Below are 57,671 nucleotides of genomic sequence, written 5' to 3'. Positions count from 1 at the left end.
CCACGGTATCGCGATTGGCCGTGGAAATGCCGCCACCGGGAAGAATGGTCAGGCGGTCGCCCGCATACTCGACAAGACGCGACAGGTGCTCCAGGTTGTCCTCGATCGGCGTTCCGGCAGCACCACCATGCGTCAGGATGCGCGTGATGCCGCAGTCGGCGAGTGTGTCAATGGCATCGAGCTGAGCCTCGGGCGAGAGCTGGTCAAAGGCCATGTGGAAAGTGATGTCGATAGGATCGCGCTTGCACTCCTCGGTCGCACAGCCCGTAGCCATCACGAGGGCGCCGAGGGTGAGCTCGTCGAGCGCCCAGCCGCCGGCACAGAGCTTGCAGCAGCCAAAGACCAGGCCGTCAACGCCGGCGCTCACGGCAAGACCCAAGTCCATCTCCATCATGCGCAGCTCGTCCTGGTTGTAGTGAAAGTCACCGCCACGCGGGCGAATCATGCACATCACTCGCGCGTCATGCTCGTGAGCATAGCTGACCGTAGTGCTGATAACGCCGGCCGAGGGCGTGGTACCACCGACGGCAAGGTTGTCGCACAACTCGATGCGCTTAGCACCGGCATCGATAGCCGCCGGCACACGCTCAAAGTTCTCGGCACAAAACTCGTACAGCATAGATAGCCCCCAGGAGACATTTCGATTTTCACACGGCATTGTCGCACGTTAAATAGCAACCCGCACGATGGAACAAAACCTTGACAAGGAGTGTCCCAAAGTGCCGGCACATAAGGAACGTCCCCAGGTGCCACCTTGAGCGATGGGTACTCATTTAAGTACGTCCCCAATGAGTACCCGCAGGGGACAGACAGACCGGACTCCCTATACGACAACTGTGTAACACATACTATGTGTCATATAGTATGTGTTACACAGTATACTACGAAAGGAGCTGTGCGGATGGAGGCACAGATGAAGCGCAGCTTCCTCGAGGCCTGCGTGCTCGCGGCCGTCTCGGGCGAGGAATCCTACGGCTATCAGATCGTGAAGGACGTGCCCGCGAGTATGGGGCTCACGGAATCCACGCTCTATCCGTTGCTCAAGCGCCTGGAGAAGGCGGGCTGCATCACCGCGCGCTCCGCCGAGCACAACGGGCGGCTGCGGAGGTACTACCGCATCACGGACGCCGGGCGCGAGCGTATCGCCGAGTTCCTCGCCGAATGGCCATCCGTGCAGGAGATCTACCGTTACGTGGAGGGGGCGCACCATGACGCGCGATGAGTTCTTGAACCGGCTGGGCGAGCTTCTGGCCTGCCTGCCGGCAGATCAGGTAAAGGAAACGCAGGAGTTCTACGCGGAGGCCATCGCCGACCGTATGGAGGACGGCATGACGGAGGCCGAGGCTGTGGCCGCCATGGGCACGCCCGGTGAGGTCGCCGAGGCAACGCTCGACGAACTGCCCGCCGTGCCGCGCGCGATCGCGAGGACCAAGCGCAAGAGCACGGCACTTCTATGGGCGCTCGCCATCGTGGGCTCTCCGGTATGGATTCCGCTGCTGCTCGCGTTCGTCGCCGTTGCCGCTGCAGTCTACATCTGTATTTGGGTTCTTGCGCTCTGCGTGTGGATCGTGGCCGCGGCATTCGGGGGCGCGGGCCTGGTAGGGCTCCTGTTCGCCGTGGACGGCATCATTATCGGGCATGTTCCGTACGTTTTGGCCTCGATGGGAATGGGATTCGCTTCCATCGGTGTGGCGCTCCTCACGGGAGCCGGCGCCTGGACGGCGTCCAAGCAGATCGCGCGCCTCTCTGCCCTTTGGGCGAAGAAAGCCGTTTCGCCCTTCTGGAAAGATCGAGGCAATAAGAGCCGCATGGGCGCCGAAGCGGCGCCGCTCACGGCATAGGAAGGAGTGCAAACATGTCCAGCGTAAAAAGGATTTACCTTGCCGTAGCGAGTGGGCTTGTTGCCACGGGGCTCGTCCTGGCTGCTATCGGATTTGTGGCCTCCGGCTTTAACCTCGCTGTGCTCAACACGCAGATCGACCTGCGCGATGACACCATCATTCTGGGTGGTGTTGAAATAGACGACCCGACAGGGCTTCCACTCATCGAGCAGCTTGCCGAGGTCGGCGAGATCCATATTGGATCTGCAACGACTGGTTCGTCTTCTCCTCGCAAATGATCGAGCTCGTAGCAGCCGTCCCCCCCTTCGGGCGCACCACGACGGGCATGAGCACGCCGCGCTCGGAGCCTTTTTGCGAGACCTTCCGTCACGCTCTTCCTGCGTGGTGAACCGGTCATCGACCGACGAGAGGCTGATGGGAATCTCTCGACTTCGGGCCAATCCCGCTCACCGATCTGGTCTTCCTTCGTGATGCGCACATAAGCGAGCAGACACCGCGCAGTGCTTCAGCGCGGCCGCACTTCCACGTCTATGACGGAGGTGCCCGGCGGCGTCTTGGCAATCCCCTTGTTTGCAGGCGTTAGCGCGTGGGGATCGCCCACTCGGGGGTCGAGGCCGCCGAGGACGGCGGCGAACCTCGCGGTGTCATTCGACATCGCGAGGTTCCCGGACCATGACCACCTGGCCTCGTACCGCGGCATAGCCCCAAGGGTGAGGAGCTTCGGCACGTCGATCAGGGCGCCCGCGCAGCGTCGGCCGGTCCGCCGTTCGGCAGAACGGCGGAAGTCCCTAGCCGCCCAGGTAAGCCTTGCGGACGTTGTCGTCGTGCAGGAGCTCTTGGCCGGTGCCGGTCATGGTAATCTTGCCGGTCTCGAGCACGTAGCCGCGTGTGGCGATCGAGAGCGCCATCTGCGCATTCTGCTCGACCAGAAGCACCGTGGTGCCGGCCTTGTGCAGGTCCTCGACAATCTGGAAAATCTGCTCAATCAGAATCGGCGCCAGGCCCATGGAAGGCTCGTCGAGCATGAGCAGCTTGGGGTTGCTCATAAGGGCACGGCCCATGACGAGCATCTGCTGCTCGCCGCCCGAAAGGGTGCCGGCGACCTGGCGGCGGCGCTCCTTCAGGCGCGGGAACTGCTCGTAGACGCGCTCAAGGCCCGGAGCAACCGTGGACTTGGGCTGTGTATAGGCGCCCATCTCCAGGTTCTCCTCGACCGTCATCTGCAAAAAGGCGCGACGGCCCTCGGGAACCTGGGCCAGGCCCTTGCCCACCAACTTGTCGGCAGGCGTATGGGTAATGTCCTCGCCCATAAACTTGATGGAGCCGGTCTTGGAACGCAGCAGGCCCGAGACGGTTTTAAGCGTTGTAGACTTGCCGGCACCGTTCGCGCCGATCAAGGCCACGATCTCGCCCTCGTTGACGTTAAAGGAGATGTCCTTGATGGCGTGGATAGCGCCGTACCAGACGTTGATGTTGTAGACGGAAAGCATCGGCTCTGCCATTTAGTTCTCCCCCTTATCCTGCTTGCCCAGATATGCCTCAATTACGGCATCGTTGTTCTGGATCTCCTCGGCCGTGCCCTTGGCGATGACCTTACCAAAGTTGAGCACGCAGATGCCCTCGCAGATGTTCATGACGAGCGACATATCATGCTCGATAAGCATAATGGCGATGCCAAAGGTGTCGCGGATCTTAACGATGTTCTCCATGAGCTCCGCGGTCTCGGACGGGTTCATGCCGGCGGCAGGCTCGTCGAGCAGCAGCAGTTTGGGGTTGGTGGCAAGCGCGCGGACGATCTCCAGACGACGCTGGGCGCCGTAAGGCAGCGAGCCGGCCTGCTCGTTTGCCAGGTGCTCCATATCAAAGATGGACAGCAGCTCCATGGCGCGCTCGTGGGCGGCCTTCTCGTGCTTCCAGTACGTCGGCAGACGCAGCACGCCCTCAAAACCAGAGTAGCGCTCCTGGTTGTGCAGGCCGACCTTAACGTTGTCCTCCACCGTCATGGTGTTGAACAGGCGAATGTTCTGGAACGTACGGGCGATACCCATACGGTTGACCTGATAGACCGACTTGCCCGAGGTGTCCTCGCCGTCGAGCAGGATAGTACCGTGCGTGGGCTGGTACACCTTGGTGAGCAGGTTGAAGACCGTGGTCTTACCGGCACCGTTGGGACCGATCAGACCGGCGATCTCGGTCTTACCGATGGTCAGGCTAAAGTCGTCGACTGCCTTAAGGCCGCCAAATTCAATGCCCAAGTGGATGCACTCGAGCGCCGGGCGCTGGCCCAGGTCGCGGTCGGGAACGATGGCGCCAGAAGGATACGGGACCATCTTGCCCTTGTTGAACTCAAACTTACTGGGCATCGGCTGCCACCTCCTTCTTGGAAGCAAAGCGGTCCTTAATGCGTGCGAAGAACGACTTGAGCTGCGGGTTGTTGGTAAAGATCATGACCAGAATCAGCACGATGGCGTAGATGAGCATGCGGTAGTCCGAGAACTGACGGAGCAGCTCGGGAAGCACCGTGAGCAACGCCGCCGCGATGACGGAGCCGCGCATATTGCCCAGACCGCCCAGGACCACGAACACCAGGATGAGGATGGACGTGTTGAAGTCGAACTTGGTGGCGGAAAGCTGCGAGAAGTTACCGCCGAAGAGGGCTCCGGCAGCGCCGGCGAGAGCGGCGGAAACCACGAAGGCGATCATGCGGTACTCGGTGACGGAGATGCCCACGGACTCGGCAGCGATCTTGTTGTCGCGCACGGCCATAATGGCACGGCCGGTACGGCTGCGAACCAGGTTGAGCACGATCACGAGTGCGACCATGACCAGGATGGCACCGGCGAGGAAGGTCGAGTACGTCGACACGCCCGATGCGCCCTGCGCGCCCTTGATGATGGCGGTGCCGTCCTCGAGCAGGTGCAGGTCGTCGATCGTGGAGTTACCTGTGATGTTAAAGATCACATGCAGGCCGCGGGAGTCGACGCCCACGATAAGGCAGGTGACGATCTCTTTGATGATCTCGCCAAAGGCCAGCGTCACGATAGCCAGGTAATCGCCGCTCAGGCGAAGGACCGGGATGCCGATCAAGAAGCCCAGGATGGCGGCAGCGATGGCACCGACCACGATGCTGATGATAAGGCGCACCGGATCGGAGGGAACGGCGCTCTCCAGCGCGACGGCGGTGACGATTCCCGTATAGGCACCGACACTCATAAAGCCCGCGTGGCCCAGCGACAAGTCGCCCGCGATGCCGACGACGAGGTTAAGGGAGATGGCCATGACGATATAGGCCGTGATGGGAACCAGCTGACCGGCGATCATGCGCGGAATCATGTGGTTGGACTGCATAAAGAACACGATGGCGAACGCCACAAGGCACATGGCGTACGTAACAAAGTCGTGACGCGTCTGCTTGTCTTTAAGAAACTTCATAACGCTCACCTACACCTTCTCGGGGACGTACTTGCCCAAGAGGCCGGCAGGCTTGACGAGCAGGACGATGATCAGAACACCAAAGACGATGGAGTTGGCAAGGCTCGTGGAAATGTAGGCCTGCGCCATCGCCTCGATGATGCCGATGAGAATGCCACCGACAAAGGCGCCGGGGATGGAGCCGATACCGCCGAAGACGGCGGCGTCGAAGGCCTTGATGCCAGGCATGGCACCCGTCGTGGGCTGCAGCACCGGCGAGTAGGAGCACAGCAGCACGCCGGCGATGGCGGCAAGGGCAGAGCCGATGGCAAACGTCATCGAGATGGTACGGTTGACGTTGATGCCCATGAGCTGAGCGGCGGCCTTGTCCTCGGACACGGCGCGCATGGCTTTGCCCATCTTGGTCTTACCTGTAAAGAACATCAGACCGGCCATGATAACCAGGCAGGCGACGATGGTGACGAGCGAAACGGCGCTCACGTTGAACTTGGCCAAGAACTCCGGCACCGGGAAGGTAACGAGCGAAGTGAAGTTCTTGGGCGTGGCGCCCCACAGAAGCTGCGCGGCATTCTGCAGGAAGTAGGACACGCCGATGGCCGTGATCAAAACGGCCAGCGGGCCTGCTTGGCGCAGCGGCTTATAGGCCAGACCCTCAATGAGAACACCGAGAACCGTGCAGACCACGCAAGAGAGAATTACAGATGCCCAACCCGGGAGGCCGAGATACGACGTGGCGCAGAACGAGACATAGGCACCGACCATGATAACGTCGCCGTGAGCGAAGTTCAGCATCTTGGCGATACCGTAGACCATGGTGTAGCCCAACGCGATGATGGCGTAGACGCTGCCCATGGACAGGCCGTTGACCAGGTATTGGATAAAGACCGTCATGTTCCACATCCCCCTTTCGAATAGGTTTCCAGTTAATGTATGAAACAGGGACGTTACACTGTCCCTAGATACCAAGCAAGCAGGGAAGGCCAAACCTCCCCTGCTTGGGATCAAAACCGCTCTATGTAAGGCGGCTTATTAGGCCTGTACGTACTTGCCGTCGGTGATGACGTACGCCGTGGGCTCCTTCTGGACCTGGCCCTTATCGTTCCAGGTGAGCTTGCCGGTCAGACCGTCAACGGTAATCTTGAGCATAGCCTTAGGCAGCTTCTCGGCGACCTCGGTCGGGTCGGCGTCGACACCAAGACCGGCCTCCTCGAGGGCCTCGGCCACCGCGTGCACGCCGTCGTAAGCGTCGGCGGCAAACTGGTCCGGAGTCTCGCCATACTTATCCTTGTAAGCGTTGACGAAGTCGGCGTTCTTCTCGTCGTCGGCGGAGAACGGGGTCATGAGCAGCAGACCCTCGGCAAGAGAGGTGTCGAAGCCCTCAACGCCCAGGATGCCGTCCATGCCGTCGCAACCCATCATCTTGACGTCGTAGCCCATGTCCTTGGCGTTCTTGAGCAGGACGGACGCTGGCGTGTAGTAGATCGGCGCAAAGATCATGGTGGCACCGGCCTGCTTGGCCTTGGTCAGCTGGTTGGTAAAGCTCGTGGCGGAGTCGTCCTTAAAGGTCTCCTCGTCAACAATCTCGAGCTTGGATTTAGCGGCCTGAACCTTAAAGGAATCTGCGATGCCCGAAGAATAGGCGTCGCCGGAGTTATAGAACAGTACGAACTTCTCGTCCGCATACTTCTGCGCCAGGAACTTGGCAGCGTTGACGCCCTGGTTGGGATCGGTAAAGCAAACCTGGAAGACGCAATCCTTGCCCTTGGTGACGTCCTCGGAGGACGCGGACGGAGTGATCATGAACGTCTCGGGGTCGTTACCGCACTCGGCGGCAACGGCAACCGACGCGCCCGTGGTGGTCGGGCCGACGAGGGCCTGCATGCCCCAGTCGAGCAGGGTGTTAAAGGCGTTGACGGCCTTCTCGCCGTCGGCCTGGTCATCCTCGGCCTTGCTGGCAAGCGGCAGCTCCTTGGTCGAGAAATCCTTGCAGCCAAGCTCGACACCCTGGGTAACGGACTTGCCGTAGGACGCGTTGGCGCCGGTCAGCGGTCCGATGGTGCCGATCTTAAACGAAGCGTCGCCCGAAGCGGAACCGCTGTCGCCGCCGTTGGAGGAGCAGCCAGCTAGAATGGACATCGCCCCCAGACCTGCTGCGCTCGCGATAACGCTCCTGCGATTCATAACAGGGTTCAATGACTTACCGGTGAGGCTCGACATGCGGCTCTCCTCTCAAATCTCGTCGGGTTTCGGTTACCCAACAGGCCATCCTTCGCCGTGTTCGGCGTTCGCAAAATAGTAGACGCTTTAGTTGAGAAAAGTGGCGATTATTTCAACTATTCTTTTGTTTTGTCCGTTTATCCATAATTATGCGTATTTCTATTGGTTTATGCAGTTTAGCCACTTTATTGTGTGAAAGTAATGTTTCCATTCTGTTACAAGCTTCCCTGTCCTGATTTAAACGGCCTCACCGGTAGCGCTTTATACGCACTTAGGCGGCGATGTACTTGCCGTCCTGGATCACATAGGCTGTAGCGGGCTTCTCGACTTGGCCCTCGTCGTTCCACGTGAGCTCGCCCGTCAGGCCCTCGATCTTGATCTTGCGCATGGCCTTGGCAAGATCGCCGGCAATGTCGGCGCCGTCGGCCGTAATATCGATGTCTGCCTTATCGATCGCCTCGACAATCGCGTGGACGCAGTCATAGGCATCGGCGGCAAACTGGTTGGGCGTCTCGTCGTAGGCCTCCTTATATGCCTTGACGAAGTCGGCGTTCTTCTCGTCGTCGGCAGAGAACGGGGTCATGAGCAGCACACCCTCGGCAAGAGAGGTGTCGAAGCCCTCAACGGAGAGCAGGCCGTCCATGCCGTCGGTGCCCATGAGCGTCATGTCGTAGCCCATGTCCTTGGCGTTCTTGAGCAGGACGGACGCCGGCGTGTAATAGATCGGGGCAAAGATAAGCGTGGCACCGGCCTCCTTGGCCTTGGTGAGCTGGTTGGTAAAGCTCGTGGAGGAATCGTCCTTAAAGGTCTCGGTATCGACGATGTCGAGCTTGGACGCCTTGGCCTGCTCGGCAAAAGCGTCGGCAACGCCCGAGCTATACGTATCGCCGGAGTTGTAGAACAGGGCAATCTTGGCGTCTGCATACTTCTCGGCCAAGAACTTCGCGGCACTCGCGCCCATGGTGGGATCGGTGAAGCAAACCTGGAAGACCGTGGTCTTGTCCTTGGTAACGTCGAGCGACGATGCCGAGGGCGTGACCATGAGCATATCGTCGGCGATCTCGCCCGAGACGGCGACGGCGGCACCAGTCGTGACGGGGCCGACGAGCGCCTGCATGCCCCAGTCGCACAGGGTATTGAAGGCGTTGATAGCCTTCTCGCCGTCGGCGACGTCATCCTCGGACTTAAGCGAAATCTTGAGGTCCTTGGTCGAGAAATCCTTGGCAGCGAGCTTGGCACCCTTCTCGGCCGAAACGCCATAGGTTGCCGCGGCGCCGGTCAGAGGGCCGATAACGCCAATCTTGAAGGTCTTGCCGTCATCGGCGGAGCCGCCGTCCGAGTCACCCGACGAGCAACCAGCGAGTGCGGCGGTGCTGCCGAGCGCCGCGGCGCCGGCGAGAAAGTTCCTACGGCTGAGCGTGCTGTTGATGTTGAACATGGTGTCCCCCTTTTTCGCTGGCCGCGGTGCGGCCGTCTTGCGGTACGGGGCAAACCTTATGGCGCAAACGTTGACAGTTTGTTACGGAAGTTCATTTGTAGCGAGCATGTTTCCAATATTTCCGCAGCGTTTCGGGGGTGCCGTTTTGTGCGACTCCTGTTGCCTGGCAAGCACGCGCCCGCACTTCACGCTAGAATGCACTCAACCTATAAGCAGTTAATCCATCCACAAGATGCACGAAGGAGCTATCTATGAGCGAACCCCTGCGCACCGTGAACGTCGGTCTGATCGGCCTGGGAACCGTCGGCGGCGGCGTGGCCCGTCTGATCAAGAGCCACCACGATGAGTACCTGGCAGCCTACGGCATCGACCTTAAGCTGACCCGCGCCTGCGCGCTTGCCTGGGAGCAGGCCGAGGCGGCAGGCATTGAGCGCGAGGCTTTTACGAGTGACTGGCACGACGTCGTCACCGACCCCGCCGTCGACATCGTCGTCGAGCTGATCGGCGGCGAGCATCCCGCAACCGAGATCTTCACCACCGCCTTCGAGAACGGCAAGCACGTCGTCTCTGCCAACAAGGCCCTGCTGGGCCGTCACGTCGAGACGCTCGCCGAAAAGGCGCGCGCGTGCGGCGTGCAGATTAAGTGCGAGGCCAGCTGCGGCGGTGGCATCCCCATTGTCAGCACGCTCGAGCACGACCTAGTGGGCAACAAGATCCTGACCATCGCCGGCATCCTCAACGGCACCACCAACTACATCCTGTCGCGCATGGACGCCGAGGGCGCCGATTACGCTGACGTGCTCGCCGACGCACAGGCTAAGGGCTATGCCGAGGCCGACCCGTCCGCCGACGTCGACGGCTTCGATGCCGCCAGCAAGACGGCCATCCTCGCCTCCATCGGCTTTGGCACCCGCGTTACCACCGATGATGTGTACCAGCAGGGTATCCGCACCATCGGCGCCGAGGACATCGCCCAGGCCCGCGAGCTCGGCTACACCATCAAACTGCTCGGCATCGCCCGCAACACCGACGCTGGCGTCGACGTTCGCGTGCATCCCACGCTGATCCCCGCAGACCATATGCTCGCCAAGGTCAACGGCGCCATGAACGCCGTCTACGTGGTAGGCGACGCCGTGGGCGAGACCATGTTCTACGGCGCGGGCGCAGGCTCCTTCCCCACCGCGAGCGCCGTCGTGGGCGATATCCTGTCGCTCTCCGAGCAGATCAGCCGCGGCGTGGCTCCGCTGCCCGAGATTGAGCCCTATGGCCACAACCTCACCTTTAAGCCCATGGACGAGCTCCAGACCAAGTACTATGTGCGCCTGAAAGTCGCCGACCGCGTGGGCGCCCTGTCCGAGACGGTCGACATCTTTGCCAAGCACAACATCTCGATCTCGCTCATCAACCAGGTCGAGGACGGCAAATCGGGCGTCAGCGATGCCTGCTCGGTCATCTTCCTGACGCACCGCGCGCTCGAGAAGGACGTCCAGGCTGCCGCCGCCGAGCTTGCCAGCGTCGACTGCGTGGCCGAGGTCGCCAACGTCCTGCGTATCGAGGACGTCGAGGCCTGGACCGAAGGCGTCATGGCGAACTAGCCCAACGCTCGCCTAGCAATACGCGCCTTGAGGGCTCCCGTCCGATGTGGGACGGGAGCCCTTTTGTCACCTGCCCTAAGCACAACGGCAAAGCATATTTGCGCGAGCCGCTCATCGGTAACGCGGGCTACGTTCACCGATATGCAAACGCGGCCGATTCCGACTACCGCTACGCTGTGCTGCGAATGTCCGCCCGCGATGAGAGGAAGCACCATGTTGCTCGAGGGCAAGAAAGCAATCATCACCGGAGGCACACGCGGTATCGGCTATGCCATCGCCTGCCGTTTTATCGAGGAAGGTGCTGCCGTCACCGTCTTTGGCTCGCGCCAGGAGACTGCCGACACGGCCGTTGAGAAGCTGGCAGCCGCCTATCCCGACGCCAAGGTCTGGGGCCGCTCCTGCGACCTCACCTCGCTCGAAGCCGTGACCGAGGCCTTTACCCAGGCCGCAGCCGATATGGGCGGCTTGGATACAGTCGTCAACAATGCCGGCATCTCCCAGCGCTCGCCCCTTTTGGACTACACGGCCGAGGAGTTCGCAAAGGTCATGGACCTTAACGTCGTCGCTGTCTTTAATGGCCACCAGGCTGCCGCCAAGATCATGACCGAGGCAGGTCATGGCGGCACCATCACCACCACGAGTTCAATGGTCGCCAAGTACGGTCAGCCCTCCGGCGTCGGCTACCCCACGTCCAAGTTTGCCGTCAACGGTATGGTCCAGTCGCTCTCGCGCGAGCTCGCCCCCATGGGCATTCGCGTCAATGCCGTCGCACCCGGCGTGACCAAGACCGATATGGTCGCCAACCTGCCCGAAGAGGTCATCAAGCCCATCATCGCCACCATTCCGCTGGGTCGCATGGGCGAGCCCGAGGATGTCGCCAACGCCTTTGTTTTCCTGGCGAGCGACATGTCCTCCTACGTCACGGGCGCCGTGCTCCCCGTCGACGGAGCCGCCCGCTCCTAAGGAGCCACAAGCTTTGGCTTCAAGCTTCAACATAGCTCAACCAAAAAGGCGCGCCGTCTGAATCAACTGCAGACAGCGCGCCTTCTCCTGTTATGAAAGGGAAACTATGTCCCAGTATTTCGGATCAGAACGGGGCACGGTTTCCCCCAGGACCTCCTTGCGGAAGCTGCATCCCACTCTGAGCGCCCATTCCGGGACACAGCTTCCCAACGGCCCCCGTTTCGGAAACCACATCCCGTTCCGAGCCTTCAAAGCGGGACGCGGCTTCCCCGAGAAAGTATCGACTACTTACCGTCGTCGTCTTCGGCTTCTTCGCGCGCATAGAGCTCCAGCATGCGGCGGCGGTATTCGCGCACAGCGAGCTTGGCGCGCTCCAGGCGGCGGCGCTCACGCGGAGTCAGCTCGGACGGGTCGACCTCGTCTCCATAGGTCTTATCGGCAAGCAGGTGCGCCGCGTCCACGATGCGGGCATCGATGTGGCCGCTCGCCGCCTCGGCGGAAAGACGCTCGGCAATCGTATCGAGCGTAGGCAGGCCCTCGAATACGCGACCATGGCCATGCGAGGTCAGCAGCTCGTGCTCGCGCGCGAGCAAGCTCGCTAGGTCGTGGTGGGCGCGCAAGATGTCGAGCGCATCGGATGGATGCTCGGCAACCTCTGCCACGGCGGCGACCGGTGCGGCATCCACCACGCGGTAGAAGAGCTGCGCGAGCAATGGCATCAAGAACACCGTGATGGCACCGGCGGCAACCATGACCGACGCAATATCTTGCGACAGCGCGCCCGCGTTGACGGCAACGCTCGTAACGGCAACGATGATCGGCAGCGCCGTGGTGCAGTACAGGGCCACGGTAATGCGACCATACGCCGACACATCGCGCGTCGCAGGACAAATGCTCATGGAAATAAGAATAGGCACGGCACGAATAATCAACAACGCCACGATAAAGCCCACGAGCAGACCCGGGCGCGACGCCACGGCCGTCAGATCGATCTTTGCGCCCGATACGGTAAAGAACACCGGAATCAAAAAACCGTAGGCCAGACCGTCGAGCTTGGTCTCGAGCGTATGGTTGCCCTCGGGGATGATATAGCGCAGGACAAAGCCGGCGGCAAAAGAACCCAACACGATGTCGAGATCAAAGACGGCCGAGAACGCCACGAGCGTGACCAGGATGAGCACCGTCAGGCGCACGAAGGTCTGCGACGTGGTATCGGCGCGCTCCTCGACAAACGCAAAGAAGCGGCTGCCGACGCGCTTGGAGCGGCTTGGGACCACGGCCAGCAACACGCAAACCACCGCAAACAAGCCAAGGATTACGAGCGTTTGGATGCCAGTGCGGGCAGACAGCAGCACCGACATGGCGAGCACGGGACCGAGCTCGCCCCAAGTGCCATACGCGAGAATCGAGTCGCCCACGCGCGTGCCGGTGAGCGAGCGCTCGCGCATGATGGGCACAAGCGTACCGAGCGCCGTCGAAGTGAGGGCAAGCGTCACGGCGATACCGTCGAAATGACTGACTGAGAACCACGGGGTAAAGCGCACGGCAAGCCAGGCGATACCAAACGTGACGACCCACGTCGCCAAGCCGTAGCGCCCCTCGACGCCCGTGATGCTCTTGGGGTCGATCTCAAAGCCGGCAAGCAGGAACAAAAAGGCCAGGCCCAGCTCGGACACAAGCGAGACCTCAGCATCTACATGGATGACGCCGAGCATATGGGGTCCCAGTACCGCGCCGAGCACGAGCAAAAAGACCGTCTCGGGAACGGGTTTTCCGGGAATCGCCGAGGCGATAAAAGGACTCGCAAAGGCCACGAGTGCGATGATGGCGAGCGAAACGAATGCCATGTGATGCCTTTCTCTTGTTTGCGCTTCACTGTAGCACCCTCGCCGTCCTCAACGCGCCGCGAGCTGTCGTATCATAGTGAGGTTTACAAACATGTGGCTCAAGGCGACCGCAGGGCAGACCCCGCAAACCGACCGCTGCCGCATACCGTACCGTACGCCCAACCGATCAGGAAGGCAGGAACCAATGGTCTCTCGTATCTACGTGGAGAAGAAACCCGGGTTCGACGTCGAGGCTCAGCAGCTCAAGGGCGAGCTGACCGAAATTCTCGGCATCAAGGGCATCGAGGCCCTGAGGATTATCAACCGCTACGACGTCGAGGGCATCGACAAGGAGCTTTTCCGGTCCTGCGTGCCGACCGTCTTTAGCGAGCCCCAGGTCGATGTGACCTACGACGAGCTCCCCGCAAGCGATGGCGCCGTCTTTGCCGTCGAATTCCTGCCTGGCCAGTTTGACCAGCGCGCCGACTCCGCCAGCGAGTGCGTGCAGCTCATCAGCCAGGGCGAGCGCCCCGCCGTGCGCTCCGCCAAGGTCTATATGATCTCGGGCGCTCTGGACGAGGCCGCCATTGATGCCATCAAGCACTACGTGGTGAACCCCGTCGAGGCGCGCATCGCCTCGCTCGACCTGCCCGAGACGCTGTACATGGAGACCCCCGAGCCCCAGCCCGTCGAGGTGCTCGACGGTTTCCGCGAGCTCGACGAAGCCGGCCTTGCCGCCTTTATTTCCGAGCGCGGCCTTGCCATGGACGAGGCGGACATCGCCTTCTGCCAGCAGTACTTCCGCGATGAGGATCGCGACCCCACCATCACCGAGATCCGCGTGATCGACACCTACTGGTCCGATCACTGCCGCCACACCACCTTCGGCACCGTCCTGGACGACGTGACGATCGACGACGCCGTGGTGCAGCAGGCCTTCGACCGCTACATGGAGATGCGCCACGAACTCGGTCGCGACACCAAGCCCGTCTGCCTCATGGACATGGGCACCATCGGCGCCAAGTACCTCAAGAAGACCGGCGTCATGACCGATGTCGACGAGTCCGAGGAGATCAACGCCTGCACCGTCAAGGTGAAGGTCGATGTCGACGGCGAGGACCAGGACTGGCTGTTCCTCTTTAAGAACGAGACCCACAACCACCCGACCGAGATCGAGCCCTTCGGCGGTGCCGCCACCTGCGTGGGCGGTGCCATCCGCGACCCGCTGTCGGGCCGCAGCTACGTGTACCAGGCCATGCGTGTCACCGGCGCCGGCGACCCCACCGTCCCCGTGTCCGAGACGCTCGAGGGCAAGCTGCCGCAGCGCAAGCTCGTAACCACCGCTGCCGCCGGCTACTCCAGCTACGGCAACCAGATCGGCCTTGCCACCGGCCAGGTCAACGAGCTCTATCACCCCGGCTACGTTGCCAAGCGCATGGAGGTCGGCGCCGTCGTGGGCGCTACCCCGGCAAACCACGTGCGTCGCGAGTGCCCCGCCCCCACTGACAAGATCATCCTGCTGGGCGGCCGCACCGGCCGTGACGGCATCGGCGGCGCCACCGGCTCCTCCAAGACCCAGAACACCGAGTCCATCGAGACCTCGGGCGCCGAGGTCCAGAAGGGCAACGCCCCGGTCGAGCGCAAGCTGCAGCGTCTGTTCCGCCGCGGCGACGCCTGCCGCCTGATCAAGCGCTGCAACGACTTTGGCGCCGGCGGCGTCTCGGTCGCCGTGGGCGAGCTTGCCGACGGCCTGTATGTCGACCTGGACACCGTGACCAAGAAGTACGACGGCCTGGACGGCACCGAGGTCGCCATTTCCGAGTCCCAGGAGCGCATGGCCTGCGCCGTCGCCGACGGTGACGTCGAGGAGTTCATGGGCTACGCCGCCGAGGAGAACCTCGAGGCGACCGTTATCGCCGAGGTTACCGCCGAGCCGCGCATGCGCATGGCCTGGAACGGTGTCGCCATCGTCGATCTGTCCCGCGAGTTCCTCAACTCCAACGGCGCGCCCAAGCACCAGGTCGCCCACGTCTGTGCCCGCAGCGTGTGGCAGCCCAGCTGGGCCGGCACCACGCTTGCCGAGCGCATGACCTCGCTTGTCACTGACCTCAACGTCGCCTCCAACAAGGGCCTGTCCGAGCGCTTCGACTCCACCATCGGTGCCGCAACCGTGCTCATGCCCTTTGGCGGCAAGACGCAGCTCACCCCGAGCTCGGCCATGGTTGCCAAGTTCCCCGTGGACGGCGAGACCACCACGGCGAGCGCTATGGCATGGGGCTTCAACCCCTACCTGATGGAGGCCGACCAGTTTGCGGGCGCCTACCTGTCCGTGGTTGAGTCCATCGCCAAGCTCGTGGCTGCCGGCTTTGAGCACAAGCGTGCCTATCTCTCCTTCCAGGAGTACTTCGAGCGTCTGCGCACCGAGGCCGAGCGCTGGGGCAAGCCCATGGCAGCCGTCCTGGGCGCCCTTATGGCCCAAGTCGATCTGGGTGCCGGTGCCATCGGCGGCAAGGACTCTATGAGCGGCTCGTTTGAGGACGAGGCCGGTGAGCTCAACGTTCCGCCGACCCTGATCAGCTTCGCTGTGGCCGTGGGCAAGGCCGCCCGTGCCGTCTCGCCCGAGTTCAAGGGTCTGACGCATCGCGTCGTGCGCATCGCCCCCGCCACCTATGGTGAGGACTACCGCCCCGACGCTCAGCAGCTGCTCGCCGCGTTTGACGCCGTCGAGGCGCTCACCGCCAACGGCGACGCCCTGGCCGTCTCCACGCCCGGCTACGGCTGCGGCGTCGAGAGCCTCTTTAAGATGTGCGTCGGCAACCAGATCGGCATCGAGCTTGCCGAGGACGTGGACGTGGAGAGCCTCTTCACCCCGCTCTACGGCAGCTTTATCGTCGAGCTCGCCGAGGACGCCGAGCTGCCCGAGGTCGCCGACGGCGTTGTCGTCGAGCCCCTGGGTACCACCGTCGAGGGCTATGTCATCGACACCGGCTCCGAAGTCATCGAGCTCGCTGAGCTCCAGGAGGCCTGGGAGAGCGGCATCGAGGGCGTCTTCGCCTACCGCAGCACCGGCGAGACCGCCGAGGTCGAGACCATCGACTTCCGCGCCAAGGATATCCACGTGTACGGCGGCGCCAAGATCGCCCGCCCGCGCGTAATCATCCCCGTGTTCCCCGGCAACAACTGCGAGTACGACAGCGCCCGCGCCTTCCGTGCCGCCGGTGCCGAGGCCGACACCTTCGTGATCAACAACCTCACGCCCGAGGCCGTCGCCGAGAGCACCCACGAGCTCGCCCGCCGCATCCGTGCAAGCCAGATCGTCATGATCCCCGGTGGCTTCTCGGGCGGTGACGAGCCCGATGGCTCCGCCAAGTTCATCACGGCGTTCTTCCGCGCTCCCGAGGTCACCGAGGCAGTCCGCGACCTGCTCAAGGCCCGCGACGGCCTGATGCTGGGCATCTGCAACGGCTTCCAGGCCCTGATCAAGCTCGGCCTGGTGCCCTACGGCGACATCGTCGACGCCACGCCCGATGCGCCCACGTTGACGTTCAACACCATCGGTCGCCACCAGAGCCGTCTGGTGCGCACCCGCATCTCGTCCAACTTGTCCCCGTGGCTGTCGCAGTGCAGCCTGGACGACCCCTACACCGTCGCCATCAGCCACGGCGAGGGCCGCTTTGTCGCCAATGACGAAGTGCTCGCCCAGCTGATCGCCAACGGCCAGGTCGCCACGCAGTACGTGGGCGAGGACGGCAAGCCGAGCATGGACCTTTCCGTCAACCCCAACGGCTCCGCACTCGCCATCGAGGGCATCACGAGCCCCGACGGCCGCGTCTTGGGCAAGATGGGTCATGCCGAGCGCCGCGGCGACAACCTGTACCGCAACGTGCCCGAGCATGTCCCCGGCGATAAGTTCATGCCGATCTTTGAGAGCGGCGTAGCCTACTTCGCTTAAAGCTATCCCATCGGGTACAATCCCTTCGGGTAACAACACCCGCCACCGGCACTTCCGTTGGCGGGTTCTTTTTTGCTCCGCGCATGTAGGAAGGACATCATGGAAAGCCGCAAGCCGTATCTCGCCACCCTGCCCGGACTCATCCTGGGCTGTCTCGTTTGCTGCGCGCTCTGGGGCTCCGCCTTCCCCTGCATCAAGATCGGCTACGCGCTCTTTGGCATTCCCGAGCACGACAGCGCCTCGCAGCTGCTCTTCGCGGGTCTGCGCTTCACCCTTGCCGGCATGCTGGTCATTGTTGGCATGAGCGTGGCCCAGCGCCGTCCGCTCATCCCACAGGCACGCGATATCAAGCCCATCTTTGTCTTGTCACTCTTCCAGACTATCGGGCAGTACTTCTTTTTCTACCTGGGACTCTCGCGCGCCAGCGCCATGTCGAGCTCCATCATTGAGGCCAGCGCCAACTTCCTCGCAATCCTCTTTGCCGCCTTGGCATTTCACACCGAGAAGCTCAACACGGCCAAGGTGCTTGGCTGCGTGTTGGGCTTTGCCGGTGTGGCGCTCGTCAACCTCTCGGGCGCGGATGGCACCTTTGGCTTTACGCTCAACGGCGAGGGCTTTATCTTGGCTTCCACTGTTGCAGGCGCCCTGTCGACCTGCCTCATTGGCATCTTCTCGCGCAAGCATGACGGCGTCCTGCTCGCCGGCTGGCAGTTTTTAGTCGGTGGCCTGATCCTTACCGCCATCGGAGTTTTGATGGGCGGTGCGCTATCCCCCACCAACATCGCCCCCGCTATCGCGCTTATCGTGTATATGGCACTCATTTCCGCCGTCGCGTACTCGCTGTGGTCCCGCCTGCTCGCTGTCAACCCCGTCAGCCGCGTTTCGGTCTTTGGCTTTATGAACCCGGTCTTTGGCGTAGCGCTAAGCGCGCTGCTGCTCGGCGAGGGTGCTGGCACGAGCCCCGTTACCGTCATTGTGGCCCTGCTTCTGGTCTGCGGCGGCATCATCATTGTCAACAAGCCTCAAAAGGCCTGACAAACTAGGCCTTTGCGATTGTCGCGCCAGCAACGAGCGTTCGCGTGGTCGCGGTTATTATCTAGCGAATTTGGACGCCGGCTTTCTTCTTTTCGTGCTTTACACGGTAGAGCTCCGCATCGGCGGCGCGAAGCAAGTCTTGCCAGGTATCGACACCATCACCGACCCGCGCGTAGCCGATGGACATGCGCAACAGATACGGTACCTCGACACGAGCAAGCTCGTCGTTGATTGCCGTGCACAGGCGTATGATGTCCTGCTCTGCTGCTGCCTTTTGGAGCACTACGAACTCATCGCCGCCATAACGTGCGATAAAGCCACCAGACGCCGAGCAGACATCTTTGAGCACCGTGGAGATGACCTGAAGAGCATGGTCGCCCTCAACATGTCCATGGTGATCGTTAATCTGCTTAAAGCCATCGGCGTCCATCATAAGCAGATACACATCTTTGGCCTGATCCATATTCGAGAAGATCGACAGCATATAGGTCTCAAAGCGGTTGCGATTGTTGAGACCGGTCAACGGGTCGGTCGAGATCAGCTGCTCCTGACAAACAATGTAGAGCTGCAACATACTTAACATGATGCCGACACTAAGGCAGGGACCCGAATAAAAGACCTGAAAGACACCGGCCACCAAGGCCTGAATGGCGAAAAATGCCAAGGTTTGATAGATGGCCTTCTTTTGCAGGCTCTCGACCTTGCGAGATTGTATAAACGCATGCAGGGACGTATATATAACGTAGCAGTAGCTGACGATGGGCTGGATCATATAGACAAAACCGCGACGATACACGCCCTGTGCATCGATATAGAACAGGGCATGCGTCCAGCAGCTGGTAAACGCCAGTACGACCACCAGCGCCGCAGGTAGCATTACAAACGCCATCCTATAGCGCGCGGTCAAAAGGCGAGAGCCCTGCACCGTCTCGGAATAGATAAACCAAATAAGGCACGCGGCGGCAAAGAGTGAAAACGAAACCGCGTTGGAAATCCAGTTGGCAGCAATGCCCAGCGTGCCGCCCACACCGTCCGAAAGCGTCCAGATAATATCGAATAACATGTACGCGGCAGAGGTGTAGCCGAGCGTGCTAAACAATAACTGCTGGGTACTCGAGAACAAGGAGTGGCGACTTCGCGCGGCAAGCCCGATAAGAACAATCATGCATAGCACGAATATCTCAATCTTGAGTGCCTTAACCACTAGCGCCATCCCTTCAATACCCAAGTGGTCAGAATCGCCCAATTCGAATCAGGGCAATAAACACCCCTTTACTCCGCAGGGGTAAAGGGGATAATAGCAGAGCGCCCAAACATCACTGCAAAACAGTTTCTGTTCGGGCGCCCATACGGCGCGAATTGCACACGCCGGCATCATTGATGGGTATCGATTGCTACTCGCCATCGATGTCAGTCGCGACGGCTTCCTCGATGGCCTCGACACCGACAGGCGACAGATCCTCTTTGCCGTGGCAGAACTTCTTATCGACCCAGCCGGTCAGAATCGGGGCCATGATTGCCGTGATGATGACGGCGGTGGCGATCTGCGCATACGCGGTGGGCGCAAGCTCGGCATAGCGCGGCGCGACCTCAGCAAGAGCAACCGGCGTGGTCATAGCCGTGCCGGCGATGGTGGAGCAGGCAACGGCGGCCTTGCCGTTGCCGCCGCACAAGCGCTCGAACGCAAAGGTAATGGGGCCGACGATAAAGAGCGTGATGAGGCCCAGCAGGATGCCCGAGATGCCGCCGGTGATGAAGCTCGAAAGGCTCATGGACGCACCAAGCTGAAAACCGATGACGGCAATCGCGGGATTGGCGCCGGGAACCAGCAGGTTCTTGATGAACGGGAAGAGGTTGCCCAGGACCATGCCGATAACGAGTGGCAAGATGGAGCCGATAATGGTGCCAATGGGAATGTTGGCGAGGCCGGAAACACCGAGGATGATCATAGTGACGGCGGGGCCGGCCGTAAAGAACAGGATACCGACGGCACCCTGCTCGGACTCATCACCGAACTCGCCCATGATGCCCGTATAGAGCGCCATGTTGCAAAACGTGATGCCACCGATGATAGACACGGAGCTCAGACCCAGGAAGTTGTCGTTAAAGAAATATGCCACGCCCAGGCCGAGAGCCGCTGCGACGACCAGCTTGGGAATCAGCACGACGATGCCGGTCTTGATAGCGCCCGGCGTGGACTTAAAGCTGATGCCGGCGCCCACAAACAGCAGGATCGCGGCGACGATGGTATTGGAGCCACCGCGGCAGGCAGCCGTAAAGAATCCGCCGATCTCAAAAACCTGCGGGCAGAAGGTGTTGAGCAAAAGACCGACGATCATCGGATAGATCATGATGTCGCCCGGGATGCGCGGGACCTTGAATTTCTTTTGCTCGTTGGCGGTCGCTTCCCGTGCCATGAAACCCCCATTTCCGCTGACGGGGTACAAAAGCCCACGTCACGCTTTGCTACAGTAAAGTTTGACCATGGTATCAGAAGAAATAGACCAGCTCGGTGAGAAATTCGATTCGTTGGACAGGGGCGCTAAACGTGCCCCGCTCTTATATGAGGCTCAAAACGATATAGAACACGATGCCCGAAACACAGCACCACAGCATCGACTTTGTCTTGATTGCCACCGCCACGACGCCGGCAGCCGCAATCCAGGGAACCAAGGCAGGCCAGAGTCCCGCGTCGAACGCGCCGGGGCTCACCAAGTCGTTGGCGACCAGCGCGGCAAAGGCAGCGGGCGGGATATAACCCAGGACCTCGGTAATGCGGGGCGACAGCGTTCTCCCGCGCAAGGCGAACGCCGGCGCGATGCGAAAGAACGCGATAGCAGCCCACGATGACAGCCACAGAACCAAGAACTCGTTAACGGGCATCGCGGGCACCTCTTCCGTCAAATACGGCATCGCACGCCAGTGCAATGGCAATGCCGACCACGACGCTTGCCGGCACGGCAATATTCGTGAGGCCCAAGAACTTGCATACGGCGACGGACACCGCGCCCGAAACCGCCGCGACAACGTTGCCGCGCGACAGCCGCTGCGAAAAGAGTAGACAGATAAAGAGCGACGTGCAGACGAAACTCGCAATAGCGGTGGGAACATCGGCAACGGCACCGGCGATGGCACCCATCGTGCACGAAGCGCCCCATGTCGCGATGAGGATCACGTTGAGCACGAAGGATTCGCGCGGGCCCCAATCCTCCCCCTCAACCAGCTTGGCAAGCGAGATGCCGTATGCCTCCTCGGTGAGCGTCGCGGCAACAGCCAGCGTCTGACGCTTCGAGGCGCCCGCCAGATGGGGTGCGATCGATGCCGAATAAAGTGCAAAGCGCGATGAGATGGCGGCGACGCTCGCGATAATCGAAGGTGCCGGTACGCCCGCCAGCCAAAGATTGCAGATCATAAACTGGCCGCTGCCCGTCACAAACGTGCTGCTCAGGGCAAAGACCATCCAGGGCTCCATTCCCGTCTGCCCCATGATCATTCCGCACGGCGCGCCTATCGCAACATAGGTAAGCATCACCGGCCAGACGGTTCTAACGATTTTGAGCACCATACGCTTCTCATCCTGACAAGGTCTCCGAGCCGCATGTAGCGACACGGCAGAATCATCATCCGACAGCAACCGAGTTCACCTACAATTGCCACCGGATCGAAAGACACAACTTTTTAGGAAGTCATTATGACAGCTATCGATCGAGACCGGGCGCGCGCGGCCTTCAAAAGCTACACCGATGCCTACAACGCCACCAATCCACGCATCGCGCTCAAAATCGAGCATACGTACCACGTGGCCGAGGCATGCGATGCCGTAGCGCGCGAGCAGGGCTGGTCGTCAGAAGATATTGACCTGGCATGGCTTTGCGGCCTGCTACACGATATGGGCCGCTTTGAGCAGCTGCGGCGCTGGGACACCTTTAAGGACGCCGAGAGCATGAGCCATGCGGCGCTGGGCATCGAGGTCCTCTTTGGCGAGAATTCCGCCGATGCACCCGCCGTAACGAGCATCCGCGACTTTATCGATGACCCGGCAGAAGATGAGCTCATCCGAGCGAGCATTGCCTATCACAGCGATTTCCGTCTACCCTCGCAGCTCGACGAGCGCACGCGGAGCTTCTGCGATATCGTGCGCGATGGTGACAAGATCGACATTATGCGCACCATCGCCGACAGCACCGTCGACACCATCCTCAAGGTTGATGAGGACACATTTCTCGCCAGCCGGTTCTCGACGCCGGCACTCACCGCCTTTGACGAGCATCGCTGCGTCGCGCGTGACGAGCGCAACGAGCCGGCGGACTACCTGGTGGGGCTCATCTGCTTTATGTTTGAGCTCGTCCATCCGGCAAGCCGTGCGCTGGCGCGCGAGCAAGGCGATATCTATCGCCTGCTCGACGCGCCCTTCGGCATTACGCGGCCCTTTACCGACCCCACCACGCAGGCAACCTGGAGCCGCCTTAAGGACGAGCTGCGCCGCTGGCTGGCAAGCGCTTAGCACTCGAGCTGAGCCAGCAACTCCTCAACGACCTCGACGGCGTCCCCAACAACCTTGTACTGGGCAGCACCAAAAATGGGGGCATCCGGGTCCTCATTGATGGCGACAATGCACTCCGCCCCACCGATGCCGGCGAGATGCTGGATAGCGCCCGAGACACCGATGCTCACGAGGAGCTTGGGCGAGACCGATACACCCGTCTGGCCAATTTGGTGGCGATACTCCAACCAGCCTGCCTCCACAATGGGACGCGTGCAACCAAGCTCGGCACCCAGGGCATCGGCGAGCTTTCGCATCAGGGGCAGATTCTTCTTGGAGCCGATGCCGCGGCCCACCACGACCAGACGCTCGGCATCGGCAATTGAGGCCTGCTGTCCCCACTCCTCGGCGGGAATCGAGATCTCGACGCGGGCCTTAACGTCATCCGCAAGCACTACCTGGGCAATCGTGCCGGAGCGGCTATAGTCAAACTCGGGCGCCTTAAAGATGCCGGGGCGCACCGTTGCCATCTGAGGACGGTGGTTGGGGCAGATAATGGTGGCCACCAGGTTGCCGCCAAACGCCGGGCGCGTCTGCTGCAGCAGGCCCGTCTCCGTATCCATAGAAAGCACCGTGCAATCGGCCGTAAGGCCCGTCTGCAAGCGCACGGCCACACCGGGCGCCAGCTCGCGACCAAAGGCGGTCGCGCCGTACAGAATTGCCTCGGGCTTGCGCTCGGCTACCAAATCGCAGATCAAGCGGGCGTAGACCTCCGCGTCGTTCTGACGCAGGCGCTCGTCACGACAGACCAGAACTTCGTCCGCACCGGCGCAAATCAGATGCTCCAGGTCCCCGAGTGAGCCCTCGGGGCTCATGCCGACCAGTGCCACCAGACGGCAGCCGCGGGCATCGGCAAGCTCGCGCCCCTTGCCCATGAGCTCGAAGGCCACGGATGCCACGGCATCGTGCTTGTCAGTTTGCACGAAGATCCAGATGTCTCGATATGCGTCAAGGTCTGCCGCGCCGGCGGCCTCGTCGCGCTCAATCGAGATGGCGTTGACGGGGCAGGCGTCGACGCACCCACCGCACAGGATACAGCCGTCGGTTACGCGGGCACAGCGATTGGGGCGCTCACCCTCCACCACAATGCCGCCCGAGGCGCAGGCGCGAACGCAGCGACCGCAGCCGATACAGGCTTCGCTATCGATAATCAGCCCGCTCATCTATGCCATCCCCTCGATAATCTTGGCAAGTTTTACCGCCTGCTCGGACGCCGTTCCCTCAACGGCCTCGCACGTTTGGTCACGGTCGGGCACAAACGAGCGCACGACCTGCGTCGGTGATCCGGCAAGGCCGCAACGCGAGGGATCGGCGTTTACGTCGGCAGCGCTGGCCACACGCACGTCTGCATCCTCGGCCGCGCGAATACCGGCAATACTCGGCATGCGCAGCTGGCCAATCTCCTTGGCGGTCGTCATCGCACACGGCATCTCCAGGTACACCGTCTCCTCGCCGGCATCGCAGCCGTGGACGAGCGCCAGCGAGCCACACGTCGTAAATCCCGCGCTCTGCACACAGCTCACGTCGGTCACGCAGGGGACCCCAAAGGCGCCGGCCAGCTCGGGGCCGATCTGGGCCGTATCGCCGTCCACTGCCATCTTGCCGCAGATGAGCAGGTCAAAGTCCTCATCGAGTGCCTCGATGCCGCATTTGAGGGCATAGGTGGTGGCTAGGGTATCGGCGCCCGCAAAGGCTCGGTCGGTCAGCAGCAGCGCGTCGTCGGCACCGCGGGCGATGCAGTCGCACAGCAGCGATTCGGTCGCGGGGATGCCCATCGACACCACCGTCACACGCACGTCCATGCCAAAGCCGATAAAGTCGCCCTTCAGCGCTAGCGCACATTCGAGAGCACTTGCATCGAAGGGATTAATGACCGCCTGCTTGCCATCACGCACGATAGTATTGGTCTTGGGGTCCATCTTGACCTCGGTGCTTCCGGGCACCGCCTTGACGCACACCACCATATGGAAATCACTCATCTTCACGCGCCCCCTTTCTGGACGAGTTCATCCAAGAGCTTCTCCGTAAACAGGTTGCCGCGACCCAGCTGGCCGGCAGGATCGAGCTGGAGTTTGAGGCGCGCCGACTCGACCATGGCCTCGTGGCCGTACATCGTCTCCAAGAAGCCCGCCTTGATCTTGCCGACGCCGTGTTCGGCAGAAACGGCACCGCCCATGGCCGTGACCTCGGAAGCCCACTGGGCAAAGAGCTCTCCACCACGACGGTAGTCTTGCGCATCGCGCGGCAGGATGTTCACATGCAGATGGTTGTTCCCGATGTGTCCCCAGGCAGCAGACTCAAGCCCGCTTTCGGCCAGCGTGCGGCGATAGAGGGCCACGACATCGGCAAGGCGTGCATTGGGCACCGACATATCCGATCCCAGCTTGGTAATGGTGGGGTCGGTGCGGCGACGCTCGTCGATGAGCATGTTGACGCTCTCGGGCACCGCGTGGCGGAAGAACCGCTGGCACTCGCGATCGACTTCGGTGCGGGCGACCCATGTCGCATCGTCGCGGCCGCCCGCAAGCTCCAGCACCCATCCCAAGTGGTACAGCTCCTCGGTCGCCTGCGCCTCGTCATCGCAATCGAGCTCCACGTAGACACAGACCTTTGCCTCGTCGTCGAGCGCCGGCAGCGAGGCAAACGCCGTCGACTGCTCGCGCTGGCGACGTAGAATATCCAGGGCGCCAGCATCGAAGTACTCGATGGCAGCCGCATGGGACAGGACAGGGCGCACGGAATCGGTAAAGGACACCGCCTTGTCCTCGCTATCGAAAAAGCAACTCACACCCCAAACGACCGCAGGCGCCGCCTGCAGGGCAATCTCGAGCTCGGTGATAACGCCGAGCGTGCCGCACGCGCCGATAAAGAGGTCGATGGCGTCCATATCGTCCGCAACGAAATAGCCTGAGGCATTTTTTGTCTCGGGCATGGTATAGCCGGGAAGATCGAGCTCGAGCGTACGGCCCTCTGCCGTCACGAGCGACAGGTGGCGGCCCTGGGCAAAAGCCTCGCCGCGCTGAAGCTCAAGCAAATCGCCATCAGCCAGCGCGACGTGGAGTCCCGTGATATGCGGGCGCATGGGGCCGTAAGCGTAGCTGCGGGCGCCGGAGGCGTTGCATGCCGCCATGCCACCCAGACAGGCAGATGCCTCGGTGGGATCGGTGGGAAAGAACTGCTCGGGGGACTCTTGGAACTCCTCGTAGGCCTCAAGCGATGCCTGGTCCCAACCAGCGGTCGGCAGTACCTTCTTGCTCAGCTGCTTACGCAGCTCCGAGAGCACAACGCCCGGCTCCACGCGCAGCAGAAATTGGCCTTGTTCATCGCGGCGAAGGCCCAAGTAGCGATTCATACGGGAAGTATTGAGGATATGCCCACCGTGGGGCACGGCACCGGCGGCAAGGCCGGTTCGGGCGCCCTGAACCGTTACCGGGACACGCTCGGCATGGAGCGTTTCCAAAATGGCACGGACCTCGTCTTCCGTTGTCGGAAACGAGATGCTCGATGCTTCGCCCGATGCACGAGATTCATCGCGGCCATACTCTTCGAACTCATCGGTGAAGGGTTTAATGGTTGCAGACACGCGAACTCCCCCTTTAGCTAACTACAGTGTTTGCAGGGAGATGTTACCGCATCGTTTCGTCGACGTGTTCGAGACCGTCTCCATAATTGGCGATTTTTACGTTTGTGCAATTCGGCGAACGGCAAGGCTTCCTCGGCAGACGATGCTTTTGACACATATCGCCCCGCCGTCGCCGACCGCTCGATTGTCGCTCGAAAAAAGTTGAAGTAATTTTTTCCACCTTTTACCTGCGGAGATGTCAATCCGTCAAGCATTTGGTCAGAAATTGGTCAAGTAGCGGCTGATACGGTCGGCGTCGACAGCCAAAACCGATAGAAGTTTTGGCCCCAGAAGCAGGGAGGTTCCCATGGCATATTACTGGCCCCAGTACGGCGTCGCCATCGAGGTCGACGACGATCCCTATCTCCTGCCTTTCGACGAAGAGGCGTTCCCCGATACGGCGGTCTACCACGTCACCACCGATGTTATCTGCGACCCCGAGTCGTTCTCGGCGCTCGCCCACCACATCGCGCGTATCCACGACATCGAGCTCCCTCACGACTTTGACGAGCTCATCTACTCACGCCGCCTGATGCTTCACATGCTCTTTGGAGCGGACCCGTCCACGTTCGCACGTGTCTACACCACCAAGGACGCCGCATGAGTGCGAAGAAGCCGCCCCGCCTCGCAGGACTGGGGCGTCGCAAGAAACTCGTCGTTGTCTGTCTGGCTATCGTCTGCGCCCTCATCGCCGTAGGGCTATACGCCTGGCAGTCGCAGCCCGTGCCCGAAGCGGGCGCCTCAGTCACGACGGCAGAGGGTAAATCGCGACAAGAAATCCAAGATGAGCTCGATGCCATCGTCCGCGACAACATGATGACGATTTCGGTCGCGCCGGTCGCTCAGCTACAGGAGGACGGCAAGCTGCGCGTCAACGTGCAAAACGTCCAAGACAATAAATTTCCCCAGCGATTCCGCGTCATCCAAAACGACGAGACCATGTACGAATCCGGTGTGGTCGAGACCGGCAAGACAATCGAGACGTGCCCCGCCGGCGACATCAAAGAAGGCGAGGCATACATCGAGATCCAGGCACTCGATGCCAAGACCCTCGACAGCCACGGCAATCCGACACGTGTCAAGGTACGGGTTGAGCAAGCCGAGAACTAGCTTTTTCGGCCGACGCGGCACCGCACGCAATTCACCAGCATTCGTCCAATCATCGCGGGGACGGCCCGCGGCGAATAGAAAGGAACGACCATGGACATCACCAGGAACATGAACGGAGCCAGAGCGCTCGTCGTGGGCGCAGGGCTCGCGCTCGCGCTCGCAATGGGCGCCGCCCCGACGCCAGCTCTGGCAGCCGGGCGCGTTGGAACCACGAAAGTAATGGTCAGGACCGAGATCGACAACGTAGAGTTCAAAGTTCCAACGGTTATTCCCTTCGTCGCCAAGGCCGACGGCACGCTTCAGGGCCCCTCAGAAGACGCGACCACCATCGACAACCATTCGGCCTACGGCATCCATGTCACTAACATGAAGATCGACGCCATGAACACCTGGACCATTGCCGCCGACGCCAAGGCCGGAACCGCGCAGAACTCCATCGACTTTAAGGTCGGCCCCGACGGCGCACTCCAGAACGCCAGCGCCGCAATGCAGGGGACGGGCCTCGATCTTTCCAAGAATGCAGCCTTCGACATGGGCTACCAGGGCATTGCCGGCGGCACGGACAAAATTAAGCTCAAGACAAGCGGAAACGTCGCCCGCGTCACGCGCGACATCTTCCACGTAACCGGCGAAGGCGATCAGGTTGCAACGATCACCTGGACGGTCGAGCCCGGTGCGCACACGGCATAAGGCCGTCGCCCTGGCCACCGCCGTCAGTATCCTAGCGTTTGGGCCAGCCATGGCCTTTGCCCAGCAAGAACAGGCACAGGCCGCCACGCAAGTGACGGTCGACCTCTCGGAGCTCGACCGCGGCGGCCGCGAGGAACCGTTGGCTCAGACAGGCGACAGACGATGGCTCTTGGCAGCAGGCGCCACAGCAGCAGGTGCGGGAACCGCCGGCCTCGGTCTGCACATCAAACGCAGCCAGAAACGAAACACGGACAGGCCGCATTAAATTAGCTAAGGAGACCCCATGGCATCGAAGAACCTTTTGCCCGTCGTCGCACTCTGCGGCGCGCTCGCAACCGGAACGCCTGTCGCCGTTTGGGCGACTCCCGTCATGGCGGGCTCCTTACCAGCAGCCTTAAGTTCCGCACCAAATCCGTCGAGCGCCATTGCGTGCGAGCGTTTTTCGATCGCACAGGCCGCAATCTCAACCTCGGGATGCCTTCGTCGTAATACGGACGGCTCGATAGTCGTGGATATCAAGCGTTCGAACAAGGCAAACGGCTCCCAGGCGGGGCGCGCTGTCTGCACATGGCGCTCGGTTGTGCTCGATGCAGATGGCGATCCATGCAATTTAGAGCTGCGCATCGACATCGCTTCGGTCGATGACTCGGCGAACGGAGCGAAGGTCGCCTTCGACGGTGCGTTTTTTGAGAAAGGAGGCGGTATATGTCTGGGTTGCGCCGCCGCGAATGCAGACGATGTGCAGCCCACCCTCTCATTCACGGCATCGCTGCGGCTGACCAAGGCGGGCACCGATGCCATCGCGGCGGGAGAAGCATCCCTGCTGTTCTACGCCGCCAGTACCGAAGACACAGACATTCATTTCGAGAAGCCGGCCGGATCACTCAGCCTTACACGAGGGATAGAGGCAGGCCCTATTGAAATCGATGCCCACGCGCAAAGCAGGCAACGCATTCTTGCCGACCCGGCGCTTCTCGAGATGGAGTGGAACGGATCCGGAGCCGTCGGGATTGTCCCCTCCGCGCTTGACGCCAAGACGCTCCCCTCAGACGACGAACCCATCAACGCAACCGTACAAGAAGAGAGCACGGACAAAGAAGCAGGTGCGGGCGACACGCCGTCGCCGACAAGCAGCGTACCAGCTTCTTTCGAAGCACCGAATGAGCCCGCTACCGGTCCAAACGATCCCGAGCTCGCGGACAGTCTGGGGCTTGCTGATCCTCAGGAGATCGATGAAGGTAACTGCTGCGTGCTTGCCGCCCTCGACCACACAGAGGTCATCGACGCCGCGAACATCGAAGTTGCCGCCGCCAATCAGCCCGTCCGCAAGTCGGCCATCATCGCATTTCCTGAATCCATCGAAGTCGTCTTTTTGCCATCGGGCGAGGTCGTGGCCCCAACACTGCTCACCTTGTTGGGCGCCAAGAATACTCGAAACGAAATTAAAAAGGTCACGGTTGTCGACCCTGCAACCACCGCTAAACTGCGTCTATACGCCGTTGCCCCAGACGGAAGCAAGACCTTGGAATTCGATGGCGACACACTTCTAGCCTGGCGACGTCTGGACATTATGCAAGACGTTTCGTATCAGATCGAACTCGAAGGGTTTGATCGTGCCCGCGATGCCAATATCATCGCCGCGGCTATTGAATCCCCACAGCGGCTTATGACACTGCGCTTTGACTACTATCCCTATGTCCCGACAACCACCTGAGGCTTAAATGCTGCGCATCATTCCTAATACCACTTATATAACGTATTAGATGAGTCGCGATGTGCCTCGCATTTCGTTCTGCTACGATTGCCACGTTGGCATCAATACAGGAGGGCTCATGCCGGGCTTGGGAACAATCATCAACGTTGCGCTTTTAGTTGCGGGCGGTCTTTTGGGATTAGCGGGCGGCCGCTTCATTACACCGCGCATCCAAGACACGCTCATGAAAGCATCGGGGCTGTGCGTCCTGTTTATCGGCCTGGGCGGCACCATGCAAAAGATGCTCATCATCGATGGAAAGGCGCTAGCGACCACCGGTACCACCATGCTCATCGTCTCATTTGCGCTCGGTTCGCTCATCGGCGAGGCCATCAACTTGGAGGCCGCCATCGAGAACCTTGGCGAATGGCTCAAGCGCAAGACTGGCAGTGAGGGCGATAACGAGTTCACCAACGCTTTTGTCTCGACTTCACTCACCGTGTGCATCGGCGCCATGGCCATTGTGGGATCGATCCAGGACGGCCTGCTCGGCGACTGGTCAACGCTTGCCCTCAAGGGCGCACTGGACTGCATCATCGTCTGCACCATGACGGCCTCGCTTGGCCGCGGCTGCATCTTCTCCGCCCTGCCCGTCGCCGTGTTCCAGGGGACGATCACGTTGTTTGCCGGCGCGCTCTCCCCCATCATGACCACAGCTGCCCTCAACAGCCTTTCGCTCGTAGGCTCCATGCTCATCTTCTGCGTCGGCGTCAACCTCATCCGTCCTCAGACCTTCCGCACGGCCAATATGCTTCCCTCCGTCGTCATCGCCGTCATCTACGCCCTCCTGTTCTAAATCTATCAACGCAGCGGTATCTCGAACATCTGTTTGATGCTGTGTTATGATATGAGGTCACCGTAGCTGTGTTCGAGAGGAGGAGCGGTGGCCGACCAGGACATCAAGATGCTCATCGAGCGCATCATGGCCGAGGCCCGGACCCATCAGTCCGCCCGCTTCTCAAACGAAACCTACGCAGACGAGCCGATTCTCAAAACCGGCCGACAGATGCAGAATTTCCTCCCCGACCAGTACCGTAAAATGCGCGAGATATCGCGCTGGCAGGATGACCCCAAGGGCGGTGCGGGCCGCTGGCTTTCGGAAGCCGAGCTTTTTTACCGCCAGGGCCTGCTGATGGCCGACTTTGAGGACGACTGTCCCTACAACGGCACCTTTAAGTCGTACTTTCCCACCTACAACGCCATGAGCGACCGGCAGCTGCGCGGCTACTTTACCTGGCGTGCCCAAGTGCGCCGCGGAACCGTCGAGGAAACGTCTACGTCCTTTGCCTTTCTGTATCTTTATGAGCTGATCTGCGGCATTGGCGTAGATAATCCACTCGATGGTTTTAACAAGATCAAGGCTTTTTGGGATGTCTATCGCGCCTTCGAGCCCGGCATCGACCGGTTTGCGCGCGTGTGGCTGCAAGATTACGCCGTGTTCCACGGGCTCGACCCCAAGCTGCTTCGCGACTCTAAAACCGTCATATTCGATAACGCCCTTATCGAGCTGCGGCGCGCGGCACGAGACCTTGTACCAGCACCGACGCCGTCTGACCCGGCACCCAAGCGTCGCAAAACCTCCGAGCCCACGCTCCCCCTTCCGCCCGATGAGGTGCGCGAGGAGCGACTCATGGCCGCCATCAACGCCCTCTCCACGTACAACCTAAGTAACTCGCGGCTCGACCGCAGCCACCACCGCGATCTGCGCCACGTGGCGTGCGCCGTGTATGTCCGCATGGCGCGCTACTATGACACGCACCGAAAGACCGGCATCGTGGCAAGTTTATTTGGGGAGGAGACGGCCATGCCCTACACCATGTTTGCCTCGGCCGTATTCTTTGCGCCCGAGCGCCACGAGGACTGCGAATACCGTCTGGACCCCATCCATATCTACCGTTGCCAAAACGGTTTTTGGGAATGCATGCGGATTCACGGTAGCAGGCAAAAGAGCAGCAAGCTCGGTGAAATGATGCGCGCCTGCGACCAACGCCTGCGCCTGGCGCTGGACCCCGCCCATCCCCTTAAGGAAGAAAAGGTCCCCAAATATCTGGCCAAGATTATCGATGACGAGATTGTGGCATGGCTTTCGTGGGACGCCGCACACCAGCCCGTCAAGATCGATATCGATTTGAGCCAGCTGGGGCACATTCGGAGCGCTGCCGCACAAACGCGCGAAGCGCTTTTGATCGACGAGGAACGCGAGGACGGCGCGTCCGCAGAAGCCGAGGCAGCGGACTCAGGGCAACCGGAAGCCGAGCCTGCGGCCGCCGCGACGGTCGAGGCGGTCGCGGCGGCCGCAGGGCAGGACGAGTCCGACGAGCCGACCATATCCACCGAACAGTTTGGTGTCGTAGCACCGCTTCTCGCACCGACGCCCGCGTTCGCAGCTGCTGCGCCCGCTGACGCCACGAACGAACTCGCGCCCGCCGCAGACGCCTATCTCCGCGCGCTGCTCGAGCACAACGCAGTACAGGCGGAATCGGCGGTAGTGCAATCGGAGCAGAGCGAGGACATGCTCGTCGATACCATCAACGAGGCGCTCTTTGACCTAGTGGGCGACACCGTAATTGAATTTAGCGCGGCAGGGCCGCAGATTATCGAGGACTACGAAGCAGACGTGAGAGGATACCTAGACCATGAGTGATACCGCATCCGCAGCACCTCGCGTGCCCAAGCGCGTCGCTGCCGTCATTCTCAACTCGCTCAAGGGCGGTGTGGTCCCGCGCATCGGCCTTCCTTACATCACCGTAGGGCGCGAGGTCGAGATCCGCGCCCTGCTCACCGACCTGAGTCTCATCGCCGACGGTGGCGCGAGCTTCCGCTTTCTGGTCGGTCGTTACGGCGCCGGCAAGAGCTTTTTGCTCCAGACTATCCGCACGCACGCCATGGGCGAGGGATTCGTCGTCGCTGATGCCGACCTGTCGCCCGAGCGCCGCCTGCAGGGCGGTCAGGGACAGGGCCTTGCCACCTACCGCGAGCTCATCCGCAATATATCGACCAAGACGCGCCCCGAGGGCGGTGCGCTCAACCTTATTCTGGATCGCTGGGTCGCCTCGTGTGCCGACGTCGACGAGTCGATCGTCAATGCCCAACTGGCCCCGCTCGAGGAGATGGTCCACGGCTTCGACTTCACCCGCATGCTCCGCCGCTATCGCATGGCCGCATCCGGGGGCGACGAAGAGGCCATGAGCCGCGTGACCAAATGGATTCGCGGCGAATACCGCACCAAGAGCGAGGCACGCGCCGAGCTGGGCTCCTCGACCATCATCAGCGATGACGACTGGTACGACTACGTTAAGCTCATTGCGCGCTTTTTGGTCTGCAGCGGCTACAAGGGCATGCTGGTGCTCATCGACGAACTCGTGAATCTGTATAAGATTCCCAACGCCATCACGCGCCAATACAACTACGAGAAGATCCTGACCATGTACAACGACACGCTCCAAGGCAAGGCGCAGTACCTGGGCATGATCATGGGCGGCACGCCAACCTCCATCGAAGACCGCCGCCGCGGCGTGTTCTCCTACGAGGCCCTGCGCAGCCGACTCGCTCAGGGCCGCTTTGCGCGCGAAGACTTTAAGGACATGCTCGCGCCCATCATCCGCCTGCAGCCACTCACCTACGAGGAGCTGCTGGTGCTCATCGAAAAACTCATGCAGATCCATGCCGGCTACTTTGGCTGGACGCCCACGCTTACCGAGAACGACTTGGTGGACTTCCTCAAGATCGAGTTCGGTCGCGTGGGAGCCGACACGCATCTGACGCCGCGTGAAGTCATTCGTGACTTTATCGAGCTGCTCGACATCCTATGCCAAAACCCCGACGCCAACGTGGCCGAGCTGCTGCAAAGCGTCGGCGGCGACGCGTTGGCGCCGGCAACCGCAACAGGCGACACCGATACCGCAGGCGGCGACCGTAACTTCGCCGAATTCACCATCTAACCTGCCAATAAGGGACAGGTTTATTTTGGCAGGTTTTATCTGGGCAAACGTTGAGACTGTAATGCAGCAAGCCGTTGTCGGCAGCGTTGAGAAATTCGTTTTTGAGAGGAGGCCCCGTGAACGCCTTTGACCGCTACGCCCCGTTTATCCAAGACTTCATCTACTCCCACGATTGGGAGAGCCTGCACTCCATCCAGGTTGCGGCGGCAGATGCCATCTTCAACACGCAAGACAATGTGCTCCTGACGGCATCCACGGCATCTGGCAAAACCGAGGCGGCCTTCTTTCCCATCCTGACCGACTTTTGGGAGAACCCACCCGCGAGCGTGGGCGCCCTCTACATCGGCCCCCTCAAAGCACTCATCAATGATCAGTTCTTCCGTCTCAATGACCTGTGCGAAGAAGCCGACATCCCCGTCTGGCACTGGCATGGCGACGTTTCGCAGTCGCACAAGGCAAAGCTCATCAAAAAGCCGAGCGGCATTTTGCAGATTACACCCGAGTCGCTCGAGGCGCTCCTGATCCATAAGCACATGGCGATCCCGCGCATGTTTTGCGACCTGCGCTACGTCGTCATCGACGAGGTCCACTCGCTTATGCGCGGCGATCGAGGCGGGCAGACGCTCTGCCTTATTGAGCGCCTGTCGCGCATGGCAGGCGTGCAGCCCCGTCGCATTGGCCTTTCAGCCACCATCGGCGACCCCGAGCGCACGGGTGCCTTTCTCTCACAGGGAACGGGACGCGATTGCGTTATCCCCCGTTTTGAGGAGCCGCGCCGCGTGTGGCGTATCTCCATGGAGCACTTCTACAACTCGGGTCCCCAGGCGCAGCAGCGAGGATTCGAGAGCACAGGTCCTCAAGAGGCCGAAGTGCTTGCTTGCGAGCGTATTGAGACGGCGGCGCCCGCGGCGCTGCCCGCATCCGGACAAGACATGTGCCACAGCGGACAGCTTACACAGGAAGAACACCATCAACGTCGTGAGCAGGCGCGGGGCAAGGCCGCTCCCAAAGACCGTCGCACTTCCTCGGCCCCCGAGGGCGAAGTCGACATCCCACGTGCGACCGAGCAGGCGCTTCTCAACCCCACCGACACGGCGCCCGAAAACGCCGACCCCGGTATGGGCTATATCTTTGAGCATACGCGCGGCCGCAAGTGCCTGGTCTTTGCCAACTCGCGCGAGGAGGCAGAGGCCGTGTGCTCCATGTTGCGCAGCTACTGTGAAAACCGGCACGAGCCAGACCGCTTCCTCATCCATCATGGCAACCTCTCGGCATCGCTACGCGAGACCGCCGAGGAGCTCATGCGCGACGAGGAACAGGCACAGACAACCGTCGCCACCTCCACGTTGGAGCTCGGCATTGATATCGGTCGCCTGGAGCGCGCGTTCCAGATCGATGCACCGTTTACCGTCAGCTCCTTTTTGCAGCGCATGGGGCGCACAGGCCGCCGCGATCTTCCGCCCGAGATGTGGTTTGTCATGCGCGAGGAGGAGCCCGAGCCGCGCACGATGATGCCCGAGACCATTCCCTGGAAGCTCCTACAGGGCATCGCACTCGTACAACTCTATCGCGAAGAAAAGTGGGTCGAGCCACCCGAGCTCGATCGGCTCCCCTACAGTTTGCTCTATCACCAGACCATGTCGACACTCGCCAGCACCGGCGAGCTCACACCGGCCGAGCTTGCCCAGCGTGTGCTCACGCTCAGCTATTTCCACCGCGTCTCGGCCGATGACTATCGCGTACTGCTGCGTCACCTCATTAAGATCGACCATATCCAAGTCACCGAGGGCGGTGGGCTCATCGTGGGTCTCGCGGGTGAGCGCATCATTAACAACTTTAAGTTCTACGCCGTATTCCAGGAAAACGAGGAGTTCACCGTTCGCAGCGAGTCGGCCGAGTTGGGCACGATCGTCAATCCGCCACCGCCCGGTGAGCGCATCGCCATCGCCGGACACTGCTGGATTGTCGAGGAAGTGGACTGGAGGCGCCACACCGTCTTTGCCACGCAGGTCAAGGGCCGGGTGCCGGCCTACTTTGGCGACTGCCCCGGCGACATCAATACACACGTACTCGAGCGCATGCGCAAGGCGCTCAACGAGCACGCGGCATATCCGTACCTTATGGGTAACGCACGGGCCCGCTTAGCACAGGCTCGTCATACGGCCGAGATTTCGGGTGCGGGAACCAAGCCGCTCATCAACCTGGGCGGCGATACCTGGGTGCTCTTCCCCTGGCTGGGCAGTTACGCCTTTTTGGCACTCGAGCGCGTGCTCAAGATTAAATGCGCCGCGGAGCTTGGCCTTCGCGGGCTCGATTCGTCGCGTCCATACTTTATGCAGTTCAAGATGAAGGCCGACGAGGAGACGTTCTTTGAGGTGCTCGCCGCCGAGGCCGAGAAGGACTTCGATCCCATCGAGCTCGTCTATCCTGGCGAGGTGCCTTACTTTGACCGCTACGACGAGTTTGTTCCCGAAGAGCTCGTGCGCAAGGGTTTTGCCGAAGGCGTGCTCGACATAGAGGGCATGAAGCAGCGTGTCCGCAGCTGGCGCGACCACGCCTAGGACCAGTCTTTTTTGGGACGGGGAGACTTACTTGTCGTGAAGGACGGTGCCGAGGAAGTCGGTGTCGAAGGGCACAGCTTCGGCAAAGGCGTAGTCGCCGTCGCTGGCGATGAGCAGATAATTCTCCTCGCCGCCGAACTCTGCATCGCCGCATGGGACCACCCAGGCGTGGGCGAATACCTCGAGTGCCGTGGCAGCGCAGTCGCGAAGGAACGTCACATCGCTCCCCTCGTTTGCGCTCACGATATTGGCCACGTAGATACCCCCAGGGTTCAGGCTGCCCCGCGCCAGACGCAGCGCCTCAACGGTCGCCAGCTCGCGTACGGGCTCGGCACCGCCAAAGCAATCGCTCACGACCACATCGTAGCGACGATGACCCACGCTCGTCACGCCCAGATACGAGCGAGCCTCAGCGGTAATCACTCGCAGGCGATCGCCCACCGTGCGCTCCAGCTCGTCCAGGTAGAACCAACGGCGCGCCAGGCGCGTAATCTCGGCATCGTACTCAATGACGTCCATGCGCAAGCTCTCGTGCGACATCAGCGCAAACTTGGGATAGGCAAACCCGCCGCCGCCCAGCATGAGCATGCGGTCGATACCGTGACCATAGGCGTCATGCATTGCGCGCTCGGCCTCAAACACGTCGTCAAACGCACGATAGTACGCAAAGACGGGCTCTGCCCAACGCTCGCCAACGTAGCTTGCGCTTTGGTAGACTCCGCCTTGCACCAACACGCGAATCTCATCGCCGCCCTCATCGTGCACGCGTTTCACACGCGCCAACCCATTGCGGGTTCGCGCAACCTGCAGACAGGCAGCACGAACAGCGACAGCGGCCGCACCAAGCGCCGCGGCTCCCAGAGCAACGCCGGCAACGACGCCGGCAGAAACACTCGGCTTGTTCATCTAGAGCTCCTTTTGCAGATAAAGGCCATGGTCATAAAATCCAAGATGGCGATAGTACTCGCGTGTGCCAATCGCGCTAATCACGTTGATACGCGCATAACCCGCATCCCGAGCAATCTCGCATGCACGCTCTACGAGCAAACGCCCCAACCCGTGATGCTGCGCCGCCTGTCCCTGGTCGCCCACGCGCGCCGCCATGCCATACACGTGTACCTCGCGAATCATCGCCTCGTCCGGCATCGTCGGCAACTCGTCCGCATGTGCAGCAACAAATGAACGGTCGGGCAGCGACAACCGCAAAAAGCCCGCGATCTTGCCCTGCGGCGTCACCCACTGCAAAAAGCGCTCGTGCGTCACCGGCGTCTCGTACTCCACTTCCTCATCAAGAGATAGCTCATCCAAGTCGGCACCCGCCGTGCTGATCTCGCGATAGCGAATCTCGCGCACCGTCGCACCGTCACCCCGAGCAGCCAAGCGGTTTTCGACGAGTTGACGCAGGTTAGGCTTCTTGTTGCCCACCATGATGTCGTCAGAGCTAAAGTCGCGAATCATGCGGCTGATGCGGCAGAACGCCGGCGTCACCACGATGTCGTCGGCCAGCACATCGAGCAGCTCGTCCTCGGTATAGGGGTGCCACTCGCCATGCTCATAGCAGCCCACCAGACGCGAGCCCTCGATGAGCGCGCACGGGTAGACCTTGACCTCGTCGGGCATAAAGGCACCCTCGGTCATAAAGCGCTCGTAGTCGCGTTTGTCCCCCTCGGGCGTGGCGCCCAGCAAGTTGAGCATAAAATGCGCATGGATCTTAAAGCCAAACAGGCGTGCAAGCGAAAACGCCCGCTCGATCTGCGCCACCGAAATGCGACGCTCGTTGATATCGAGCAGGTGCTGGTCGAGGCTCTGGATGCCCATCTGGATCTTGGTGCAGCCCAGACGGCGGATGAGTGTGAGCGCCTGCGGTGTCACGGCATCGGGGCGCGTCTCGATAACGAGCCCCACCACGCGATGCTTCGCCGTCTCGTTGATGCGCTGCTGCCGCTCAAGCTCTTTCATCGTCGCCGTCTGCCACTCGGCGACCTCGCCCCACGGCGTGCCGGGGCCGTACAGACAACGCACCGCGCGGTTATAGCCGCCCACGGCAGCATCCACACGCCCCTGCTCGTCGGCAACGCCGGCAGCGAGCTTGGCCTCGTCTGTCGCAATGCCGGCAGCCCGATAGCGCTCGCGGCGCTCTGTTACCACCGGCGGCAGGGCATCGGCGGGAGCATCATCGAGCAGGCGCCCTGCCTCGGCACGGCTGATGCCCGGACGCGCCAACATGGGGTTTGCCGCCACGCCGGCGACGGCATCGTCATTGAGCGCACGGAAGAGCTCCGACATAAACCATGCCTGATACCCTTGCGGATAGTCGCTCCAGGTACCACCGAGCACGATGAGCTCTATCTTGTCGGTCGCATGCCCCATCTGCGAAAGCGCGGTCAGACGAGCGCTCACCTGCAGATACGGATCGAAGCAGTTTTGCTCCGCACGGGCACACGCCGGCTCAGCGTGCAGATAGCTCTTGGGCATGCGCAGATCGTTGGGACAAAATAGGCAATCGCCCGAGCATGGCCAGGGCTTGGTGATAACGGTAATGGTCGCCACGCCCGAAGCCGTGCGGCGCGGCTTCATGCGCAGCACCTGCAGCAGTTGGCGTTCCAGATCGGCATCGACATTCCACGCAGCCCACCGAGCCGGCTCCTCACGTTTAACCCGCTGGTAGAACGGCAGCAGACGGCGCTTGGCCAAATCGCGTTTGTCGGCACCCTCACGGCGCGCCTCGGCATGTATCAGTTTGACGAGCGCCTTGTCGTCCACGGTCTCACCGCGACGCAGGGTCTCGAGTATGTTCAAGACAATCTGTTCCATGTCCCCATTGTAAAGGCAAAGGTGCCGAAGCCAATCTCGGCTTCGGCGCCTTCATCAAACAGCGCGGCTACGTTTGCGGGTCTCCGAAAACCGCATGTCACTCCGAATCAAACGACATGTCGCCCGAACCGACCTTAAAACGATACGTGGCAGATTTATCACCGTTGTCGAATTCAAGATTCAAAATGGTCTCGCCGTCGTAGCCAAGCGGAAGGAAATCGCTCTCGAAGTCGCCGCTGCCCACGGTGAGGCTCGCCTTAAAGCCCGTAGAGTTCGGAACCGATATCTCCACATCGCCCGAGTCCACGCTTACGTCCATCGACTTCGCGGGGGCCTGGTAGAGCTCGAACGTCACATCGCCCGAACCGACCTCAGCACTGAGCGCATCAGTCACGCTGCCCGTAAACTCTACATCTCCCGCACCCAGGAAAAGGTCAAAACCATCACAGATGACACCGGCAATCTGCAGATCACCCGAGCCCACGTGCGCGTTGATCCCCTTCAGATGTTCGGCAACACGGCACGGCAGCTCGACCGTAACTGAGCGATCGATTGCCTTACCGTCATCACTTCCAAACTGGGAAACCTTGAGCGTCGAGTCCTCGACGGATGCGATGTTTTGCGTCGCGGCCTTGGAGGCATCCATACCCTTGGCAACGCGTCCCCGCTCGATAACGCGAGCCTTGTTGCCATCAACAACCTTGACGTCCACCGTAGCCGCGGCGATATCGAAATCAAGGTAGCGGAACTCATCGGCATCAAAGGTCGCACTCGAAAGCTGCTGAGGTTGAGCGGAATATTTACCGCCATCGTTCATAAAATCGTCGTCGCCGACCACATCGTCCATACCAGACAAGCCGGGTACAACATCGTCGAGATCCCACGGGCCATCAAAATGAATCAAAGTCCGCGAAATACCAAAGACAAGTCCGATGATGAGCACGAACGCTCCGATGCCAACGCCCAAGCGTACCTTGGATTCATGCGAAAGCTTCATCATTCATCACCCTCTTTGGTGATCGGGTCAGCGGTAGTCGCGGTAGCCACGCCAGCATCAACCGCAGCGGAAGCATCCTGCACCTGAGTCCTAGCCGTCACCGGTGCCGAACCAACCTGAATATCCCCGCGCGCCCAATCACCATCGAGTGCACGCGCCACCCAGTGATAGATGGGAATCGTAAAGAAGATCAGCGCGGCAAAGGGGCTGGCACCAAACAGGAACATCAGCAAAAAGAACAGCAGCCAACACACAGCCCAATACGGGAACGACTGGAACGGGCCCTTCACCGGAGTCGAGCCAACCGCGCCGCCACTCGTCACCTGCGCCGTAGCGGCATTGGCGGCCTGCGCACTCCAGCTTGCCGCTTGCGCCGCCTTGGCGGCGGCATCACTCGCCTGCGTTGCCGCCTCGGTAGCACGTGCCGCCGCCTCATGGGTACGGGCGCGCTCCGCCGCCTCGGCCTCGCGCTGACGGGCGCGGTCCTCGTTCTCAAACTCGATATCGTCCTCGATCTCGTCACTCGGATTGAGGAGCTCGTCCAAGCTCACGCCATAGAGTTTTGCGAGCGAGATCAGGTTCTCGGTATCGGGCGAGCTCTCCGCGCGCTCCCATTTACTGACCGCTTGGCGCGACAGCCCCAGCTTTCGCGCCAACCCTTCTTGGCTAAAGCCCTTGCTGCGGCGAAGGTCGGCGAGCCGCTGCGCAGTTTCTACATTCATGGTTCCTCCTATGCTTTTGCCAGCCGTGCCGCCGGACCGTTGCTGTTCTTAAGGCGCCTTGCACAGTTAAAAATCTATCCGCCACCGCCAAAAGCATGCCACCTATTCTAGTGAGATTTTTGACAACCGGCGGTTGCGGGCACAGATGAGCTGCGGAAATGTGTCCAAACAAAGCAATGACCCACAGCTCGGTTGTCCCCGTTGCGGCGTTAACGGTAGTATGGTCGTACTATTTATTCCGCACCGCCATCGGAGGGAGTTCCGCGCCGTGAACCGCGATTTCGCCTCATCGCTCATCCAGCTCAACAACACGTTCTATCGCGAGCACTCCGCCTCCTTTTCCGATACGCGCCAAGCCCCGTGGCCCGGCTGGGTGCGCACCATGGACATCGCGCTCGGACAGCTCGATGTGGCCACGATCGAGCATCCCGTCCGCGTCTTCGATCTTGCCTGCGGCAATATGCGATTCGAGAACTTTGCCGCCGGCGGCGCACTTGCCGCCAAGGGCGTCGACGGCGCAAACCCCTCGGCAGATGCCAGCTGCCCCTTCGAGTTCTATGGCGTCGACTCGTGCCAAGACCTGGCCATCGATGCACATGGCCACGCCCTGCGCATTCCCAACCTGCACTTCCAGGAACTCGATGTGCTCGACGCCCTCATGAGGCTCAACCCCGCCGAGACGCCCGATGCGCTCTTTGACGCCCCGCTCGCCGACATCTCGGTCTGCTTTGGCTTTATGCACCACGTACCATCGTGCGAGTACCGCGTACGCGTACTTGATGCCTTGGTGCGCCAAACGCGCCCGGGCGGCATCATCGCTATCAGCTTTTGGGAGTTTATGAACGACGAGCGCATGGCGCGCAAGGCCGTTCGCGCCGAAGCCCGCGCCGAGCTCACCCCGCCGTTTGAGGGTTACGATTCCGCGCAGTTTGAAGCCGGCGACCACCTCATTGGCTGGCAAAACGACCGCCACGCCTACCGCTATTGTCATCACTTTGACGATCAGCAGATCACCGACCTGGTGCGCGGCGTCCGTACGTTCTACAAGAGCGGCGAGGTCCCCGTGCGCGAGCTTGAGCGTTTCCATGCCGACGGTCGCAGCGGCGAGCTCAACCGCTATGTGGTCCTCAAGCGTCTGTAGGCATCGGCGACTCGCCGCCGAGCCGCGCCGCAACGTTCGGGCAAACTATGCCCATCTTTTTCCAACCCATTGACGGAACGCGCCTGCATTGTGTTCCATACGTATGACCAAGGAGCCTCATGGGAGCCGTCCACGTTCGCACCCCTAAGAACTTTGTGCTCGAGGAGCGCCTGGAGCGCAACGCCAATGCGATTGAGACGAACCCCGAGCCTTATGCCGGGAATTGGCGCGAAGCCTGCGCGCCAGCCGGCGGCGCACCCTTCACCCGCCTTCATCTGGATCTGGGCTGCGGCAAAGGCACCTATCTGGTTGAGCAAGCTCGCCGTGAGCCCGACACGCTCTTTATCGGTATGGACCAGGAGCCCATCTGCATCGCCTATGCCGCACAGAAAATCTGCGAGCAGGGGCTGTCCAACGCACTCGTCCTGCCCCGAGGTGCCGCATCGCTGCCGCAGCTATTTGCCGCAGGCGAGCTCGATGCCATCACCATCAACTTTCCCACGCCGCAGCCCAAGGCCAAGTACGCCAAAAAGCGACTCGTCCATGTCGACCACCTAATGCTGTACCGTCCGCTCTTTGCAGCCGGCGCCACCGTCACGCTGCGCACCGACAGTAAGCCATTGCGCGACTACGCCTTGGGGCAGTTTGCTGCGGCCGGCTATGACACGCTTTGGGTAAGCGACGACGTCCGCCGCGACCATCCCGAGCACCCCGAGACCGAATACGAGCGCCGCACGCGCGAGATGGGTGCCGTCGTCTATGGCATTTGCGCCACACCCGGCGCACATCCCAGTGACGATGCGCTCACGGCGGGTCACATGCAGGAGCAAAGTCTTGCCTGCTACCTGCCCGATAACCTCGATGAGCTCACCTATGTGCCTCTGGGCATGGAAGAAGCCGTCGAGAACTTTAAAAACCGCGCCCGTAAAGGCAAAAAGCGCCTGCCGCAGGAGTCCTAGGGCTTTTGATGGCCGCGGCGTTGACAACCAAGCGCAAATAGGCGCCGACGAACGGCCCTCAAACCTAAGTGAGTAGACTTTTTGACAACAGCCGAGCACAACCCGTATGGCAAAAACTAAAACCGCAGGTAGAGACCTTGCGTAAAAACCATGTGCTCGCGATATCGCAAAAAGTCTACTCACTTAGCTGGCGACTGCACCAAACGGCTGGGCAGAACGCCCATTTCCTGCATTTTCTCGCGCGCTGGCACCCCGCGCCGCCGCTACGCCATAATAGTTGGCGGACAATCGCGAGAGAAAGCAACCACACATGGCACAGACCACGACAGATACCGCCGCCAGCACCGTCTCGGGCGCCGGCGCCGCCAGCTCATTCTCGGGCGGCACGGGAACCGAGGCCGAGTTCGGCTCGCTCGGCGCGCTCTCCCCCACCTGGTGGGAGCCCGAAGACGGCAGTGAGCCCGAACCGTGGCTCACGGCCGATCAGGCCTTCGAACGCTTCTTTGAATGGACGAGCGACCGCGGCATCGAGCTGTGGGATCACCAAGAAGAGGCCCTCATGGACCTGGCTGCCGGCGATCACGTCATTTTGGGCACACCGACCGGCTCGGGCAAATCGCTCGTCGCGCTGGGCATGCTCTTTATGGGCATGGCGCAGGGCAAGCGCTGCTATTACACGGCCCCCATCAAGGCCTTGGTCAGCGAAAAGTTCTTCGACCTGGTACAGGTGCTCGGCCGCGATAACGTCGGTATGATCACCGGCGACACGCATATCAATACCAAAGCGCCCGTCATCTGCTGCACGGCCGAAATCCTTGCCAACGATGCGCTGCGCGAGGGCGAGGATGCCGACGTGGGCTGCGTGGCCATGGACGAGTTCCACTACTTTGCCGACCCCGATCGCGGCTGGGCTTGGCAGGTACCGCTGCTCACCCTGCCCCACACGCAATTCATGCTCATGAGCGCCACGCTCGGCGATGTCACCGCGATCGCCGCCTCACTCGAGGAGCACACCGGCGCTACCTGCGACTTGGTCGTCGATGCCCCACGCCCCGTGCCGCTGAGCTACGACTACGTGACGACCTCGCTCGAGGGCACCGTCGAGCTCGCAATGCGCCGCGGCGAGGCCCCGCTCTACATCGTGCACTTTAGCCAGGACGCCGCACTTGCGACGGCGCAATCCCTCGCCAACTTTGGTATTGCCAGCAAGGAGCAGCGCGAGGCCATCAAAGAGGCGGCCAAGGGCACGAGCTTCTCGACGGCCTTTGGCAAGATTCTTAAGCGCTTGCTCGGATGCGGCGTCGGCGTGCACCATGCTGGCATGTTGCCGCGCTATCGTCTGCTGGTCGAGCGCTTGGCACAACAGGGCCTGTTGCCCGTCATCTGCGGCACCGATACGCTCGGCGTCGGCATCAACGTGCCCATCCATACCGTGGTGCTCACCGCGCTCACCAAGTTCGACGGCTACAAGATGCGTCGTCTGCGCGCTCGCGAGTTTCATCAGATTGCCGGTCGCGCCGGCCGCTCGGGCTTCGATACCGAGGGCATGGTGATTGCCGAGGCACCCGAGCACGAGATCGAGAATGCCAAGCTCATGGCCAAGGCGGGCGACGACCCCAAGAAGCTCCGCAAGATTAAAAAGAAGAAGGCCCCCGAGGGCTTTGTCACCTGGAACAAGCAGACCTTTGAGCGCCTGATCGAGACGCAGCCCGAAACGCTCAAGCCGCGCCTTCGCATCACACACTCCATGGTGATTAGCGTGGTCGAACAGGGCGGCGACGCCCGTGCCCGCGTGCACGACCTCATCGAGACGAGCCTGCAAACGCCCGAGGAAAAGGCAAAGCTCGAGGTTCGCGCCGACGAAATCTTCGCCACGCTCATCGATTCCGGTGTCGTCGTTCGCACCGAGGTGCCGCCCGCACCCGACGCTCCGGCTGACGCCGCGCCGGACATCGACTACGCGCTGACGGTCGACCTGCCCGAGGACTTTGCGCTCGATCAGCCGCTCTCGCCGTTCTTGCTCGCCGCGTTGGAGCTGCTCGATCCCGAGAGCGAGACCTATACCATGGATTTAATCTCAATGGTCGAGGCGACGCTCGAAGATCCCAAGCAAGTGCTGCGTGCGCAGGAGCGTGCCGCACGCGATCGAGCTATGGCCGAGATGAAGGCCGACGGCATCGAGTATGAGGAGCGTCTGGAGCGCATTCAAGACGTCACGTACGAAAAGCCGCTCGAGGATTTGCTCGACGCCGCTTTTGACAAGTACTGCCAGGAAGTACCCTGGGCAAACGACTACCAGCTCTCTCCCAAGAGCGTCCTGCGCGATATGCTGGAAAGCGCGAGCGATTTTAAGGGCTACATTCAAAAGCTCGGCATCGCCCGCTCCGAGGGCATTTTGCTGCGCTACCTGGCAGAGGCTTACCGTTCGCTCGACCGCACCGTACCCATCGAGAAGCGCGACGAGCGCCTGCGCGACATTATCTCGTGGCTGGGCTTTGTGGTGCGCTCGGTCGACTCGAGCCTGGTGGACGAGTGGGAGAACGCCGGCAACCCGGCAGCCCTCGACGCCGCGCCGCCGCAGGGCATCGACGAGGTCGTGGCGGACCGTCGCGGCTGCACGCTGTTGGTGCGCAACGCGCTCTTCCGCCGCGTGACTCTTGCCGCCCGCGAGCATGTGCGCGACCTGGGCGAACTCGACGACGACTGGGGCATGAGCGAGATCCGCTGGCAAAAAGCACTCGACGCTTACCACGAGCAGCACGAGGAGATTCTCACCGACGGCGACGCGCGCTCCTCTGCTATGTTCTCGATCGACGAGTCCGACGAGAAGGCGCTCCACGTGTGGCACGTGCACCAGATTTTTGCCGACGAGGACGGCGACCACGACTTTGGCATCATGGGCGATGTCGATCTGGACGCCACGCAAGACGGTGGCGAGGTCATCTTCAAGAACTACCGCGTCGGTTTTATCGAGGATTTGCTCGAGGATTAGCCAAGCATATTGGGACGAAACGAAGCGGGGCTGTTGGCAACATCGCCAGCAGCCCCGCTTTTTCACTATCCGCTATGCCTTACTCGGCATCCTCGACCTCATACGAATCCGCCTCGGCTGGCTCCTCGTTTGTCTCTGGCGCAGCCTCGCGCGCCTCGTCAAACGCTGCCTTCATGGTCTTGTTGCCCCATGTGAGCTTGCGAATGGTAAGCTCATCGGCCTTGTTGTGGGCCAAGCGTAGGTTCTCGGTGCTGCGGCGCAAGTCGTCCTTGGTCTTCTCGAGCTGCTTAATGGCGGCATCGATCTCCTTGATTGCCGACTCGAATTGCTTGCTCGCCAGGTTGTAGTTGCGCGAGAAGCCATCCTTGAACTTCTCCATCTTGGCTTCGAAGTTCGTGACATCGATATTCTGCTGTTTGTACTCCGCCAGTTCCTGCTTATAGCGAAGCGAACCCATAGCGGCGTTGCGAAGGAGCGTAATCATGGGGATGAAGAACTGCGGGCGGATCACGTACATCTTCTCATAGCGGTAACTCACGTCGACGATACCCGCGTTATAGAGGTCACTCTCGGGCTCCAGCAGGGTGCAGAGCACCGCATACTCGCAGCCTTTCTGGCGGCGATCGTGATCGAGTTTCTTAAAGAAATCCTCGTTCTTGTGTTTGGTCGCGGTCTCGTCGTTCTCGTTTTTCATCTCGAACATGATCGAAATGATCTCGTTGCCGCTCTCGTCACACTCGCGGAAGATAAAGTCGCCCTTGGTACCCTCGGACGCATCATTATCTTTCTCGAAGTACGCGTTGGGAAACGCCGTCATGCGCAGACGGTTGAACTCAGTCTCGCAGTGCTGCTCGAGCGACTCGCCCACCATCTTGGTGGACAGGCGGACCTTCATGTCCTTAAGGCGCTCAATCTCTTCATCCTTGTAGCGAATCAGGTCATCGCTCGCGCGCTTGGCCTGCGCAAGCTCGAGCTCGTGTGCCGCCTTGGCTTGCTCCTCACGAGAATCGCGCACCGCCAGCTCGCTCGTCAGTTTGGCACGCGCCTCATCGTGCTCTCGCTCCGCCGCGGCGACCGCCTCTGACAGGTTCATTTTTGCCATCAGTTCCTGCTCGCGCAGCTGGGCACGCAGGCCCTCGGCCTCCTGCTCAGACCGAGCCTTTGCGGCGGAAAGCTTCTCCTGCACCTTCGCGCGGTAGTCTGTGAGTGTGCGTTCGGCCTCGCTGCGAGCGGCATCGAGCTCACGCTGAGACTCGGCCGCGGCAGCGGCAAGCGCCATCTCCTGGGCCTTGTCCGCCGCGGCAAGCTTGGCCTGCAACTCGGCAATCTGGGCATCTCGTGCAGCTACATCGTTTTGAGCAGCATTGCGCGCCGCCGACTCGGCAAGCTTGGCTTCGTCATCCTTGCGCCCCAGCTGCGCACGCAAGTTGTCGATTTCGCGCTGGAGCTCGGCGTTCTCCTTTTGAGCGTCGGCACGGGCCTCAACCGCCGCGCGCTGGCTTGCGCTCTCGCGCTCCGCGGCAGCGCCCTCGAGTTTGGCGTGCAGCTCGGCAAGCTCCGCATCGCGCTTGGCGAGTTCTTGCGCCAGCTGCTGGGCTGCAGCGTTCTTCTGCTCGACAAGCTGAGCGTCGCGCTGAGACTCCGCCTTTTGCAAAGCAGCCGTCGAGCGCGAGCGCTCAAGCTCCAGCGCCTGCTCGCCCTCGCGCTGAACAGCCTTCACGCGCTCGTCCAGGTCGCGCGAGAACTCGGCGTCGCGCACCTGCTTGACGATATCCGCATAACCGGACGCATCGACCTTAAAAACTTCACCGCAATGCGGGCACTTGATCTCGTTCATGGCAGCTCCTCGATGGACGCAAATTTCAACCGCCTACACTCTACCGCGCCGCACGGACAAAAAAGGCGCCGCTGCCATAATGGCAGCGGCGCCAGAACCACCATAAAGGTGCCTGTCCCCTTTGCGGTGGTTTGTGTGGTGGTTCGAGAATTACAGCCCAAAGAAGTCAAGGATTTGATCACGGCTTACGGGCTTGTAATCGTTGGCATCGAGACCGACATCATAGCGAAAGATAGGGCGCTCGCGATCGCGGTTGCGCGCGTTGGTGCGGTCTCCCCTGCTGTGGATATGCCCGTGCAGCATGATGGCGCCGCGCGCCTTGCCATTCCAGCTGAGCATGGGGTAATGGCTCATAACTAGACGATGGCCCTTGGCATAGCCGGGAGCCATCTCCAGGTAATCGCATACCTCATCCCAAATCTGCGGTACGTCGGGATCTTCCCAATCACCGTCATGGTTGCCACGGATGAGCGTCACATTCTGGCATTCGATGCGCTCGCGCAGGCGCACCGCCTCCGCCAGGGGCAAACGATAGGTAAAGTCTCCCAAGATATAGAGACGGTCGTCCGCCGCCACGCACTCATTGATGGCATCGATGACCTTGCGGTTCATCTCCTCGACCGAATCAAACGGCCGATCCATATCGTGCAAGATATTCGTATCGCCCAGGTGCAGGTCGGCGGTAAACCACATCATCGTCTCTGTCCTCATTTCGCAACGCGTCTAACACGTGCCTAGTATACAGACGCAGCGATGCGACAGTTACCCAAAGAGCCCGCCGAACAGACCTCGGCAGCGCTTGTCCTTTTTATTCGAACCTTTATCCTGGGTGTTCTTATCCTTTTGCTTTTTGCGATCCTGCTCCAGCTCATCGTCATCGAGCAGCATATCCCACTCAAACGGATCGTCCGTCAAATCGAACAGGTCGTCGTCAAACATGGCAGCCTCCATTGCCGACTAGCGAGCATCCACCACATAGAGCCCAACGCGCACCTGATGCCACGGGCTGCGCTCGGGGGCAACCTGTTGCACACGGGCCTCAAATACGTCCTCGTGGCCGTAATACATCATCAAGGACAGTGGGCCGACCTCGTTTCCTGGAACGTAGCCAAGTTTGGTCTTGCCATAGTAGATCGCAACTGCCTCGGGGTCATGAGGATTATCGCGCTCGGCACACAGCGTCAGTTTATCGCCCGCTTTAAGATCGCCTAGGACCAAAGCGCCGTCGGCATATTGAAATCCTGCGATGTGAAACGACAGAAGAACACGTGAAGGCTCGTACATAGCAACTCCCCTAACGGCCGGATAAACCGGCGTTTAACCTTATTGAGAAGTCTACGGGTCCGTGCGGACACAAATTCGCCCCACCCGCGCCTTTTCGACCGTTTGTCGCTACACCATCTGATTTTAATGCACAAACATGCGCACGAACTTGTGCCTCCAGCTTTCATACGGAGCATAGCGGAATGGCACGTCCAGCCACGTTGCCTTGTTCACGATGCTCTTCTTGTGGCTAAACGTATCGAAGCTCTCGCGTCCATGGTACTGCCCCATACCGCTCGCGCCCATGCCGCCAAAGCCCATATGGCTCGTAGCCAGATGCATGATCGTGTCGTTGACGCAGCCGCCGCCAAAGGGCACATGGCGCACAAAGCGCTCCTGAACTGCGCGGTCCTGGCTAAAGATATATAAGGCCAGCGGTGTCGGACGATCCGTAATAAACGTCTCGGCCTCGTCTAAGCTCTCAAACGTCAGCACCGGCAAGATGGGACCGAAGATTTCTTCCTGCATCACGGCGTCATCGGGGGACACGCCGTCTAGGATCGTCGGCTCAATCTTGAGCGACGACTCGCGCGCCGTGCCTCCCAGCACAACCTTGTCGGGATCGATCAGCCCGCGCACGCGCGCAAAATGCTTGGCGTTGACGATGTGGCCGTAATCCTCGTTGTCGAGCGGATGCTCGCCAAACATGCGGCGGACCTCCTCCTTGATGAGGCCCAACAACTCATCGTGCACGTGCACGTCGACCAGCAGATAGTCGGGCGCTACACAGGTCTGGCCCACGTTGAGCCATTTACCAAAGGCGATACGCCGTGCCGCGACCTTCAAGTTTGCCGTCGCATCAACGATGCAGGGGCTCTTGCCGCCCAGCTCAAGCGTCACGGGCGTGAGGTTTTTGCTCGCGCGCTCCATGACGAGCTTGCCGACCGGAACGCTACCGGTAAAGAAGATCTTGTCCCAGCACTCGTCGAGCAGCGCTTCGTTTTCGGCGCGGCCGCCCTCGACAACCGTCACCAGACGCGGATCAAACGCCTCTTCACAGATCCGCTTGAGCACCGCGCTCGATGCCGGAGCATAGGCGCTCGGCTTGATGACCACGGTATTGCCCGCGGCAAGGGCGCCGGCAAGCGGCTCGAGCGTTAGCAAAAACGGGTAGTTCCAGGGCGCCATAATGAGCGTGACGCCATAGGGCACGGCTTGCGTTTTGCACACACTCACGGCGTTGGCGAGGTCACACGGACGCAGGCGCGGACGACTCCATCGAGCCACATGCGCAATCTGATGACGAATCTCGGAAAGCGAGGTGCCGGTCTCACACATATAGGCCTCGTCATGCGACTTTCCCAAATCGGTCTTGAGCGCATGGGCAATATCGGGTTCGTGCGCCCGCACTGCGTCGCGCAAGCTCACGAGCGCGCGACGGCGAGCGTTAACGTCAAACGTGGCGTGCGTCTTAAAGTAGGCGCGCTGATCGCCGACGATGCGCGCAATTTCCTCGGTGTTCATGGGCCCTCCTAATTCTCGTCTTCAAACATACCACCCGCAACGACCTCGTACATATGTTCGAGCTCCAGACGGTCCATTAGAAGCGGAACGGGGTATAGCGGATTGGCCTCGGCATCGGCATGGGCCGCCATTTGCGGAATATCGGAGCGGCGAATGCCCGTCACATATTTGGGAATGCCCAAGGCGGCATTCATGCGGTCGACCCAATCGATAAAGGCCTCGGCCGCAAGACTGTCCTGCGCGGTAGCCGGCGCAATGCCCGCCATGCGAGCAAGATCGGCAAGCTTGGGGGCGGCGGCGTCACCATAAGCGCGAAGCATGTGCGGCAGGATAATCGCGTTGGCCAAACCGTGCGGAATTCCGTATCGGCCGCCCAGACTGTGCGCGATGGCGTGAACGTATCCCACATAGGAGCGGGTAAACGCAACGCCCGCCTTATACGCCGCCGAAAGCATATTGCGACGCGCACGCATGTCGTCGCCATGCTCATAGGCCTCGAGCAAATTGTCGTGGATGAGCTGCACCGCCTGGCGCGCCATCTTGCGCGTGTAGGGCGTGGTGCTACGGCCGATAAAGGCCTCGACGGCATGCGTCAGGGCATCCATACCCGTCTGCCCCGTAATGGAGGCGGGCAGGCCACGTGTAAACTCGGGGTCGTGCACCGCAAAGCGCGGAATAAGCACAAAGTCGTTAATGGGGTACTTGTAGCGCGTCTCGTCATCGGTGATAACCGCCGCGAGCGTGACTTCGCTTCCCGTACCGGCGGTAGTGGGAACCGCAATAAGCAGCGGCAGGCGACGATGAATCCGCAGCAGGCCGCGCATCTTGTTGATGGGCTTGTTTGGCTGCGCAATGCGTGCGCCCACGCCCTTGGCGCAGTCCATGGCTGATCCTCCGCCAAAGCCGATAATGGCCCGGCAGGCGCTCTCTCGGTACAGGGACGCCGCTTCCTCCACGTTTGAGACCGTGGGGTTTGCACGCGTTTCGGCATAGACCGAAACGCCAATCCCCCTGGATGCGAGCGCCGTCTCGAGCGGTGCCGTGAGCCCCAGACGGGCAATACCGGGATCCGTCACGATAAGAACCCGCTGTATCGAGCGCTTTTGAAGCACTTCGGGCACATCCTCGGCATGCTCCAGAATGCGTGGCTCGGTATAGGGCAGCACCGGCAACGCGATGCGAAAAACCGTTTGATATGCTCGGCACCAGGCACGACGGGCTAGATGCATAAAGGAAACTCCCTCATTTGTTGATTGGTTAACATTTGCTCGACCGATTGTACTCATCGGAGGTCTCGAGCGGCCTGGCAATCGTTAATCAATCAACATCTTCACATGCCTAAAATTTTTTATTAAAAATCATTCCTAATAGGCTTCACATTCGGTTGCATTTATGGATAATAGAACTCGTCAAGACGCACGTCCGGAGAGGGCCCTTACGGGACCGGACGAGCGCGCCATCGCCATCGATCGAAAGGATCGAATTATGAAGTTTGTTTGCCCCGTTTGCGGTTATGTGGAAGAGTTCGACGGCGACCAGCTGCCCGAGGATTTCAAGTGCCCCCAGTGCGGCGTTCCCGGCTCTCGCTTCCTGAAGCAGGAGGAGGGTCAGCTCGAGTGGGCTGCCGAGCACGTTGTGGGCGTAGCCAAGATGGAGGGCGTCTCCGAGGATATCGTTGCCGACCTGCGCGCCAACTTTGAGGGCGAGTGCTCCGAGGTCGGTATGTACCTGGCCATGGCTCGCGTCGCTCATCGCGAGGGCTATCCCGAGATCGGCCTGTACTGGGAGAAGGCTGCGCACGAGGAGGCCGAGCATGCCGCCAAGTTCGCTGAGCTCCTGGGCGAGGTCGTGACCGACTCCACCAAGAAGAACCTCGAGATGCGCGTTGAGGCCGAGAATGGCGCCACCGCCGGCAAGACCGATCTTGCCAAGCGCGCCAAGGCCGCTGGCCTCGATGCCATCCACGACACCGTGCACGAGATGGCTCGCGACGAGGCTCGCCACGGCAAGGCTTTCGCCGGTCTGCTCAAGCGCTACTTTGGTTAAGCCAACCGCCTGAGAGACAATCTCTAGCTCGATAAGGCCCGGACCGCAAGATCCGGGCCTTTTTCGTGTCTAGCGAACCAGTTAACGTCCCAAAAAAGGACCACCTTCGGCATCGGCTTCGCGTCAAAAACTAAGTGAGTAGCCTTTTGGGAACTTGTCGAGCAGACCATCCGTATTGCTTTATAAAACCGCAGGTAGACAGCTTGCCGCAAAATAATCTGGTCGCCATCACGCTAAAAGTCTACTCACTTAGATTTGCAACCGTCCATGATCGGGCCTTTTTGTGTCTAACGGGCATCTTTTTGTCGATTTCTCCCAGTTTTGACCAGTCAACGAATAGCTCAGACCGAAGTAATGCCTCGGCCCCTTGCTCCTCCAAGCTTTTATCGCGATATTCAACATCGAGCAACCTGCACACGGCCTTAACAATCGCGTGGAATCTATCCTCATCGGATATCTGTCCGTGTGTCAGGAGAAATACATCGTAGCCCATGGCCTGAAGCGCCGTCATGCGGTCGGCGTCGCGCAAGCCATCCCCGGCTCGCCCGTGTGAGCCCTTTCCTTGGCATTCAATGGCCACCTGTCGCTCTCCGTCCGGCGAAGACAGAAGTAGGTCAATGTATACGCGGGACTTGCCTACAATCGCCCGAGCACTTGCGCTTAGCGCCACTTCGACATTGAGCTCTATGCCGCAAAAACCTTCGCCTCCCAGGGATCGTGGCAACCCAAGCAACAAATACGTCTCAACCTCAAAAGGCGATGCGGCACCCAGTGGAACGAGATGAGATACCGCGACAAATCGCTTGCCGTAACGCATCCCACAAACATCTGAGCAAAAACGGTCAAGGTCTTCGCCCAAAACCAAAGCGTCGCGCCGCCATAAATTTGAGGCGGCGCCGTCCTCGGACGGACAGCGCGCCCAACCCAAGGTTGCCGGAATCGCGCCCGACTCAATTGCACGCGAAAGCTCTGCCTCGAGTGCTGCTGGCAAGGCACAAACCGTAAACAAGCCGCACATCTCCGCCAACACCAAAACAAGCTGGAGATCCGTCAGATGCCGCGACATGATGAATGCCGTCAGCAGAGGAGACGTAACCAAAAACCCATGTTCCGTTTCCAGCACGGATTCCCTGGGGAACTCGCCTAGGAACAGCCGCTGCCTAATGCTGACAGGGCAAGTCCGCTTGCCTCTCGTCCGAACCAATGTATACAGCGGAAAGCCGAGCACAACCGTAGCCGTCGGGTTACGGGCGAGCTCGCATCGCCGCCGGTCTTCTTCCGGTCGCGGGAGCGGCGGACACAGAGCGCGGGCCTGAGGGGGCAAGCGCCAGTACTTAAAAGCCGATATGTCACAAAGTAGATCCTTCATAGGCACAGGAAAACACGAATTTCAACCCGGGCGCTCACGCATTGGCGCGAACGCGCCGAAAAGGGCGCCGAACGGACTACTTAGTTTTCAACAGCCCTCCCCAACTGGCCAAAAGCTTGCCAAAAGCTGGACGGAGCGCTGTTGAAAACTCATTTTTCGCTCATGCGGAAGCCTTGCACAGCAAGTGAGTAGACTATTTAGGACCCGCCGAGCAGACCGCCCATACTGCTTTACAAAATCGCAGGTAGATGGATTGCTTCAAAACGGTCTGGTCGCCAAGGCGCCAAAAGTCTACTCACTTAGGTTGCAGGGCGTTCCCGTCAACTGCGAATCCAGGGTTTTTAGCTCTTTTGGACTCAGGTCGTCATACTGGACAAGAATTCGAGTTGATTTTTCTGGGACAGATACGCCATTGGCGCACCAAAAACAGTCACCGATATCGGTAAAAGGAATATTCGAACGCGTGAGGGCATGCGTAATAGAGTTTTCATCCGTGTCACGCCCTGCGGCTACGACGCAGTAAAGGCCAGCGTCTGCGTGCTCGATCGAAACCTCCCCCGCCGGAAATGCCTTCCGTACAAGCGTCGCCAGGCCATCACGCGCCTCGCGAGCACGAACGCGTACGCGGTTCACATGTCGCTCGTAATCGCCCGATTCCAGCAAACGAGCCAAAGCGACCTGGTCAACAGAACTCACCGACGAGGCGTAAAAGCCAAGGTTGCGCCTAAACCGTTCCATCAGCTCATCGGGCAGGACCATATACGCCAAACGCAGGGCCGACGACAGACTTTTTGAAAACGTGTTGGTGTAGATGACCGATTGGGCGGCATCAATCGACGCGAGCGCGGGAATCGGCTTACCGGCAAGGCGAAACTCGCAATCAAAGTCATCTTCGATGAGATACCGGTCCGGCCGCTCGGCGGCCCAGCCCAGCAGGGCATAGCGACGCGCAATGCTCGTCACAAGGCCGGTCGGATACTGATGGGACGGCATCAGGTGAAGGACATCCGCCCCGGTTTTCTGCAGAGCGCTCAAGTCCACGCCCTCACCGTCCAACGGGATATACCGCACTTCGCAACCCATGGCCTGATAGATGCGCGTCAAACGCAAATACCCCGGATCCTCAACGGCATACACCTTGTCCGCGCCAAGCAGCTGAACCAACATGGTATCGAGCAACTGGGCGCCCGCACCGATAACGATGTTGTCGGGGTCGACATTCATGCCCCTTGTCCCGCGCAGATGGTGAGCAATTGCGCGTCGTAGCCGAACGGTGCCCTGCGCCGGCGCGGGCGAAAAGATTTCACGTTCGTCTTCGGACGTCAGTGTCGCCCGTAGCGCGCTTTGCCAAAGCCGCGCCGCCTCCAAAGCGGAAGGAGAAAGAGCCTCGAACTGCTCAGTCTGTCCGTCGGAATCATGCGCGCTGGGGCCAACAGAGACAGCATCTCGGTCGATATCCCCCGCGGCCAAAGACAAAACCGGTGCATCGGGAAGCTCGCACGCGTAGTAACCACGGCGCGGCTTTGAGCAAATATAACCCTCGGCAAGCAACTGGCTATATGCATTTTCGATTGTAATGACACTAATTCCCAGATGACTGGCAAAGGCGCGCTTAGACGGAAGATGCTCCCCCGCCGCAATACGTCCAGCTACAATATCATCTCGAATTTGCTGGTAAACATACTCATAGAGCGATGCTTCGCCGCGGTTTTCCAAATTATAGTCAAGCATGAGTTTGTCACCTGACCTTATCGAGTCATTCAATCTGGCATTAGTCTGACCTTGCTATTATCTCGAAAACTGAGTATTTCGCCATACCCAGCCCCCCGATAGGATGTTCCGTCAAGCAATGCACATGCCAACCAAGGGAGCAACCATGGCAGAACAGACCAGCAAGGCCGATCGCGTCAAACTCAACCGCGAGCTCGCGCAGATGCTCAAGGGCGGCGTCATCATGGACGTCACCACGCCCGAGCAGGCACGTATCGCCGAGGAGGCAGGCGCCTGCGCCGTCATGGCACTCGAGCGCATCCCGGCCGACATCCGTGCCGCAGGCGGCGTCTCGCGCATGAGTGACCCCAAGATGATCAAGGGCATTCAAGAGGCCGTCTCCATCCCCGTCATGGCCAAGTGCCGCATCGGCCACATCGTCGAGGCGCAGGTCCTTCAGGCCATCGAAATCGACTACATCGACGAGTCCGAGGTTCTCTCCCCCGCCGACGATGTCTACCACATCGACAAGACCCAGTTTGACGTCCCGTTTGTCTGCGGTGCCCGCGACCTGGGCGAGGCGCTGCGCCGCGTAGCCGAGGGCGCCACGATGATCCGCACCAAGGGCGAGCCGGGCACGGGCGACGTCGTTCAGGCCGTGCGACACATGCGCAAGATCCAAAAGCAGATCCGCGACGTTGTCGCCTTGCGCGACGACGAGCTCTTTGAGGCAGCCAAGCAGCTGCAGGTTCCGGTCGAGCTGGTGCGCGAGGTCCATGCCACGGGCAAGCTCCCTGTCGTGAACTTTGCTGCCGGCGGCGTAGCGACCCCCGCCGATGCCGCGCTGATGATGCAGCTGGGCGCCGAGGGCGTTTTTGTCGGCTCGGGCATCTTTAAGAGCGGCGACCCCGCCAAGCGCGCAGCCGCCATCGTTAAGGCCGTGGCCAACTTCACCGACGCCAAACTCATCGCTGAGCTTTCGGAGGACCTGGGCGAGGCTATGGTAGGCATCAACGCTGACGAGATCGAGATCATCATGGAGGAGCGCGGACGCTAGTCCGGCAGAAAGGATCGCACATGAGCGATTACGCAGACCAGACGGTCGCCGTGCTGGCGGTCCAAGGCGCTTTTGCCGAGCACGAGGCGAGGCTATCCGAGCTGGGCGCACGTTGTATTGAGCTGAGGCAGGCGGCTGATTTGAAGCAGAACTTTGACCGTTTGGTACTTCCCGGCGGCGAGTCTACCGTTCAAGGGAAGCTGCTTGCCGAGCTTGGCATGCTCGAGGAGCTTCGTGCCCGTACCGCTGAAGGCATGCCCGTCCTGGGTACCTGCGCCGGCCTGATTCTGCTGGCTCACGACCTTGCCGCTCATGACGATAAGGGCACGCCGCGTTTGGCAACCATGGATGTGCTCGTTGAGCGCAATGCCTATGGCAGACAGCTCGGCAGTTTTCGCACCAAGGGACAGGTAGACGGCATCGACGGTAAAGTGCCGCTGACGTTTATCCGCGCGCCCCGCATCGTCGAAGTGCACGGCGACACTGAGGCCCTAGCCGAAGTCGACGGTCGCATCGTCGCCGCCCGCCAAGGCAACCAGCTCGGCGTCACCTTCCACCCCGAGCTCGACGAAGACACCCACCTCCACGAACTGTTCCTGCAAATGTAGGCAGAATTTAAACGAGCGTGGATTTTCGGACATACAGCAAATGAGAGTGGATAATCTCCCACTTTGAGCGTGAATGCAGGCTCAAACCGGGAGATTATCCACTCTCATCCTAT

At 60.7% G+C, this 57,671-nt stretch carries 49 protein-coding genes (1 of these 49 running past the window's edge); 22 read left to right on the top strand and 27 right to left on the bottom strand.

Translation table 11 applies throughout. From position 1 onward, the window contains the following. A protein-coding gene (locus DWW12_RS04900; protein WP_117855264.1) for a copper homeostasis protein CutC crosses the window boundary here: on the bottom strand, window positions 1-619 show its 5' portion. The gene continues 59 nt to the left of window position 1, outside the view; 619 of the gene's 678 nt are visible here — the first part of the coding sequence; its start codon is at window positions 617-619; its stop codon lies off the left edge, out of view. 282 nt (window positions 620-901) lie between these two features. Between DWW12_RS04900 and DWW12_RS04895 the strand changes: the two genes are divergently transcribed. From DWW12_RS04895 to DWW12_RS04885, 3 genes are read left to right on the top strand one after another with little or no spacing between them, the layout of a single operon-like run. Next, a complete protein-coding gene (locus DWW12_RS04895; protein ID WP_199570691.1) occupies window positions 902-1,222 on the top strand; it encodes a PadR family transcriptional regulator in 321 nt (106 codons plus the stop codon). After that, entirely contained in the window at window positions 1,209-1,841 is a 633-nt protein-coding gene (locus DWW12_RS04890) for a DUF1700 domain-containing protein (protein ID WP_117655177.1), read from the top strand. The genes DWW12_RS04895 and DWW12_RS04890 overlap by 14 nt, the downstream gene beginning before the upstream one ends. A gap of 14 nt (window positions 1,842-1,855) precedes the next feature. Then, window positions 1,856-2,119: a hypothetical protein gene (locus DWW12_RS04885; RefSeq protein WP_117736812.1), complete on the top strand. Its 264-nt coding sequence runs from the start codon at window positions 1,856-1,858 to the stop codon at window positions 2,117-2,119. A gap of 510 nt (window positions 2,120-2,629) precedes the next feature. On the opposite strand, the gene DWW12_RS04880 is transcribed toward DWW12_RS04885, so the two are convergent. The 6 genes from DWW12_RS04880 to DWW12_RS04855 form a co-directional block, all read right to left on the bottom strand. Next, a complete protein-coding gene (locus tag DWW12_RS04880) occupies window positions 2,630-3,331 on the bottom strand; it encodes an ABC transporter ATP-binding protein (protein WP_035137222.1) in 702 nt (233 codons plus the stop codon). 12 nt (window positions 3,332-3,343) lie between these two features. After that, the gene (locus DWW12_RS04875) at window positions 3,344-4,204 is read right to left on the bottom strand and encodes an ABC transporter ATP-binding protein (protein ID WP_089573307.1); all 861 of its coding nucleotides are present in this window, start codon (window positions 4,202-4,204) and stop codon (window positions 3,344-3,346) included. Then, window positions 4,194-5,273 (bottom strand): branched-chain amino acid ABC transporter permease, encoded by a 1,080-nt coding sequence (locus tag DWW12_RS04870; RefSeq protein ID WP_117655179.1) that lies wholly within the window; start codon window positions 5,271-5,273, stop codon window positions 4,194-4,196. Before DWW12_RS04870 ends, DWW12_RS04875 begins: the two co-directional genes overlap by 11 nt. A gap of 9 nt (window positions 5,274-5,282) precedes the next feature. After that, window positions 5,283-6,164: a branched-chain amino acid ABC transporter permease gene (locus tag DWW12_RS04865; RefSeq protein WP_089573309.1), complete on the bottom strand. Its 882-nt coding sequence runs from the start codon at window positions 6,162-6,164 to the stop codon at window positions 5,283-5,285. Between the two features lie 138 nt (window positions 6,165-6,302). After that, entirely contained in the window at window positions 6,303-7,490 is a 1,188-nt protein-coding gene (locus DWW12_RS04860) for an ABC transporter substrate-binding protein (protein ID WP_117855262.1), read from the bottom strand. A gap of 271 nt (window positions 7,491-7,761) precedes the next feature. Continuing rightward, the gene (locus tag DWW12_RS04855; protein ID WP_117855260.1) at window positions 7,762-8,928 is read right to left on the bottom strand and encodes an ABC transporter substrate-binding protein; all 1,167 of its coding nucleotides are present in this window, start codon (window positions 8,926-8,928) and stop codon (window positions 7,762-7,764) included. 251 nt (window positions 8,929-9,179) lie between these two features. Between DWW12_RS04855 and DWW12_RS04850 the strand changes: the two genes are divergently transcribed. Together DWW12_RS04850 and DWW12_RS04845 are read left to right on the top strand one after the other, a co-directional pair. Next, entirely contained in the window at window positions 9,180-10,523 is a 1,344-nt protein-coding gene (locus DWW12_RS04850) for a homoserine dehydrogenase (RefSeq protein WP_117855258.1), read from the top strand. A gap of 213 nt (window positions 10,524-10,736) precedes the next feature. After that, window positions 10,737-11,486, top strand: coding sequence for an SDR family NAD(P)-dependent oxidoreductase (locus tag DWW12_RS04845; RefSeq protein WP_117855257.1), 750 nt, complete (start codon window positions 10,737-10,739; stop codon window positions 11,484-11,486). 284 nt (window positions 11,487-11,770) lie between these two features. On the opposite strand, the gene DWW12_RS04840 is transcribed toward DWW12_RS04845, so the two are convergent. Next, a complete protein-coding gene (locus DWW12_RS04840) occupies window positions 11,771-13,333 on the bottom strand; it encodes a cation:proton antiporter (protein ID WP_006234446.1) in 1,563 nt (520 codons plus the stop codon). Window positions 13,334-13,517: 184 nt separating this feature from the next. Between DWW12_RS04840 and DWW12_RS04835 the strand changes: the two genes are divergently transcribed. Together DWW12_RS04835 and DWW12_RS04830 are read left to right on the top strand one after the other, a co-directional pair. Further along, on the top strand, window positions 13,518-17,264 hold the full coding sequence (locus DWW12_RS04835) for a phosphoribosylformylglycinamidine synthase (protein WP_117855255.1): 3,747 nt from the start codon (window positions 13,518-13,520) through the stop codon (window positions 17,262-17,264). A gap of 99 nt (window positions 17,265-17,363) precedes the next feature. Then, window positions 17,364-18,299: a DMT family transporter gene (locus DWW12_RS04830; RefSeq protein ID WP_117855254.1), complete on the top strand. Its 936-nt coding sequence runs from the start codon at window positions 17,364-17,366 to the stop codon at window positions 18,297-18,299. 61 nt (window positions 18,300-18,360) lie between these two features. Here DWW12_RS04830 and DWW12_RS04825 read toward each other — a convergent pair whose 3' ends face one another. The 4 genes from DWW12_RS04825 to DWW12_RS04810 form a co-directional block, all read right to left on the bottom strand. Further along, window positions 18,361-19,503 (bottom strand): GGDEF domain-containing protein, encoded by a 1,143-nt coding sequence (locus DWW12_RS04825; RefSeq protein ID WP_158564396.1) that lies wholly within the window; start codon window positions 19,501-19,503, stop codon window positions 18,361-18,363. A gap of 190 nt (window positions 19,504-19,693) precedes the next feature. After that, complete coding sequence (locus DWW12_RS04820; RefSeq protein ID WP_117855251.1) at window positions 19,694-20,716, bottom strand: 2-keto-3-deoxygluconate permease; 1,023 nt, start codon at window positions 20,714-20,716, stop codon at window positions 19,694-19,696. Between the two features lie 142 nt (window positions 20,717-20,858). Next, entirely contained in the window at window positions 20,859-21,182 is a 324-nt protein-coding gene (locus DWW12_RS04815) for an AzlD domain-containing protein (protein WP_117855249.1), read from the bottom strand. Continuing rightward, on the bottom strand, window positions 21,172-21,864 hold the full coding sequence (locus tag DWW12_RS04810; RefSeq protein WP_117855247.1) for an AzlC family ABC transporter permease: 693 nt from the start codon (window positions 21,862-21,864) through the stop codon (window positions 21,172-21,174). The genes DWW12_RS04815 and DWW12_RS04810 overlap by 11 nt, the downstream gene beginning before the upstream one ends. Before the next feature lie 126 nt (window positions 21,865-21,990). On the opposite strand from DWW12_RS04810, the gene DWW12_RS04805 reads away from it, so the two are divergent. After that, window positions 21,991-22,803 carry an HD domain-containing protein gene (locus tag DWW12_RS04805; protein WP_117855246.1) on the top strand — a complete coding sequence of 271 codons (813 nt, stop codon included), beginning with the start codon at window positions 21,991-21,993 and terminating at the stop codon, window positions 22,801-22,803. Here the strand turns inward: DWW12_RS04805 and DWW12_RS04800 are convergent. Genes DWW12_RS04800 through DWW12_RS04790 form a run of 3 tightly spaced genes read right to left on the bottom strand, consistent with a single transcriptional unit; the run spans window position 22,800 to window position 26,425 of the window. Then, the gene (locus tag DWW12_RS04800; protein WP_117855244.1) at window positions 22,800-24,005 is read right to left on the bottom strand and encodes an electron transfer flavoprotein subunit alpha; all 1,206 of its coding nucleotides are present in this window, start codon (window positions 24,003-24,005) and stop codon (window positions 22,800-22,802) included. The genes DWW12_RS04805 and DWW12_RS04800 overlap by 4 nt on opposite strands. Further along, a complete protein-coding gene (locus tag DWW12_RS04795; RefSeq protein WP_117855274.1) occupies window positions 24,006-24,821 on the bottom strand; it encodes an electron transfer flavoprotein subunit beta/FixA family protein in 816 nt (271 codons plus the stop codon). It lies immediately after the preceding gene. Window positions 24,822-24,823: 2 nt separating this feature from the next. Next, on the bottom strand, window positions 24,824-26,425 hold the full coding sequence (locus DWW12_RS04790) for an FAD-binding oxidoreductase (RefSeq protein WP_117797669.1): 1,602 nt from the start codon (window positions 26,423-26,425) through the stop codon (window positions 24,824-24,826). Window positions 26,426-26,771: 346 nt separating this feature from the next. Here DWW12_RS04790 and DWW12_RS04785 point away from each other — a divergent pair, with 346 nt between their 5' ends. From DWW12_RS04785 to DWW12_RS04745, 8 genes are all read left to right on the top strand, one after another. Beyond that, window positions 26,772-27,068: a hypothetical protein gene (locus DWW12_RS04785; RefSeq protein WP_089573322.1), complete on the top strand. Its 297-nt coding sequence runs from the start codon at window positions 26,772-26,774 to the stop codon at window positions 27,066-27,068. Continuing rightward, window positions 27,065-27,574 (top strand): hypothetical protein, encoded by a 510-nt coding sequence (locus DWW12_RS04780; protein WP_099431401.1) that lies wholly within the window; start codon window positions 27,065-27,067, stop codon window positions 27,572-27,574. The genes DWW12_RS04785 and DWW12_RS04780 overlap by 4 nt, the downstream gene beginning before the upstream one ends. A gap of 90 nt (window positions 27,575-27,664) precedes the next feature. Then, window positions 27,665-28,264: a hypothetical protein gene (locus tag DWW12_RS04775; RefSeq protein WP_117855242.1), complete on the top strand. Its 600-nt coding sequence runs from the start codon at window positions 27,665-27,667 to the stop codon at window positions 28,262-28,264. A gap of 283 nt (window positions 28,265-28,547) precedes the next feature. After that, complete coding sequence (locus DWW12_RS04765; protein ID WP_117855239.1) at window positions 28,548-29,978, top strand: hypothetical protein; 1,431 nt, start codon at window positions 28,548-28,550, stop codon at window positions 29,976-29,978. 118 nt (window positions 29,979-30,096) lie between these two features. Further along, window positions 30,097-30,813, top strand: coding sequence for a DUF554 domain-containing protein (locus tag DWW12_RS04760; RefSeq protein WP_172622415.1), 717 nt, complete (start codon window positions 30,097-30,099; stop codon window positions 30,811-30,813). A gap of 87 nt (window positions 30,814-30,900) precedes the next feature. Continuing rightward, window positions 30,901-32,661 carry a TerB N-terminal domain-containing protein gene (locus DWW12_RS04755; RefSeq protein ID WP_233540483.1) on the top strand — a complete coding sequence of 587 codons (1,761 nt, stop codon included), beginning with the start codon at window positions 30,901-30,903 and terminating at the stop codon, window positions 32,659-32,661. Continuing rightward, the gene (locus DWW12_RS04750; RefSeq protein WP_117855237.1) at window positions 32,654-33,958 is read left to right on the top strand and encodes an ATP-binding protein; all 1,305 of its coding nucleotides are present in this window, start codon (window positions 32,654-32,656) and stop codon (window positions 33,956-33,958) included. Before DWW12_RS04755 ends, DWW12_RS04750 begins: the two co-directional genes overlap by 8 nt. A gap of 116 nt (window positions 33,959-34,074) precedes the next feature. After that, window positions 34,075-36,519, top strand: coding sequence for a DEAD/DEAH box helicase (locus DWW12_RS04745; protein ID WP_117855236.1), 2,445 nt, complete (start codon window positions 34,075-34,077; stop codon window positions 36,517-36,519). 27 nt (window positions 36,520-36,546) lie between these two features. On the opposite strand, the gene DWW12_RS04740 is transcribed toward DWW12_RS04745, so the two are convergent. From DWW12_RS04740 to DWW12_RS04725, 4 genes are all read right to left on the bottom strand, one after another. Then, a complete protein-coding gene (locus DWW12_RS04740) occupies window positions 36,547-37,425 on the bottom strand; it encodes a spermidine synthase (RefSeq protein ID WP_117855234.1) in 879 nt (292 codons plus the stop codon). Next, a complete protein-coding gene (locus tag DWW12_RS04735) occupies window positions 37,426-39,333 on the bottom strand; it encodes an elongator complex protein 3 (protein ID WP_117855233.1) in 1,908 nt (635 codons plus the stop codon). A 97-nt stretch (window positions 39,334-39,430) separates the two neighbouring features. Next, window positions 39,431-40,333 (bottom strand): DUF4097 family beta strand repeat-containing protein, encoded by a 903-nt coding sequence (locus DWW12_RS04730; protein ID WP_117855231.1) that lies wholly within the window; start codon window positions 40,331-40,333, stop codon window positions 39,431-39,433. Next, window positions 40,330-41,052, bottom strand: a complete 723-nt coding sequence (locus tag DWW12_RS04725) for a helix-turn-helix domain-containing protein (RefSeq protein WP_117855230.1) — start codon at window positions 41,050-41,052, stop codon at window positions 40,330-40,332. Before DWW12_RS04725 ends, DWW12_RS04730 begins: the two co-directional genes overlap by 4 nt. 268 nt (window positions 41,053-41,320) lie before the next feature. Here DWW12_RS04725 and DWW12_RS04720 point away from each other — a divergent pair, with 268 nt between their 5' ends. The 3 genes from DWW12_RS04720 to DWW12_RS04710 all read left to right on the top strand — a co-directional run bounded on the left by DWW12_RS04720 (window position 41,321) and on the right by DWW12_RS04710 (window position 46,144). After that, entirely contained in the window at window positions 41,321-42,193 is an 873-nt protein-coding gene (locus DWW12_RS04720; protein WP_117855228.1) for a class I SAM-dependent methyltransferase, read from the top strand. 119 nt (window positions 42,194-42,312) lie between these two features. Next, window positions 42,313-43,152, top strand: coding sequence for a tRNA (guanosine(46)-N(7))-methyltransferase TrmB (locus tag DWW12_RS04715; RefSeq protein ID WP_117855226.1), 840 nt, complete (start codon window positions 42,313-42,315; stop codon window positions 43,150-43,152). A gap of 310 nt (window positions 43,153-43,462) precedes the next feature. Beyond that, window positions 43,463-46,144 (top strand): RNA helicase, encoded by a 2,682-nt coding sequence (locus DWW12_RS04710; RefSeq protein ID WP_117736785.1) that lies wholly within the window; start codon window positions 43,463-43,465, stop codon window positions 46,142-46,144. A 79-nt stretch (window positions 46,145-46,223) separates the two neighbouring features. Here DWW12_RS04710 and DWW12_RS04705 read toward each other — a convergent pair whose 3' ends face one another. From DWW12_RS04705 to DWW12_RS04685, 6 genes are all read right to left on the bottom strand, one after another. Further along, on the bottom strand, window positions 46,224-47,981 hold the full coding sequence (locus DWW12_RS04705; protein WP_117855225.1) for a DUF2130 domain-containing protein: 1,758 nt from the start codon (window positions 47,979-47,981) through the stop codon (window positions 46,224-46,226). Between the two features lie 150 nt (window positions 47,982-48,131). Then, window positions 48,132-48,692 carry a metallophosphoesterase gene (locus tag DWW12_RS04700; protein ID WP_117855223.1) on the bottom strand — a complete coding sequence of 187 codons (561 nt, stop codon included), beginning with the start codon at window positions 48,690-48,692 and terminating at the stop codon, window positions 48,132-48,134. Between the two features lie 51 nt (window positions 48,693-48,743). Continuing rightward, window positions 48,744-48,920 carry a hypothetical protein gene (locus tag DWW12_RS09830; protein WP_158564388.1) on the bottom strand — a complete coding sequence of 59 codons (177 nt, stop codon included), beginning with the start codon at window positions 48,918-48,920 and terminating at the stop codon, window positions 48,744-48,746. A gap of 18 nt (window positions 48,921-48,938) precedes the next feature. Beyond that, complete coding sequence (locus tag DWW12_RS04695) at window positions 48,939-49,265, bottom strand: HIRAN domain-containing protein (protein ID WP_035137041.1); 327 nt, start codon at window positions 49,263-49,265, stop codon at window positions 48,939-48,941. 123 nt (window positions 49,266-49,388) lie between these two features. Continuing rightward, window positions 49,389-50,768 (bottom strand): aldehyde dehydrogenase, encoded by a 1,380-nt coding sequence (locus DWW12_RS04690; protein WP_117855221.1) that lies wholly within the window; start codon window positions 50,766-50,768, stop codon window positions 49,389-49,391. Window positions 50,769-50,776: 8 nt separating this feature from the next. Further along, window positions 50,777-51,997 (bottom strand): iron-containing alcohol dehydrogenase, encoded by a 1,221-nt coding sequence (locus tag DWW12_RS04685; RefSeq protein ID WP_117855220.1) that lies wholly within the window; start codon window positions 51,995-51,997, stop codon window positions 50,777-50,779. Window positions 51,998-52,250: 253 nt separating this feature from the next. On the opposite strand from DWW12_RS04685, the gene DWW12_RS04680 reads away from it, so the two are divergent. Continuing rightward, complete coding sequence (locus DWW12_RS04680) at window positions 52,251-52,814, top strand: ferritin family protein (protein ID WP_070097113.1); 564 nt, start codon at window positions 52,251-52,253, stop codon at window positions 52,812-52,814. Window positions 52,815-53,055: 241 nt separating this feature from the next. Here DWW12_RS04680 and DWW12_RS04675 read toward each other — a convergent pair whose 3' ends face one another. Then, entirely contained in the window at window positions 53,056-53,937 is an 882-nt protein-coding gene (locus DWW12_RS04675) for a hypothetical protein (RefSeq protein WP_147345463.1), read from the bottom strand. A 537-nt stretch (window positions 53,938-54,474) separates the two neighbouring features. Further along, window positions 54,475-55,914 (bottom strand): PLP-dependent aminotransferase family protein, encoded by a 1,440-nt coding sequence (locus DWW12_RS04670; RefSeq protein WP_117855216.1) that lies wholly within the window; start codon window positions 55,912-55,914, stop codon window positions 54,475-54,477. Between the two features lie 145 nt (window positions 55,915-56,059). On the opposite strand from DWW12_RS04670, the gene pdxS reads away from it, so the two are divergent. Together pdxS and pdxT are read left to right on the top strand one after the other, a co-directional pair. Continuing rightward, window positions 56,060-56,950, top strand: a complete 891-nt coding sequence (pdxS, locus tag DWW12_RS04665) for a pyridoxal 5'-phosphate synthase lyase subunit PdxS (RefSeq protein ID WP_022094325.1) — start codon at window positions 56,060-56,062, stop codon at window positions 56,948-56,950. 20 nt (window positions 56,951-56,970) lie between these two features. Beyond that, a complete protein-coding gene (gene pdxT / locus DWW12_RS04660; RefSeq protein ID WP_117855215.1) occupies window positions 56,971-57,558 on the top strand; it encodes a pyridoxal 5'-phosphate synthase glutaminase subunit PdxT in 588 nt (195 codons plus the stop codon). Window positions 57,559-57,671 lie beyond the last annotated feature (113 nt).

This window comes from Collinsella sp. AF14-35, from assembly GCF_003464565.1.
In the GTDB taxonomy this organism is placed as follows: domain Bacteria; phylum Actinomycetota; class Coriobacteriia; order Coriobacteriales; family Coriobacteriaceae; genus Collinsella.
Note: the sequence above shows the minus strand (reverse complement) of the source record. Positions and strands in the feature narration are given on the sequence as shown.

Coding starts and splice junctions, on each gene's coding strand:
- DWW12_RS04750 (WP_117855237.1), top strand. CDS start 32,654: ATGAGTGATACCGCATCCGCAGCACCTCGCGTGCCCAAGCGCGTCGCT.
- DWW12_RS04830 (WP_117855254.1), top strand. CDS start 17,364: ATGGAAAGCCGCAAGCCGTATCTCGCCACCCTGCCCGGACTCATCCTG.
- DWW12_RS04715 (WP_117855226.1), top strand. CDS start 42,313: ATGGGAGCCGTCCACGTTCGCACCCCTAAGAACTTTGTGCTCGAGGAG.
- DWW12_RS04885 (WP_117736812.1), top strand. CDS start 1,856: ATGTCCAGCGTAAAAAGGATTTACCTTGCCGTAGCGAGTGGGCTTGTT.
- DWW12_RS04705 (WP_117855225.1), bottom strand. CDS start 47,981: ATGAACGAGATCAAGTGCCCGCATTGCGGTGAAGTTTTTAAGGTCGAT.
- DWW12_RS04850 (WP_117855258.1), top strand. CDS start 9,180: ATGAGCGAACCCCTGCGCACCGTGAACGTCGGTCTGATCGGCCTGGGA.
- DWW12_RS04865 (WP_089573309.1), bottom strand. CDS start 6,164: ATGACGGTCTTTATCCAATACCTGGTCAACGGCCTGTCCATGGGCAGC.
- DWW12_RS04860 (WP_117855262.1), bottom strand. CDS start 7,490: ATGTCGAGCCTCACCGGTAAGTCATTGAACCCTGTTATGAATCGCAGG.
- DWW12_RS04800 (WP_117855244.1), bottom strand. CDS start 24,005: ATGAGCGGGCTGATTATCGATAGCGAAGCCTGTATCGGCTGCGGTCGC.
- DWW12_RS04670 (WP_117855216.1), bottom strand. CDS start 55,914: ATGCTTGACTATAATTTGGAAAACCGCGGCGAAGCATCGCTCTATGAG.
- DWW12_RS04815 (WP_117855249.1), bottom strand. CDS start 21,182: ATGCCCGTTAACGAGTTCTTGGTTCTGTGGCTGTCATCGTGGGCTGCT.
- pdxT (WP_117855215.1), top strand. CDS start 56,971: ATGAGCGATTACGCAGACCAGACGGTCGCCGTGCTGGCGGTCCAAGGC.
- DWW12_RS04710 (WP_117736785.1), top strand. CDS start 43,463: ATGGCACAGACCACGACAGATACCGCCGCCAGCACCGTCTCGGGCGCC.
- DWW12_RS04780 (WP_099431401.1), top strand. CDS start 27,065: ATGAGTGCGAAGAAGCCGCCCCGCCTCGCAGGACTGGGGCGTCGCAAG.
- DWW12_RS04840 (WP_006234446.1), bottom strand. CDS start 13,333: ATGGCATTCGTTTCGCTCGCCATCATCGCACTCGTGGCCTTTGCGAGT.
- DWW12_RS04820 (WP_117855251.1), bottom strand. CDS start 20,716: ATGGCACGGGAAGCGACCGCCAACGAGCAAAAGAAATTCAAGGTCCCG.
- DWW12_RS04735 (WP_117855233.1), bottom strand. CDS start 39,333: ATGGAACAGATTGTCTTGAACATACTCGAGACCCTGCGTCGCGGTGAG.
- DWW12_RS04810 (WP_117855247.1), bottom strand. CDS start 21,864: ATGGTGCTCAAAATCGTTAGAACCGTCTGGCCGGTGATGCTTACCTAT.
- DWW12_RS04870 (WP_117655179.1), bottom strand. CDS start 5,273: ATGAAGTTTCTTAAAGACAAGCAGACGCGTCACGACTTTGTTACGTAC.
- DWW12_RS04890 (WP_117655177.1), top strand. CDS start 1,209: ATGACGCGCGATGAGTTCTTGAACCGGCTGGGCGAGCTTCTGGCCTGC.
- DWW12_RS04765 (WP_117855239.1), top strand. CDS start 28,548: ATGGCATCGAAGAACCTTTTGCCCGTCGTCGCACTCTGCGGCGCGCTC.
- DWW12_RS04700 (WP_117855223.1), bottom strand. CDS start 48,692: ATGAGGACAGAGACGATGATGTGGTTTACCGCCGACCTGCACCTGGGC.
- DWW12_RS04805 (WP_117855246.1), top strand. CDS start 21,991: ATGACAGCTATCGATCGAGACCGGGCGCGCGCGGCCTTCAAAAGCTAC.
- DWW12_RS04855 (WP_117855260.1), bottom strand. CDS start 8,928: ATGTTCAACATCAACAGCACGCTCAGCCGTAGGAACTTTCTCGCCGGC.
- DWW12_RS04785 (WP_089573322.1), top strand. CDS start 26,772: ATGGCATATTACTGGCCCCAGTACGGCGTCGCCATCGAGGTCGACGAC.
- DWW12_RS04895 (WP_199570691.1), top strand. CDS start 902: ATGGAGGCACAGATGAAGCGCAGCTTCCTCGAGGCCTGCGTGCTCGCG.
- DWW12_RS04845 (WP_117855257.1), top strand. CDS start 10,737: ATGTTGCTCGAGGGCAAGAAAGCAATCATCACCGGAGGCACACGCGGT.
- DWW12_RS04875 (WP_089573307.1), bottom strand. CDS start 4,204: ATGCCCAGTAAGTTTGAGTTCAACAAGGGCAAGATGGTCCCGTATCCT.
- DWW12_RS04730 (WP_117855231.1), bottom strand. CDS start 40,333: ATGATGAAGCTTTCGCATGAATCCAAGGTACGCTTGGGCGTTGGCATC.
- DWW12_RS09830 (WP_158564388.1), bottom strand. CDS start 48,920: ATGTTTGACGACGACCTGTTCGATTTGACGGACGATCCGTTTGAGTGG.
- DWW12_RS04695 (WP_035137041.1), bottom strand. CDS start 49,265: ATGTACGAGCCTTCACGTGTTCTTCTGTCGTTTCACATCGCAGGATTT.
- DWW12_RS04835 (WP_117855255.1), top strand. CDS start 13,518: ATGGTCTCTCGTATCTACGTGGAGAAGAAACCCGGGTTCGACGTCGAG.
- pdxS (WP_022094325.1), top strand. CDS start 56,060: ATGGCAGAACAGACCAGCAAGGCCGATCGCGTCAAACTCAACCGCGAG.
- DWW12_RS04685 (WP_117855220.1), bottom strand. CDS start 51,997: ATGCATCTAGCCCGTCGTGCCTGGTGCCGAGCATATCAAACGGTTTTT.
- DWW12_RS04740 (WP_117855234.1), bottom strand. CDS start 37,425: ATGAACAAGCCGAGTGTTTCTGCCGGCGTCGTTGCCGGCGTTGCTCTG.
- DWW12_RS04690 (WP_117855221.1), bottom strand. CDS start 50,768: ATGAACACCGAGGAAATTGCGCGCATCGTCGGCGATCAGCGCGCCTAC.
- DWW12_RS04725 (WP_117855230.1), bottom strand. CDS start 41,052: ATGAATGTAGAAACTGCGCAGCGGCTCGCCGACCTTCGCCGCAGCAAG.
- DWW12_RS04775 (WP_117855242.1), top strand. CDS start 27,665: ATGGACATCACCAGGAACATGAACGGAGCCAGAGCGCTCGTCGTGGGC.
- DWW12_RS04880 (WP_035137222.1), bottom strand. CDS start 3,331: ATGCTTTCCGTCTACAACATCAACGTCTGGTACGGCGCTATCCACGCC.
- DWW12_RS04760 (WP_172622415.1), top strand. CDS start 30,097: ATGCCGGGCTTGGGAACAATCATCAACGTTGCGCTTTTAGTTGCGGGC.
- DWW12_RS04795 (WP_117855274.1), bottom strand. CDS start 24,821: ATGAGTGATTTCCATATGGTGGTGTGCGTCAAGGCGGTGCCCGGAAGC.